Source organism: Methylomonas sp. Uni0011 (assembly GCF_056850255.1).
In genome coordinates, this window is record NZ_JBVVNO010000008.1 from 1 (window position 1) to 57671 (window position 57671).

Below are 57671 nucleotides of genomic sequence, written 5' to 3' on the forward strand. Positions count from 1 at the left end.
ATCAGGGTCCGAAGGCCTATCAAGTACCTTCATCAAGAGACCGAATATATGGCTGCAATCTTGATCTCTGTTGGAAACATCAATTTTGATAACACTTGGCTTGCAATTGGGGAGGAGTCCATATATGTGCTGAACAGAGTGAAGCGCATCTTTCGCGATTGGTGCTGGTCTTAAACTCACAACACCCTGCCTGCTTTGGGCTGATCAATGCCGGACAAAACCAAAGTGCGGCTTTCCGGCTCCAGGTTATTCGCAGCGGACCAACGGATCTTTTGCGCAATCGGTCCCAACGGGGCTCGCCACAAGCACCCCATCCAGCGTCTTAACCTGTACTCGGCCATTGGCTATACTGCAGGCTTCGGGACAACAGGCGGGTAGCGGAGCGTGGAGACGAAACGAAGGTTGGCGATTATCGGTGGGTTAATCGCGGTTGGCGCAGTCGGCCTGGGCTGGCAGGGACGCCGAAACGGCAACGATCCGGATGTGTTGCTGCTGCACGGCAATATCGATATCCGCCAGGTCGAGTTGAGTTTTCGCGACCCGGAGCGGATCGAGCGGGTCGAGGTGCAGGAGGGCGAGCGGGTGGAACGCGGCCAGTTGTTGGCGACGCAAGCGCTGGAACGTTTTCAATATGCCAAGGATCAGGCGGCGGCGACGTTGGCCGTGCGCCAACACCAGCTCGACAAGTTGTTGCACGGCTCCCGGCCGCAGGAAATTCGCAAAGCCGGTAACGATGTCAAAGCCGCCGAAGCCGCCGTGGTGCTGGCGGAAAAAGAGCTGGCCCGCTTGAAAACCCTGGTGGCGCGCAAACTCAGTTCCGTAGAGTCGGTGGATCGTGCCAAGGCCCAATACGATTCGGCGCGGGAGAGTCTGCACGCCTTGCAGCAACAATACGCACTGGCCGAGATCGGACCGCGGCGCGAGGACATCCGGGCGGCGCAGGCCCAGGTCGAGGCCGACCGCGCCGCGCTGCAACTGGCGGAAAAATCCTGGACCGACGCCCACCTTTACGCACCGCAGACCGGCGTCGTCCAAAACCGCATCCTGGAACCGGGCGACATGGCCGGCCCGCAGACGCCGGTGCTGACCCTGGCCCTGCCGGAGCCGCTGTGGGCCAGGACCTATCTGGCCGAAACCGATCTGGGCAAGGTTCGCCCCGGCGCGCCGGCCAGCGTCTACAGCGACAGCTTTCCCGGTAAGGCTTATCCCGGCTGGGTGGGCTATATCTCGCCGACCGCCGAATTCACTCCCAAAAGCGTCGAAACCAGCGAACTGCGCACCAGCCTGGTCTACCAGATCCGGGTATTCGTCTGCGATAGCCAGGACCAGTTGCGTTTGGGGATGCCGGTCAGCGTGACGATCGATACCCGGCAGCAAGCGTTGGCGCAACCCGGCTGCGGCCCACGGCCGTGAACCAATCCGCTAGTGCCTGCGCGCTGCGCTTTGCCGCGGTAAGCAAGTCGTTTGCCGATACCGGCCCGGCCTTGCGCGACATCGACCTGGCCTTGCCGGTCGGCGGCATCACGGCGCTGGTCGGACCCGACGGCGCCGGCAAAACCACGTTGCTACGTTTGGCTGCCGGTTTGCTGCTGCCCGACCGCGGCCGCATCGAAAGCTTTGGTTTGGATAGCATCACGGCCGGCGGCCAGTTGCACAGTCTGATCGGCTACATGCCGCAGCGCTTCGGCCTCTATGAAGACCTCAGCGTGCAGGAGAACCTGCAACTGTATGCCGATCTGTACGGCATTGCGCAAACCGAGCGCCAAAGCCGCTTCGCCGATTTGATGCGGATGACCAATCTGGCCAAGTTCGGCGAGCGACTGGCCGGCCGCTTGTCCGGCGGGATGAAGCAAAAGCTGGGCTTGGCCTGCACTTTATTGAACCGGCCGCGGCTGCTGCTACTGGACGAACCGTCGGTCGGCGTCGATCCGCTGTCGCGCCGCGAGTTGTGGCAGATCATCGCCACGCTGGTGGCAGAATTCGGCACCACGGTATTGCTCAGCACCGCTTACATGGACGAAGCCGAACGCTGCCAGCGGGTGGTGTTGCTGGATCGCGGCGAAATCCTGCACCAGGACGCGCCGGCCGCATTCCACGCACTGGCTAGCGATTGCAGTTTCCTGTTGTCCAGCCCCCGCACCTCGAACCGGGCCTTGCAACAACGCTTGGCGGCGCACCCCGACGTGGTCGACAGCGTCGTGCAAAGTGGCGCGGTACGCACCGTGGTCAGGCCGGGTAGCCGGCCGGATTGGTCCAAGTTGTTTCCGGGCGCCGAAACCGTGGTCAGCCAGCCGGTGGCGCCGCGTTTGGAGGATGCCTTTATTTTGTTGCTGACCCGGCGCCGCAGCAGCGTAGCGGATGCGGAGACGGTTTGTTTCAACCCTCACGGCGCAGGCGCCAAACTCGACGGCAAGCAGGCTCCTGTGATCGAGGTCGATCAGGTCGACCGCTGGTTCGGCCGGTTCCAGGCCGTGAAAAAACTGTCGTTTCAGGTCGGCCGCGGCGAAATCTTCGGCTTGTTGGGTGCCAACGGCGCCGGCAAGACCACGACCTTTCGCATGCTATGCGGCCTGCTGCCGGCCAGCAACGGCACCTTGCAGGTGGCCGGGCTGGATTTGCGCCGTGCCGCCTCGCAAGCCCGAGCCCGGCTGGGCTACATGTCGCAAAAATTCTCGCTGTACGGCCAATTGTCGGTCCGGCAGAACCTGGAGTTTTTCAGCCAGGCCTACGGCCTGCATCAAGGCTGGCGCCGGGAGCGGATCGATTGGGCGGTGCGCCAGTTCGGCTTGCAAGCCTTTCTGGAGCATAACAGCGCCGATCTGCCCCTGGGCTACAAGCAGCGCTTGGCGTTGGCCTGCGCGTTGATGCACGAGCCGGAAATCTTGTTTCTGGACGAACCCACTTCCGGCATCGACCCGCTGGCGCGGCGCGAATTTTGGGCCAGGATCAATCAATTGGCGGCCCAGGGCGTGACGATTCTGGTTACGACCCATTTCATGGAAGAAGCCGAATATTGCGACCGCTTGCTGATCATGCGCGAAGGCGACATTCTCGCGGCCGGCACGCCGGCCGAGATCAAACAGCGCAGCCAGGCCGGCGGCGCAGAGCCGGTAACGACGATGGAAGACGCCTTTATCCGGCTGGTCGAAGCCGGCGGCGAGGCCGGCGGATGAGCGGTTTCGGTTTGCGTTTGCGCGGTTTGATGCGCAAGGAGTTCCTGCAAGTTTGGCGCGATCCCAGCAGTCTGGCGATTGCGTTCGCGATGCCGGTGTTCCTGCTGTTGCTGTTCGGTTACGGCGTCTCGCTCGACGCCAAACAGGTGCCGATCGGTTTGGTCATCGAGCAAACCTCGCCGGCCGCGCGCGAATTTGCCGGCGGCTTCGCGCAGTCCGACTATTTCGCGCCGCGCTATTTCGCCAATCTGCGTGAGGCGGAAGCGGCTTTGCTGGCGCGGCAGATCAACGGCATCGTCCATCTGCAAAACGATTTCGCCCGGCGTTTGCAGACCAACGCGCCGGCGCCGATTCAAGTTATTCTGAACGGCGTCGACGCCAACACCGCCAGGCTGGTGTCCGGTTACGTGCAGGGCGTGTGGGACAAATGGCTGGGCGCCGATGCCGAAGCCAACGGCCGGACGGTAAACCGGCCGGTGCAGATGGAAGCGCGGATCTGGTTCAATAGCGCGTTGCGCAGCCGCAATTTTCTGGTGCCGGGCTTGATCGCCGTGATCATGACCCTGATCGGCGCCTTGTTGACCGCATTGGTGGTGGCGCGGGAATGGGAGCGCGGCACGATGGAAGCGTTGATTTCGACGCCGGTGACGGTGCGCGAGGTGCTGCTGGGCAAACTGTTGCCGTATTACCTGTTGGGCATGGGCGGCATGTTGTTGTCGATCGGCATGGCGGTGTTTTTGTTTCAGGTGCCGCTGGCCGGCTCGCTGTGGGTTTTGCTGCTGGCCGGTACCTTGTTTTTGCTGGCGGCGTTGGGCATGGGCCTGTTGATTTCGATTGCCGCCAAAAACCAGTTCGTCGCCGGCCAGATCGCGATTATCGTCACCTTTCTGCCGGCGTTTATCCTGTCCGGCTTTATATTCAATATCGACAGTATGCCGCCGGCGGTGCAAATGATCACGCATCTGGTTGCGGCGCGCTATTTCGTGGCAATTTTGCAGACCGTGTTCCTGGCCGGCGACGTCTGGGAGGTGATTCTGCCCAATGCCCTGGCCTTGTTGGTGATGGCCGCGGCCTTTCTGGCCCTGGCCCTGTGGCGCGCGCCGCGCCGCTTGGAGTAAACCATGTGGTGGCGGGTTTATGCCTTGTTGGCCAAAGAATTTTTGAATTTGCTGCGCGACAAGAAAAGCCGCTTCGTGCTGATCGTGCCGCCGTTGGTGCAATTGTTCGTGCTCAGCTACGCCGCCACCTTCGATCTGAACCAGATGCCGATTGCGATTTACAACGAAGACAGCGGACAAGTGGCGCGGGATTTGATCGCCCGCTTTACCGGCGCGCCGGCCTTCCGCGAAGAGCTGCGGATTACCCGGCAGGAGCAGATCGCCGCCGCGCTGGACAGCAAGCGGGTGTTGCTGGTGTTGCACATCGGCCGTAATTTCAGCCGCGATCTGCTCGGCGGGCACCAGCCGGCCAGTCTGCAAGTGTTGCTGGATGGGCGCGATTCGAATACCGCGCAGATTGCCCAGGGTTATCTGCGTTCGGTATTGAGCCGGTTCAACAATGACTGGGCGGCCGGCCGCGGCCAGGCCGGGCCGCCGGCGGAACTGATCGTGCGGGCCTGGTTCAACCCCAATCTGGAAAGCCGCTGGTTCATTGTGCCGGGCATCGTCGGCCTGCTGACTCTGGTGGTGACGATGACGGTCTCGGCCTTGTCGGTGGCGCGCGAGCGGGAGCAGGGCACCTTCGACCAACTGCTGGTCACGCCGTTTACCCCGACCGAAATTCTGCTGGGCAAGGCGATACCGGGCCTGATCATCGGCGTGCTGGAGGCCTCGCTCAGTATCTTTTTTGCCGTGTTCTGGTTCCAGGTGCCGTTGCTGGGCAGCCTGCCGGCGCTGTATCTGGGGATCGTGTTGTACGTGTTTTCGGTGATCGGCGTCGGCCTGATGATTTCGTCGCTGTCGCTGACCCAGCAACAGGGCCTGCTCGGCGGTTTTCTGGTGATCGTGCCCGGCGTGATTTTGTCCGGCTACGCCACGCCGATCGAAAACATGCCCGAGCTGGTGCAGCATTTCACCCTGATCAATCCGCTGCGCTATTTTCTGGTCATCATCCGTGGCGTGTTTCTGCAAGGCTTGCAGACCGCCGACTTGCTTGACCAATACTGGCCGCTGGCGATCATCGGCCTGTTCTGTCTGAGCTGCGCCGGCTGGTTGTTTCGCAAGCGCTTGTATTGAGCTGCGCCGGAGAGGGTAAACGCTACTACCGTTCGCGTTGCGCTGGTCTCAGCGCAAGCAGTCTTTTGCCGGGCGCACGGGAAAAACTCCCGAACTCGGTCAAGAACGCATTGATTCTGGAATTCGGGAGGATTTCCTGAGCGATGGAGTAAGACAATGGATTCGCGTCGTATCTGCGACCAATTCGGCCAGTTTGGATATCGAATCAACTCCCGTTTGATGCCGGCCCTAGCGGATTGGGGGACTCGCCGGCAGCCAAGGTGTGCCCGGCGCAGGGTGTAATTAGGCGCCGCGTAGAGGCTGCGAAAACGTCCGCTGCAAATATTGAATTTAGTTTTCGGAAACCGGTCGGCTAATGTCGAGTGGACTGGAGCGGCATGGATGTCGCCACGCAAGGATGCGTTTTTTATCGGCCTGCGGCCGCTAAACTTTCTGAAATCGGACCGGCCTCGACGCTTCGTCCGCCTTACGGAAGCCAACTCCCGCCAATTGCACGTTAATATCGGCCGATAAGCCGTTCCGCTGCCAATTCATCGGCATAACGCATACAATTTCCGCTGGTCTAGAACCTGAATTTGTCCCTCTTTCTCGTCAAGGAGATGCCGTGCCCATCCGTTTGTTGATGGTACAGTCCGCGTTATTTGACTATCCGATCGATGCCGGCGTGTTAGCCGAGCTTGGCGTGCAACTGGCGTTTGCGCCTTGTGCCGATTTGAGCCAAAGTGACACGCGCGGTTGCTTGCAAGCAGATGTGGTAGCGTTTGCCGACCGGGCGGGGCTTGGTGTCGAACAACAAGTGGCTGAGATGCGCAAACTGGCTCCCGATTGTCGGGCATTGATCGTGTCGGGTGTTAGCGGCAGCCGGGCCTTGGCCTACCTGCAGGCTGGCGTGGTTGGAGTCGCCGATTTCGGTACGGATACGCAACGTCTGGCCGAAATAGCCCATCGAGTTCAGGGCGGGGCCTATTATCTGGACCCGGATATCGCCCAAGTCTTGGCGATCCGCCACGTCAAGCGCTTGTTGGAGCCGTTCAACGCATTGAGCTCGCGCGAGTTCGACGTGTTTTGCATGTTGGCCGAGGGATTTGCCTTGCAAGACATCGCCGAGCAGTTGGGCATCAGTTCCAAGACCGTTTCCAACTGTCAGACCTCGTTGAAGCTGAAACTTGGCTTGGACGGTCGGGACGCGATGAAAAAATTTGCCCAAAGCCATGGCTTGATCTCGGGTTGAAGGGTATGATTCCCGTCGTTCGGGAATTTTTCCTTTTTTTATGTGAGGTGAGTTATGAAGAAGATATCGGTAAAAACCGCGGTAATGGTCGGTTTGGGTTTGTTGTCGCTGGGTGCGGTGGCGGCCGATCAGGGTTTGGAAAGCTGTATCCAGGCGGTGAAAAAAGAAAAATCCGGCGACTTGGTCAAGTTGGAGAAGTTGAACGTGGCCGGCAAGGGTGTTTACGAACTGGAACTACGCGACGGCAACCGTCAGGAATGGGAATTCATGTGCGACGCCGATAGCGGCAAATTGACCGAGCGGGAATCGGAAGTCGCCGATCCGAATAGTCAGGCCTTCAAAAAGAGCGTCAAGGTTACTGAAGAAGACGCCGCGGCGACCGCATTGAAAGCCAATCCCGGCACCATAGAAGAAGTCGAATATGAGATCGAGGAAAACGGCGCCGCGTCTTATGAATTCGATATCGTCAACGACAAAGGCGTCGAAACCAAGATAGAAGTCGATGCCGCCAGCGGCAAGATCATCGAGACTGCCACCGAGGAATGGGAAATCGGCGAGGAGGCCGACGAACGGCGTTAAGCAATAATCTCCCCGATTGCGACAGCCCTGTTGCAATCGCTTCCTCTCTTCAGCTACCAGGGGGCGGAGGGGGTTTTCTAAACAAATCTCCTCTCCACTCTGCTTATTTCCGGCCCCGACATCAGAACTCGAACCTTACCCCGGCATTGATGGCGTGGCGCGAGGTGTTCTCCAGGCCCAAGGTCGTATCGTACTGCACGAAGGCCGAGCCGCCGTAGGGCAGCTGCGCGGAAACCGCCGCCCTGACGTTCAAATAATCCTGGTCGACCACGTAGGACGCAGTGGTGAATTTGACGTTGGGCTGGTCGGCAAAGCCGGTTTTCATGCTGGGCAACTTATCTATCCATTGCCGCTCGTATTCGACGTTGATTTGCGACACCAGCACCCCGAACGGCAGGCTGAAGCTGCGCATGACGGCGCCGCCGACCGCGCTGGTCAGCGAATCGTATTGCTGGTCGTCGATAATCAGGTTCATGCCCAAATTGGCGCCGTGTTCCTTCCGTCCGGCGATGGACATACGCGCGTATTCGCCGCGGGCGCGCAAACCGAAGGTCCACTCGCCGACCGGCAAATCGTAGCCGCTGGACAGGCTGAACTGCTGTTGCCAGCCGTCGGTTTTGCTTTTTGCGGTTTCATTGACGGCATTGCCGTTGGCGTCGGTATAGGCCGTGGTGCGGTTGGTATGGTATTGGTTGTAAGTCAGGTTGCCGACGGCATCGATATACCAGTTGTCGGTCAGATTCAACGAGCTGAATAGCGATGCGGTATAGCCGCCGATGGACTGGTCGCCGCCGTTGTTGGCGACCTCGGCGTAAGTGTTGCCGTAACCGATTGAGGTACCCAATAAAAACCGCTGGCTGAAGCGGTAGTCGGCGCCGGCCGTGACGCCGTAAAGCGCCGAGCGGTAGCCGCGCTGCACCAGTGTCGAGCTGCGGTCCGCCCATTCGAACTGGCCGTTGAGGAAAAAACCCAGGTTCTTGAACGACGACAACAAATCGGGCGGGCTGTCCCGGTCGCTTTGTAGATTGATCGACAGCGCGCCGGAACTGGGCGTGGCGCCGGGCGCCTGGCCGGAGCGGTCAGCGCTTGCCGGTGCGCCGCTGCCTGCGGGAGAGGGACCGGACGTAGGCGCCGCTGCCGGTGACCGGGCCGTTCAACACCAGGTTGTTGCCATTGGCGCCTAGCGTACCCTGGTTGACCAACTGGCCGCCGACACTGCCGTTGCCTTGCAGCGCGGCGGTCGCGGCGACCACGACATTGCCGCTGTTGATCAAGGTGGATTGGTTATCCAATTGGAAATTGCCGGTCAACAGCAGGTTGGTCGAAGTGCCGCCGTTGCCGTCGATGATAAATTTGCCGGGTCCGAGCATGGAACCGCCGGACAAGGTTGTCGAAGACACTCTCAATTCGCCCGGTCCGGATAAGGTGCCGCCGGTCTGAATGTACTGGTCGACTTCGGTGACGGCCGCCGCGAAAGTGACGTGGCCGTCGTTAATCACCAGGGTTTGACCCAATATCGCCGGCGTCGATGAGGCGAAATTGACTTTGCCGCCATTGATTGTCGTGGTGCCGCTGACGGTGTGGCCGGCGTTGATATTGGTGGTGTCGACGTTTTCGGCGCCGCTAAAAGTCGCATTGGTCGCGGTTAGCGCTGCGTTCAGGGTGTTGGTACCGCCGCTGGTGATCTGGTTGCTATCGCCGCTGAAGGTCAAATTGGTGGTGGCGATTGTCGCGCCGGTCGCGAACTGGTTGGTGCCGCCGAAATTCCAAGGCGCCGGCGTCGGTATAACTGCCGGTAAGCGTGTGGTTGCCGCTGCCGTTGAAAATCAAGGTCCCGGCGTTGACCTGGATCGTGCCGGTGTAGCTGTTGTCGCCACTGAGGGTTACCGTGCCGGCGGTGGTTTTGTTGATGCCGACGTTACCCGCCAGCGCGGTCTCGATCGAACCGGATTGCAGATTGTAGGTCGTGTTCGAGGTTAAAACCCCGCTACCGCTGACCGTGCCGGACCGCAAATCGAATGCGCTGTTCGAAGTCAAAGTCCCGCTACCTTGCAGTACGGCGCTGGCGGAAGCCAGGGTGAATTTTTGGACGGTGGCGGCAACATCCAGATCCAGGTTGTTGTCCGTATTCAGCAGCGCGTCGTCGGCATTGCCCGGCACGGCCGCGCAGCTCCAGTTACCGGGGGTGGACCAGACCGAGTCGCCGCCCTCCCAGGTACAGACCGCGGCAAGGGCCGGCCCCGGCAAGGACAGAAACGCTACGCCCAACCGGACCGAAAATCCTAAAACGCCCATCGCGGCGGGAGAACGAAACCTGTTCATAAGCGTTGGCCCAGCTCCATATTAAGGTCGTAGACGCGTTATCCGTTGGCCAGCAGCGCAGCCCTATTCACCGGGGAGGCGAATGTTGATTTATGTGAAGTCTATCACACGGATTGTGGCGCCACACTCAAAATAAGTAGGGTTTTCGTCGCGAACTTGCCGCGTTGGGCCAGGCTATATCCGACCGCAAATCCCAATGGTTTCCGAAATTTCGACAATTCGACGCGATGGTTTGTGCTCTTACAAACATCGGCATGTGATATTTGCGACAAGTTGAAGGTTGCTTGATTTGAAAAATCCAATAAATCATATGGTTACGATCGAAAAATAACTGGCATGGCCTGTGCTATCTCTCTTGCAACCCATTTAAGCGAGGTGAAGATCATGGAATTGCCAGTTTTGAACGAAACTCCAGCGGCCAGCGGCGGCGGCTGCTCCTCCCACTCCTGCGGCTCATCGGACGACCAATTAGGCCACTTGTCCGACGAGATCCGGGCCAAAGTGGAAAACCATCCGTGCTATTCGGAAGACGCCCACCACTATTTCGCCCGGATGCACGTCGCGGTGGCGCCGGCCTGTAACATCCAATGCCATTATTGCAACCGCAAATACGATTGTTCCAACGAATCGCGTCCGGGTGTGGTATCGGAGTTGCTGACTCCCGATCAAGCCGTGAAAAAAACCATGGCGGTGGCAGCCAACATTCCGCAAATGACCGTACTCGGCATCGCCGGCCCCGGCGACCCGCTGGCCAATCCGGAACGCACCTTCGAAACCTTCCGCCGGCTGAGTGCCGAAGCGCCGGACATCAAACTGTGCGTTTCCACCAACGGTCTGGCCTTGCCGGAATCGGTCGAGGAATTGTCCAAACACAACATCGACCACGTGACGATCACGATCAACTGCGTCGATCCGGAAATCGGCGCTCAAATCTATCCGTGGATTTTCTGGGAGAACAAGCGGATCAAGGGCGTCAAAGGCGCGAAAATTCTGATCGAGCAGCAGCAAAAAGGCCTGGAAATGCTGACGGCCCGCGGCATTCTGGTCAAAGTCAACTCGGTGATGATTCCCGGCGTCAACGATAAACACTTGGCTGAAGTCAGCAAAATCGTCAAAGCCAAGGGCGCTTTCCTGCACAACGTGATGCCGCTGATCGCCGAAGCCGAACACGGCACTTTCTACGGCGTGATGGGCCAACGCGGCCCGACTCAGGACGAGTTGATGGATCTGCAAGACGCCTGCTCAGGCGACATGAACATGATGCGCCACTGCCGCCAATGCCGGGCTGACGCGGTCGGTTTGCTGGGCGAAGACCGCGGCGACGAGTTCACGATGGACAAGATCGAGGCGATGGAAATCGATTACCAATCGGCGATGGAAAAACGCAAAGTCATCCACGAAGCGATTGCCGAGGAAATGCATAGCAAGCGCGCCGCCAAAGCTGAAAAAGCCGCCGGCCATGCCGACGAGCCCAAGCTCAATACTCGTCCGGTGTTGATGGCCATCGCCACCAGCGGCCAGGGCGTGATCAACCAGCACTTCGGCCATGCCAAAGAGTTCCTGATCTACGAAGCCTCGCCGGACGGTGTGCGCTTCATGAGCCACCGCAAAACCGATTTGTACTGCAGCGGTGACGACACTTGCGGCGACGGTGAGAGCGTGTTGCAGCGTACGATCCGGGCCCTGGAAGGCTGCGAAGTGGTGCTGTGCTCCAAAATCGGCTACGAGCCCTGGGACATGCTGGAACAAGCCGGTATCCAACCCAACGGCGAGCACGCGATGGAACCGATCGAGGATGCGGTGATGGCGGTTTACAAAGAGTTGGCCGCCGCCGGCAAGTTGGACGAGAGCGCTACCGAAGAGCGGGCAACCGCTTAATAAACCTCGGCCGGGTTAGCGTTAACGCGCGACCCGGCCATCGAATCCAATGCCGGGTTACGGCCGTAACCCGGCCTGCATAGGACGAACGTCATGGCTCTACAAATCATTGAATCCTGTGTCAACTGTTACGCCTGCGAGCCTTTGTGCCCGAGCAAGGCGATTTTCATGTCCAGCAAAGCCGGACATTTTCGGATCAATCCGAACAAATGCACCGAATGCGAAGGCGATTACCAGGACACCCAATGCGCCAGCATCTGCCCGATCGAGGGTGCGATCCTGGATGCAAACGGTTTGGCGATCAATCCGCCCGGTTCGTTGACCGGCATTCCACCGGAGAGAATGGCCGAGGTGATGGCGGAACTCCAAGCCCACTGACGGCTATGGCTACCGTCCATTTTTACGAGAAGCCGGGCTGTTTGAATAACACCCGGCAAAAGCAGCTATTGAGCGCAGCCGGCCATTTGCTGGTGGTCTACGACTTGTTGCAGCAGCCCTGGGCCAAGCAGCAGGTCAAGCTGCGTTCGTTTTTCGGCGACAAGCCGGTCGCGGAATGGTTTAACCGCAGCGCGCCGGCGATCAAGCAGGGACTGATCGACCCGGCAACACTCGACGAACAGCAGGCGATTGCGTTGATGGTGGAACAACCCTTGTTGATCCGGCGGCCGTTGATGGAATCCGGTCTGCGGCGGGTGTCCGGCTTCGACGAAGCCGAAGTCGATGCCTGGCTGGGATTGAAATCGGCGCCCAGCGGCAGAGACCTGGAGACCTGCCCGCGCCAGGCCCGCGCCGAGGCGTACGGGCCATGAAGGGCGTCAAGCTGGAAAGCGACGACGGCACACCGATTGCCGTGCCGCTGTCCGAGCGGGTGTATTGGGTCGGTGCCTTCGATCCCAATCTGCGCATCTTCGACATCATTTTAAAAACCGCCAACGGCACCAGCTACAACGCCTACGTCATCCGCGGCAGCGAAGGCGTCGCGGTAATCGACACGGTCAAGGAAGGCTTCGCCGGTGATTTTTTTGCCCGGCTGGAAAGCGTCGCCGACTACAGCGAAATCAAAGTCATCGTCCTCAACCATCTGGAACCGGATCATACCGGGGCGCTGCCGGAACTGATGCGGCGGGCGCCGCAGGCGCAATTGTTCATTTCCCAAAAAGCCCAAACCATGCTGAAAGGCCTGCTGAAGCAGGACGCGTTGAGCTTTACGCCGGTGGTGACCGGCGATTCGGTATCGTTGGGCGACCGCCGGCTGGAGTTTTTGCACACGCCGTATCTGCATTGGCCCGATACCCAGTGCACCTATTCCCCGGAAGAAAAGATGCTGTTTTCCGGCGACGTGTTCGGTTGCCATTTCTGCGACAAGCGTCTGTTCAACGACAGCGTCGGCGATTTCCGCTTCTCGTTCGAATATTACTACGCCCACATCATGCGGCCGTTCAAGGAGTACGTGGTGCGGGCGCTGGAATTGATCGAGCCGTTGCCGCTGACGCTGATCGCGCCGACCCACGGCCCGATTCTGCGCGACCGGCCGCAGCATTACATCCAGCGCTACCGGCAACTGTCCAGCCCGGCCTTGCACAACGAACTCAGCCCCAACCAGAAAACCCTGCTGATTTTTTACATCAGTTCCTACGGCAACACCCGGCGCATGGCCGAGGCGATTTACCAGGGAGCGATGCAGGTCGAGGATGTGCGGGTGTCGCTGTACGACCTGGAAGGCGGCGAGGTCGGGCCCTTCGTCGATCTGATTGAGGAAGCGGACGGCCTGGTGTTGGGCACGCCGACCATCAACGGCGACGCGGTCAAGCCGATCTGGGACTTGTTGTCGTCGCTGGCGGTGGTGAATTTAAAGAACAAACTGGGCGGCGTGTTCGGTTCCTACGGCTGGACCGGCGAGGGCGTGCGTCTGGTCGAGGACCGCTTGCGCGGCCTGAAATTGCGGGTGCCGATTCCGGGCTTGCGGGTGAAATTGATCCCGACCGACGACGAAATCCTGGAATGCACGGCCTTTGGCTTGGAACTGGCGCAGGAGTTGACCGGCGCCCGCTTATCGAAAGTGATTAATTTTGCGGATCTGGCCTGAGCCGGATGCGTGTTCAACAGTTTTAGACATACGTCACGCGTTGAGCCGGTGCAGTAGGCCGGCTAAGCCGATCCCAGGACGGATAGGCGAACCCCGCCGGCTTTCGAGCGGGCGGGAATCGGGAATCTTTGCGGATTCCAAAACGGCAGTCCTCAGATTGGAGGTTGCCGAGATGACACTTAAACAGCGTAAGGAGTTTTTTCAATGGCCAAAGCGACCATTACATTCGAAGACATCAATGTCACCGTCACCGTACCCGCCGGCACTCGCATCATCGAAGTGTCCGAGAAGGTCGGTTCCGGCATTACCTACGGTTGCCGAGAGGGCGATTGCGGCACCTGCATCATGAAAGTGACGTCGGGCTGGAATCATCTGACCGAACCCTCGGTATTGGAAGACAAAATTCTGCGGGAAAACATGGCCGGCAAGCACAACCGTCTGGCCTGTCAGGCGCAGGTGCTGGGCGGCGAAATTTCCGTCAAACCGGTGTAAGCCGTTCAAGGAGACAACACATGGCATTAGTCACATTTTCAAGCCCGGAATACCGGGATAAAACCGTTTACGCCGTCGCCGGCAGCCACACCCAAACCGTGTTGAAGCTGGCGCTGGAGAACAAGATCCCCATCCACTTCGAATGCGAAGACGGGGAATGCGGTACCTGTCTGGTCAAAGTCACCAGTATCGACAAGAAAAACCAACGCATGGGCGGCCCGCTGACCGAGAAAGAAAAAGCGGTGCTGAAACAGCTCGGCAAGGTCACCGGCGAAGAGCTGGAGAAAATGATCGTCGACGATCTGCCCTGCGAATGGCGGCTGGCCTGCCAGATGATCGTCAGGGACGAAGACATCCGCGTTGAGTATTAGTCCGTTCCATCCCTAAACGCCGGAGGACCGAAATGAATTGCATGCCTGCTCTAGAACCGACCCAAACCATTCCGAGTCTAGCGGTTACGCCAAAGTCACGGCAGCAAATTCAGCAGGAACTCGCGGCGTGCGCCGGCCGGTCGCCCAACAGCGTCTGGCTGGCGCAAATCATCGCCAGTTGGGCGGTGGGAGAGGGCGCCTTGCCGGATCGGCTGGGTTTGGCGCCGGAGCAATTCGTCGCGTTGCTGGCCAGCCATTTTCCCGGGTACGCATTGGCCGAGTCCGCTGTGTCGGGCCTTACGCTGGATTACAGCCGGATGCTGGAAAAGCAGGATCTGGAAACGCTATTGCGCCAATTCGCCGCGCAACCGGGCACCGATACCGAATGGCTGATCGCGCTGATCGTCGCCGCCTGCCTGGGCAGCGATCATTTATGGCAGGACTTGGGTTTGTGGTCGCGCGCCGATCTGTCGGCGATGCTGGCCCACAACTTTCCTGAGCTAGTGGCACGCAACAGCAAAGATATGAAATGGAAGAAATTTTTGTACAAACAGCTCTGCGAAGCCGAGGGTTTGTACGTTTGCCGGGCGCCGTCCTGCGAAGTCTGCAAGGACTATCAGCAGTGTTTTGGGCCGGAGGATTGAGGGGAGAGGCGCTGGTGGGTTTGGGCTTCAGAACCGTCAGACAAATCAAAAATGCTAATAGCAGACTTAGGGTGCGTTGAGTTTACGTACCGCACCAAGTGCGAACGACGTGGTGCGCATTGTTTACCGGATCTACGGTCCCGCAATGAGAGGGTTAGCGCGCTGCTTAACTGCCAAGCGACCGAATTGCTCCAACGTTTGGGGCATGGTGAATTACCTCTGTATCGTGTAGTAGGCTGAGTAGAGCAACGCGAAACCCAGCAGGTGACTTGAATAATCAAGTTTCGTTGTATCCGAAAGGTTTTTTTGAAACCCAAAACTATCGGCTTGCAAGCAGGGTTTCATTGTCACTTAACGTTGCCCAATCCTTGCCACTACCGGAAAACCGTAAATATAGGCGGCAGAGCCAAACTTCGGTTTTCCGGCGTGGATTCGCCAATGCCAATACGCGCAGATCAGAAACTTATTGCACCTTCGATGAAGAACGTCCGTTGCGGATAAGGATGGAAGACATAGGCGGTTTTGTCGGTCAAGTTGTTGATACCGAAAGACACCCGGCTTTTTGCCGGTTTACCCAATAGGTCGTATTTGAAGCGGTAGCTGGTTTTGAAATCCAGGAAGAAAAAACCGTCCTGGGAACCGAAGACATTGTTCACGTTATCGTTGTTGTCGATGTCGTTAAACGAATCGCTGGTATATCTGCCGGCCATCGATAAGTCCCAGGCCTCGTTGACGTGATAGGTCGTCAACGCGTTGAAGCGCCATTCGGGCAGGCGGATACGCTGTTTGCCGGTAAGGTTGAAACTGGTAGGTGTAGAGCTGAAGGCCTCCTGAAAGCTGACATCGGGGCCGCCGTCTTCGACAATCGCGTTCATCCAGGTGGCATTGAAGTTAAAGTCAAACTTGGAGCCCAACACCCGCTCTTGATCGTAGATTAACTCCACACCAGTGGTGCTGGTGGCAGGAATGTTCTGGAATGCACTTTCCGTGATAACGCCACTCGCAGTGCGGACTTGCTGGATCGTATTGCGAATGTCGTCCCTGAACACGTTAACTCTTACGTAGCCGGAGTCGAGCCCGTATTCGATCATGAAATTGTGATGCCAGCCGTCTTCCGGCTTCAGGCTGGCGTTAGCGGTCGTAATGTTGTTATTGTTGACAAGGTTTTGGTACATCTCCGCAATAACTGGAAAGCGGTAGGCTCTGCCGAACGAGTAACGGAATTTCCAGGGGCCGGGTTCGAAACCGAGCGATGCCTTCGGCGAAATCGCATCGTCGCTGCGGTCCGGTAGCGGTGTGTTGGAACCTACGCCGCTGGAAGCGAGCCACCATTCGTAGCGAGCGCCCAAGGTCAAATCCCAGTCCGGTGCAAAATGGTAAGCGAACTGGCCGAAAAATGCGTTGGTGGTCACTTCGCCTTGATTGCGTCGGTTAACGGTCTCCGAGCCGACCCGGTTGTCGTTGTAACTGTTGAAGGAAAATTGCTTGAAGTTCAAGTTGTAGTTGTCGAAATGGTAACCGGTCAGAAACTCCAACGGCTTCCAGCCGAACAGTTCTCTCGTACTTAGTTTTAAATCGTAGTTTTTCCAGTTGAAATCATCGAATACCTGCAGTTGGCCGGTGTCCTGATTGCGTGGGTCGTTAGGAGAGAAGAAGGCTGATCGGCGTTCGTCCTTGATTACGTCGAGGTAGCTGAATGTGGTATCGATATCCCATCTTTCGGATATGGCGCCTTTCAATTGCATACCGAGCTGCATGGTCTGACGTTCGTCCTCGGAAGGGCCAAAGCCGCGATTGATGACGTTGAATGCGCGGCCGTCAAAGACGGCGTCTCGCGAATTATTGTTATTGTCGCCGTAGTAACCGGCGCCGTTGTGGTTAGTTAAATAGTTCCGCGGCGATTCACTTTTACGAGTACGTTCTTCAAACGCGCCGGTGAAAATGGCTTGCAGATCCGGGGTGATGTCATAGCCTAATTTCAGCTTTACGAGATCGGTATTGACCAGTTCGGGGCCGGTATCGCCGTAAATGTAGCTGGGCGTACCTCGAGTATCCAATACCGGAACCGCTCCGGTGACCGAAATTGGTGAGCCCACCGGAGTACGTAGACCGCTATTATCGATGAAATAGCTCATCGGTTGGCTTTCGGCTTCCAGGCGGTTATAAGACAACAACGCAGACCACTTGTCCAAACGATTGCCGTAAGAGAAATACTGCCGGTTGCCGTCGAAGGTACCATTGTCGGCGCCTATATTCTCCCAGGGCTGCACGAAATAGCTGGTCTCGGCATAGTATTCCTCTTTCATCGGCATATGGGTTTTGATATTTACCACCCCTCCGATCGAGTTGCCGCTGTATTCGGCCGAGAACGGGCCGTATACCACGTCTACTGCATCGATTTCGTTAGGGCCGACCATGGACCAACGTGGGGCGCCGTTAAACGAGGCCTGCAATTGGTTGTGCAAGGGTAAGCCGTCTGCGTAAACCATGTTTCTCGCGGTCGAGAACATGTCGGCGCCGCGGATGCCGAGCACGCCATTTGGATCGCCGATGTAGCGTTGCCGGATTTGCAGGCTCGGCTGATATTTGACTGCCTCTTCGGTGGTTTGGGCGTTCTGCCGTTCGATGTCGGCCCGTTTCAATCGCGTCGACGGAGAGGTGAAGTGAGAATCCTTGGCTACGGCTTCAGTGACCACCATCTCTTCCATGACATCAATGTTGTCAGCCACTTTGTCCGACGAGACTTGGGTTTTCTTGGCTGGTTTAGCCTGAGTTGGGTCGTCCGCTTCTTTTACGCTTTGATTTGGATTGCTCTTGTTCTGGGTGTTATCCGCGGCGGCATTGCCGGCGAATAGCGCTAACAAAATCGCGGTAGATAAAGGACTTCTTGGCAAGTAAGAGTATGGAACGTAACTAAATGAGTATTTTCGATTCTTCACGCGTAATCTCTGTTGTTGTTATGTATGTTTCATTTACCAGCGATTCCGCCGACAAACGTTGTCGAACTCATAAGAGCATTGAACTTCAGCTTGAGGCTGCGGGCTTCAGCCAGCCTTTATCTACCAAGAGGTGCCAGACCTGTCCGATGCGATGCGCGTCGCCAATTGATGAGCGGTGCTGTCGCGTAAGCAGGATTCGAGCCAAACAATAATATATTGATTTTATTGAATAAATTTCGTGATAAGTTAAAAAACTATGTTAAATAACTTATTCAACTGCGTGATATGCATGGTTTGGTGTGATTTCTTTGCTTGTTACGGTTTATGGAGTCGCGATTGACGACACTTTCGAGTGCCTTCAGCGCTACGCCCAGTGAGGCATTAATGCTTATTCCTGGAGAATTGCCGGAGGTGAGTTCCGCGAGCTCGACTTATAATTAATCTATGTTAAATAATGTAATTCTGTGTAAGGAAATCTTTACAAATGACGGGATAGTGTTTGAGTGATTTTTACGCGGCAGGTCTCCGAACTAAACTGGATGTCGGTCGCCCTGGATATAGAGGTAAAATGGGTCGGGGTGAGCGTTAGAGCAAGCGAATCAGTTCGAGTCGGGGGACGCCTGATTCAATCGATTCATTTTCCAGGGGAAACAATTAATGACAATTAGGCAAATCGTTTTTACATTTGCGTTAGTGCTGGGCCACATTGCGTATGCGCCGGCCGATCAAACACCGATAAAACCCTTCATCCCCGGCAGTTACCAGCAAATTCTGGCGGCGAATGCCGGCAAGCCGCTGATGCTGGCGATCTGGTCGGTGGATTGCCCGTCGTGCCTGAGGGACATGGCGGCCATCAATCAATTGCACGACAAACACCCGGCGTTGAAGATCGTGATGCTGGCGGCCGACGAGGGGGATGCCTTGCCCGAGATTCAGCGGATCGTCGACACTCATAAGCTTGGCAGTATGGAAAATTGGGCTTTTAGCGGGGACAATTCGGAAAAATTGCGCTATGAGATCGATCCGGCTTGGTATGGAGAGTTGCCGAGGACTTATTTCTTTGATGCAGGACACCAGCGCTACGGTAAAAGCGGGGCGATGACGCTCGAAGAATTCGAGGCTCAGCTCGCCAAGATGAAAATCTGAAACAAGTTGCCGCCGTGTTTCGGCTTTGCTTAACCCACTAACGATTCAGTCGGCCCTATTTCTATTGGCGTTCCGTTTTAGCTGTCGAAGCTTGGCGACGCCATTCGCTCGGCTCTGTGCCATCGTGGGCAACAGGTAACGGTATGGTTTCGGCTTTCGTGCGGCGGGTCTGAAGCAACCAAACTCAAATCCTACCGGTTCAAGGCCAGGGGAATGCCAGGTGGATTGCGGGCCAAGCAACCGCAGCCCTCCATTCGGCTAGTCGGGCCGTCTGTCCGCTGATAAATTATGTTACTTTTATGTCGTGGCCGGTTATGCCGGTACGATAGGTTTCCATCTCGGAAACGAGAGCTAGCGCACGGCGGAAAACTTGGGTAACGCTGGACATACCGGTATTATCCGGCCCAATTCGGCTGGCGCCAGATGACGGCGATTTCGCCTTGGTCAGGAAAGCGCATTCCATCTTCTTCGGTAAATCGAATCACATGCCTATAACAAATTGGTGGCCGTTCCGTCGCAACAAGAAAAAAACGGTACAGAGCACTGTCAACGTTTACGACGTTAACCAGCGGGTTTATACGCCGGTGGCTCAGCTCAAGCTGGGCATGTATGTGATCGAATTGGACCGGCCCTGGCTGGACAGTCCGTTTTTGTTTCAGGGTTTCGAATTGCAAACCGATGACGATATTCGCAAGGTGCGCGAGGTTTGCGAGTACGTGTATATCGACGTCACCAAGAGCCGTAAAAAAGTAGTCGAGTACAAAGGTGGGCAAGAAAATCTATCCTTAGACAGCATCGCCGATTTCCCGCCGCCACCGCCGAAATTGAGCGTGTTCGAAAAGGAAATCGAACGGGCCGAATCGGTTTACCAGGAGATGGGGGAGCTGGTTTCCGATTTTATGGAGCGTATCGCTCGCGGCGAGGGCGTCGATACTAAGGCCGCCAAGGCTGCCGTGGCCGAATGCGTGAACAGTATTTTGCATTCGCCGGATGCTTTTCTTTGGCTAAGCCAGCTGAAAAACCGGGACGAATATACCGCTCAACATAGTTTGAACGTCTGCGCTTTGTCCATTGTGTTGGGCCGGCACCTGAACTTTTCGGTGTCCAACCTGAATTTGGTAGGCTTGTGCGGCATGATGCACGATATGGGCAAGATGTTGATTCCGCTTGAGATTTTAAACAAGCCCGGCAAGTTGGATGAGGATGAAATGGAAATTATGCGTTCGCATACCTCGCTGGGTCACGAGTTGTTGAAATCGAGCTCGGATATGTATTTGGGCGCGATCGAAACGGCTTTAACCCATCACGAAACCCTGGACGGTAAAGGTTATCCGCGGCGGATCAAAGACAAAGGCATTTCGTTGTTTACCCGGATGGTGACGATTGTCGATATGTACGATGCAATGACCAGCGACCGTGTCTATCAAAAGGGCCGGACTCATCTGGAGGCCACCAGCATCATGTCGAATTTGAGCGGCAGCCAGTTGGACGGTCGGCTGGTCGTCAAATTTATCGAAGCCTTGGGGGTTTATCCGCCGGGCAGTCTGGTGCAGATGACCAATGGCGCAATTGCGATTGTGGTCGAAGTCAACGAGCTGGCGCGCCTGAGGCCTAAGGTCATCATTTTGCTCGATTCGGAAGGGCAGCCGGTCGAAGAAGGAGTGGTCAATTTGGCCGAAATGGTACTCGACAAGCGCGGCAATGTGCTGACTATAAAAGGGATCGTTCGGCCGCAGGATTACGGTATCGACATCAGTAAATATTATCGGCAGGGCGTTTTGCAAAAGGGGTTTGCCCAAAGCCGAGCTTAAAATCGCCGAAACCGGCCCAAGCCTTATCCTGACTGGGTCGGCTTTTCGGCCACAAATTACCCAGGCGGGTTCGGCAATCAAAAAAGGCATCCGCAGATGCCTTTTCGATCAGTGCCAGCCTGCGGCAACAATCAATCGTAGTGGTAATGTTTGCGTAGCGGTTTGACGACTTCCCAATGGCTGTCGAGGCCGGCGTGAAACATGACCAAATCGCCCGGCAGAATGCGGACCGGCTCGCCGCCGGTCGGCGTGACGATGATTTCACCCTCCAGCACGTAGGCGGTTTCGGTCTCGTCGAAATCGATGGTGAAGGTAGAGATTTCTTTTTCCCAGATCGGCCAGCTTGCTACACCCAGTTCCTGCAAACGCTCTTCGCTGGGGTTGTGCTCTACGGTAATGAGGCTCATGAATTTCCTTTTGGCTTGAGTTTAACAAAAGCCGGATTCTAGCATTGATGCTGCGGTAGCGCCTAGGAATGGGACGGATCGTCGGGTAGAGGTTTCGGATCGTCCCAGCGCCTTAGTTTTTTGACTTGGTCGAACTCCACGTGGGGCGGGGCCGGATGGTCTGTCAGTTGAGGGTCGGCTTGGTGGTAGATTTGGTATTCGGTGACGCTGTTGATAGTCGCCAGCATCGGTTCCCTGTTCAGGTAATCGCGCAGCCAGACGACCAATAACGCCAGCATCAGACTGGCGGCAGCGGCGATTGCCGCTTCCGCCGTGTAGTCTGGCCTGATCGGGGTTTCCGGTAACGAGGCCCAGTCGACCACATCCAGCTGCGGATTACTTTGCCGCTGTTTTACTTCGATTTCGACCAGTCGTTGCCGAGTCTGCCTTTGCAGCTCTTCCAGTTTGGCCAGCTGTTCCAACATTGCCTGATGTTGGGCAAAACGGTCGGTGTAAGCGGCTGCCTGTTGTTTATGCCGTTCCAGTTCCTGGCGCAGATTTTTCACAGCGGCTTGGGCCGCATTGTAATTATTCTCCGCCTCCTGTTCGGCGAAGCGGCTGGCCGATTGCTCCTTCTCGGCGATTTTTCGTTCCAGTTCGGCCAGTTGGATTTTAACCGTACGTAGCGTCGGGTGAAAATCGATGTATTCGTCGGTGTATTGGCTGCGTTGGCGCTCCAGCGCTGCGCGTAAGGTTTCTGCTTGCGCCGTCAATACTGCCAGGGTTTGCGAATCGGTATCGGTCACCACGGCTTTGCCGGTCGCTAAAGCATCGCGGATCGCTTCGAGTCTGGCCTTGGCCTTGACTTCCTCTTCCTGGGCGTTGTTCAACGCGCCGTTTAGTCCTTGCAACCGGGCGTGGGCTTCGTTATCCGGGCTTTGCAGCGAAACGATGTCGTGTTCGCGGCGGAAGGTTTCAACGCTCCGGCGCTGGTCTTGTACTTGCCGGTCCAGGCGCATCAGTTCGGCGTTGATGTCGACCGTGGCTTTATCGCTGATTTCGGCAATATATTCGCTGCGGATTTGTTGGTAGGCCCTAATCCAGGTATTTAAGGCTTTTTGCAAAAAATGCGGTTCGTGGCCCTCGGCGCTGAGTTGTACCAGATTGGTATCCGCGATCGGGCTGACCTGAAATAAGGTTTTTAGTTGGTTGACCCCGATATGCGGGGAATTCTCCGTGCTATTCAGTACTGCCACGGTTTGATCAAGCACGTTTTGCCCCAGCAGTACCTGTTTTTGGATATTGACGTGTTCCAGATCCGCTACGGCGTGGGTTTGGTCTATATCGCTCGCCGCCGTGGTCAATACCAGCGCCTGGCTTTGATAGACGGCAGGTTGCAGAAACACATAGGATTCGGTCGCGGCTAAAGCCGGCAGCAGGACCAGAAAAAACAGGTGTCTGCGGCGCAAACGTTTCGGTGCCGGCTCGGGGCTGTAAAATTCGTCGGCGTCGACTTGGAAATCGTTGTGATTCAACAGCATAACGATTCTCTCCGGGAAAATGGCCGATCTGGCGCTATTCTTATTGTTCGTAAGCATGTGGCGACGACTGCCGAAATCGGTTTCGGCCTGAGGTTGCCGGCATGTTGGAAATGCAGTGTAAACCTTTATCCGAATCTGGCAATTGAATTATTACCGCCGGAAGTCCATGGGTTCGCTTGGTGTGGCCTGACTGCATGCACTACCCGAATCTTCCGATTCTAACTGTGAATTGCCGCATACTTGACGATGCAATTTTGCGGGATCGGCGTCGTATGACTATAGGGTTCGGCTGCTGACTGTATTAAGCTGTATCCATTGCTGAAATGTGTAAACGTGTTGGGATGTGTCGCAGGTATGAGTAGTAAAGACGACGGTGAGCTCAGAATTCATGTCTACGAATTGAGAGTCGGTATGTGCGTATGCCGATTGGAAGAACCGCGGAAAGAATCGCCGTTCATGTTCGATCGTATCGTGATCGAAAGCCCAGCCGATATTAAGTTGATTCAGGATATTTGCGATTACGTCTATATCGACGTCAAATGGCAAAAGTCGTCGGCCGGAGCAATTCCGACCCGGAACAGCGATTCGCTCAAGCACTTGAGTTTTGCCAGATCGTTCAACCAGACCGCAAATACGTTCAACCGAACCGGTAGTCTGATTAAAACGGTGCTGGATGACATCCGCTTCGGCAACCAGTTCAGCGTCAGCGCGGTGAAGCAGGCCGTGGCGGAAACGGTGGATCAAGTTTTGGAGAATCCGGATGCCATGCTGTTGTTAACCCAGCTCAAGGATCAGGATCAATATACCGCTCAACATTCTATGAATGTCTGCGTGTTGTCGATATTGCTGGGGCGCGAGTTGAAGCTCTCGGTCCAGGAATTGAACAAACTCGGATTTTGCGGGTTGATGCACGATGTCGGCAAAATGCGAGTGCCGCTGGAAATTCTGAACAAACCCGGCAGGTTGGAAGACGACGAAATGGCCATCATGCGTCAGCATACGTTGCACGGACGCAATGTGCTGATGTCGGCGCGCAACGCCTATCCCGGCGCGGTGGATGTGGCCTATGCTCACCACGAGCATCTGGCGGGCACCGGCTATCCGCGCGGATTGGGAAAAGAAGCGCTATCGTTGTTCACGCGCTTGGTGACGGTGGTCGATACTTACGACGCGATCACCAGCGACCGGGTTTACCAAAAAGGCAAACCGCATTTGGAGGCGCTGGGCATCTTGGTAAAAGGCATGAATCAACACTACGAGGCCAATTTCGTTACTCAATTCATTAACTGCATCGGTTTTTACCCGCAAGGCAATTTAGCCGAGTTGAGTAACGGCGAAGTTGGCGTCATTGTCGAACAAAACCGAGCCGACCGGCTGAAGCCGAAAATTTTGCTGATTCAAGACGAGAACAAACAGCCAATCGCCGAGCACATCCTCGATCTGGCGGTGACCGCTACCGACAAAAACGGTAAGCGTTACGGGATCAAACAAATTATGCGGCCGCAGGATTACGGGATCGACTTAAGCCAATACTGCCGGGACGGTAAATTCAGCCAAGCGTATCCGGAAGTTTCCTGAAGCCCGCTTGCGGCTGCGCAACAGACCGTTTCGACTCTTTGCCATGGTAAAAAAAATCGCCACCAGCCAACTGCGTAAAGGCATGTATCTATGCGGTACCGACCGCAAATGGATAGACATTCCGTTTCTCACCACCAAGTTTTTAATCCGCTCTGACGCCGACATCGATACCTTAAGGCAGTATTGCCGCGAAGTGTTCATCGATTTGGCGAAGGGGCTGGACGTAGCCGAGCCGGAACACGATTACACAACCCCGTCTGACCGGTCGGCGCCGGCCGCTCCGGAACCGGGGCCGTTGCTGCCGTTCCGGAGCCGTTTCGAAACGGTGTTGGGCAGGATTCGCGCCGGCGCCGGCTTGGATTTCGCCGCCGTCGAAGACATTGCCTGCGAAATTGTGTCTGTGCTGGATAGCGGCAGCATCTCGCTAAACCGGGTTGAAGGCTGGCACCAGAGTGGTGACAGGTTGGCGCACAAAGCGGTCAACGTCTGTTTTCTGGCTGCAGCTCTGGCACAGCGGCAGGCATTGGCGCCGGAGCTGGTGCGGCATACCGCAATCGGCGCGCTATTGCATGATCTCGGTTTGCTAAAGCTGCCCCAAGCCATCTTAGGCAAAGCCTCGGTGCTGACCGACGCGGAGCAGCTAGAAATTCGGCAACATCTAACGACGGGATTGGCGCTGCTGGCGACGACGCCGGAGGTGCCGAGCACGGTGCTGGAGATTGTCGGGGATCACCACGAACGGCCGGACGGTGCAGGCTATCCGCGCGGTTTGGCCGGCGGGCAAATCGGCTTGCCGGCCCGGCTGGTGGGCGCGGCATCGGTCTATGAAGCCCTGCTTAGCGATCGCGCCGACCGGCCGGCGCAAAGCAAAGTCGAAGCGCTCCGGTATCTATATCAGGCGAGTCCGACACAATTCGATGCCGTCGCGGTGGCTGGCTTGATCGAGGCCGTCACCGTCTATCCGCCGGGATGTGTTGTCGAATTGTCCAATGGCGTGTTGGCGATGGTGGATCAGATGCCGGCTGATGATCCAGGCCGGCCGGCGTGCCGCGTCATTGCCGACTCCAACAAACAGTTGCTGTTTCAGGAACAACGCATCGATTTGAGTCAAGCCGTGCATTCCAATTTAGCCATAGCGAGGCTTCCGGCAACCGACGAGCCGTTTATCGAATTGCTCGCCAGCTTTGCGGCGATGGAGCGGCTTTAACTTTCTGCCGTTTCGGCGGCAGGCTTTGGCAACAATTGTTTGGCCAAGGCCACGATATCGGCTACCGGAATTTCGCCGATCGAAAAATCGTTTTTGTTCAGCTTGAACGGATCGACCACGGACGGCGATTTCAGCACTTGGTTGATTTCGGTCTGGTATACCCGGCTGACAGGTGTCGGGCCGAACAAGGTGATAGACGGCCGGTTCATGCCCCAGGCCATGTGGGTCGGGCCGGTGTCGTTGCCGATCACCAGATCGGATTTGGCCACGACCGCTTTCAAGTCGTTCAGGTTCATCTGCGGCAACACTCGCGCCAGACTGCGTTCCGCCAGCCATTGCGCCATCCAGTGTTCCTTTTCGTTACCCCAGCAGATCAGAAAATTGGCTTCCACGCCGAAAATCACCTGCAGATATTTTTCCAGCGGATAATTGCGGCTGGGCCAGGTCGAGCCAACCACCAGCAGGATATTGCTTTGTTGCTTGGAAAAATAGTCTTCCAGCCTGATTCGCGGCGGTCGAAAAAACAGAAAAGGCTGTTTTTCCAGGATGCGATCGGTCCCGACCTCCAGCCCGAGCGGCCGGGTCAGCACCGTCACATTGCGGTCTATGGTGTTGGCATCGTAAGGGCAGGCGACGGTCTGAGCGTAAAACCAGGCCGCCGATTTTTCGCGGATCGAATTGCGATCGAAGCCGGCGCAATTGGCGGCCAGCAGCCGGCTGACCAAGGCCGATTTGATCAAGCCCTGGGCGTCGATTACCAGATCGTAGCCGTGCTTGGCATAACCGCGGACCTTGCCGATTTCGCCGAATATGCGCAGCTTATCGGTTTTCAAGGCCTTCAAATTCAGCGGCAGCACCTGATCGATATGCGGATTGTCTGCCAGCAGCCCGGCGAAACGTTCTTCGACGATCCAGTCGATTGTCAGATCCGGATAGGCGGCCTTGATGAACTGCAAGGCTACCATCGCATGCACGATATCACCCAATGCCGATAGTTTGACGACCGCGATTTTCATCGGTCGGCTTCCAGTGCGGCCAGAACTTGCTCGGGGCGCAGGTCGACCAGACAGCGGGTGTGGCTGAAAGGGCAGTCGCGTTTGAAGCAGGGCGAACATTCCAATTTCAGGGTCAGAATATGCGCGGCCGGATTCAGCGGCGGGGTAAAGCCCGGATCGGAGGAACCGTAAACGGCGACGATTTTTTTGTCCAGCGCCGCGGCCACGTGCATCAAGCCCGAGTCGTTGCTGACTACGGCGTCGGCCAGCGACAGCAAGTCGACCGCTTCGGCCAGCGAGGTTTCGCCGGCGAAATTGCGGCAGACGCCGCCGGTCAAATTCACGATGGCGTCGGCCGCCGGTCGGTCTTTATCGGAACCGAACAACCAGACCTGCCAGCCTTCGCCGATTTTGGCATTGGCGACGGCGGCGAAATGCTCAGCCGGCCAGCGCTTGGCCGGACCGTATTCGGCGCCGGGGCACAGTGCCAGGATTTTTTTGTCGGCATCGATGCGGAATTTGTCGCAGACTTGTCGGCGCTGTTCGGCGCTGATCGCCAGTTGCGGAATCGGATAGGCCGGCGGCTGTTCGTTTGCAGCAGGCAGTCCCAGCGCGACAAAGCGTTGCACCGTCATTGCCAGCTGGTTTTTGTCCAGTCGGCGGGGGTCGTTGAGCAGACCCCAGCGCAATTCGCCAAGATAGCCGGTGCGTAGCGGGATGCCGGCAAAAAACGGCACCAGCCCTGACTTCCAGGAGTTGGGCAGGACGATGGCTTGGTCGTAACTGTCGCGAAGCTGACGGCCCAAGCCAAACCGGGCGCCAAAGCCGAATTGGCCGTGGCCGAGCGGCATGGCTATGCCTTGTCGCACTTGCGGCATTCTTGCCAATAACGGCAAAGACCAGGCCGGCGCCAGGACGTCGATATGAGAATCGGGGAGGCGTTGTTTTAGCGTGATGAACAGGCTTTGCGCCATCACCATGTCGCCGACCCAGGATGGGCCGACGACCAGGATGTTATGCGGGGCAGGCACGTCGGTTTAGGATACCAGCGTCAACCATTCCTTGTGGTCGGCGCGGCGGCCTTGGACGTAGTCGAAATACAAGGCTTGCAACTTCTCGGTAATCGGGCCGCGGCTGCCGGAGCCGATGTCGCGGTTGTCGTATTGGCGAATCGGCGTCACTTCGGCGGCGGAACCGGTGAAGAAGGCTTCGTCGGCGACGTAAACTTCGTCGCGGGTGATGCGTTTTTCAATGACTTCATAGCCTTGTTCGCGAGCTATCGTCATCAGTGTGTCGCGGGTGATGCCTTCCAGCGCCGAGGTGGTTTCCGGGGTATAAATCTTACCGTTGCGGACGATGAACAGATTCTCGCCGCTGCCTTCGGCGCAGAAACCTTCGTGGTCCAGCAGCAGCGCTTCGTCGTAACCGGTCGATAGCGCTTCCTGCAAGGCCAGGATTGAGTTGATGTAATTGCCGTTGGCCTTGGCCTTGCACATCGTGCTGTTGACATGGTTGCGGGTGTAGGACGAGGTGCGGATGCGGATGCCTTTTTCCATGTTTTCCGCGCCCAGATAAGCGCCCCAGGTCCAGGCCGCGATCATGACGTGGACTTTCAAGTTGTCGGCGCGCAGGCCCATGCCTTCGGAACCGAAGAACACCATGCTGCGGATATAGGCCGACTCCAGGTTGTTCTTGGCGACCGCGTCGCGGTGGGCCTGGTTGATCTCGTCCTTGGAATACGGCATTTTCATGTTCATGATATGCGCGGAACGGAACAGACGGTCGGTATGTTCGGCCAGTTTGAAAATGGCGGTGCCGTTGTCGGTTTTGTAAGCGCGCAGACCTTCGAAGACGCCACAGCCGTAATGCAGGGTGTGGGTCAGGACGTGGACTTTCGCGTCACGCCAGTCAACCCATTTCCCGTCTAGCCATATCAAACCGTCTCTATCATCCATCGTTGCCATTTGTCTGAACCCGTTTTGTGAAAAAATCGTGCGCCGCCGTCGCGGCCGAAAACTGCCCGAAATTGTACTATAAAGCCGCGGCCGGCAATACCGGCGGCGTTTACTGCCAGGGGAAGGCTTGATCGGGGGCGGGGCGCCAGAAACCGAATAACTCTTCGCGGCGAGCGACAAATTCGCCGATCAACTGGTTTTGGCGCTGCCGATAGTGTGCCAACGCCGATTCCGGTGGATTTCCGCCGTAGAAGCTCTGCAGCGCCGCGAGCATGACGACGGTATTCTGGATCTCGCCCATGGTGGTCAAATAGCGTTGCAAGCGTTGGTCGTGGTCGGCCGGCAATCGCGGGACGGTTGCCGCCATCGCGGCGATGGCATAGCGTAGTTTTTTAACGGAGATACGCAGGCGGTGGATGCTGTGCAGGTCTTCGACAGAAACCGCAGCGTAGCGCGCCATCGCTTCCGCATAAATTCGGTCCAATGCGTTGAGTACGTCGCCAGAGATTTGGTTTCGGTGGGCTTTGGGATGCCGAAATTGGCGCGCCGCCTTATCGATTTTTCGGCGCAGTTTGGCTTGGCGCAGCTCGGCAACGAGCGCAGGTAAACGTGTCAGTTGTTGTTGCTCGCGTCGGTGCAGGTGGTCGAGGAAGTCGCTTAATTCCGGCAATTGCGGCAGTTTGCCGGCCACTTCGTAAAGCATGACCTGCACGTCGCGCAGATCGTCGAAGCTGTCCAGTTGGTGTTTTAGCGTCTTGCGTAACGGCGTCAGCGGTCGGCAAGGGCCGATTTGTTGTAATAGCCCGAGCATGCTCAACAAACGGCGGATGCCGGTGCGCAAAGCGTGGACGTGGTCTTCGCTGCAAGTTTGGCAGCAGGCTTTCAGGCGTTTGCGATATTGGCGCCACTGACGGTAAAGCGCTGTACTCAGCAAATTACCGTCGGCGTCGGCCACGTCTAGCCCTTGCGGCTTTGTAGCCGGCGTTTGCGCATTACCAGCGTGATGATCGGGCCGGATGCGGCGTAACCGACCGACAGCAGGAACAGCATGCGTTGCGGCTGAGCCATGACAAAGCTGATGACCAGCATCGCGATAATCGCGACGATGAACGGCACTTTGTTTTTCAGATCGATTTCTTTGAAGCTGGAATAGCGGAAATTGCTGACCATCAGCAGGCCGGTGGTGATGGTGGCCAGCAACACCAGATATTTGAAGTTTTCTACGTCGTAGCCGTTCTCGACGCAAAACCACAGGCCGCCGGCCAGAATCGCTGCCGCTGCCGGGCTGGGCAGGCCCTGGAAGTAGCGTTTATCCGCGACCTCGACTTGGGTGTTGAAGCGCGCCAGCCGCAATGCGCCTCCGGCCATGTGCACAAAAGCCGCGAACAAACCGGCCTGGCCCATACTGGATAAAGTCCATAAATACATGACTATGGCCGGTGCGGCGCCGAAGGAAACCATGTCCGACAAGCTGTCGTATTGCACGCCGAATTCGCTCTGGGTGTTGGTCAAGCGGGCGACCCGGCCGTCCAGGCCGTCAAGTACCATGGCGATGAACAATGAAATCGCCGCCGTCTCGAAACGGCCGTTAATCGCAGACGTAATCGCGTAAAAACCGGCAAACATGGCGCCTGTGGTAAATAGGTTGGGCAGCAGATAGATGCCGCGGTGGCGTTTCGGTTGAGGATTTTTCAGCATGGCGGTTGCAAGCGGTAACAAGTTGGCGGCATTTTACATGCTCGGTCCGGGGCGTGCTATTGCGATTGCGTGACAGGGCGGGATTGCGCGCTGTAAAGCGGACAGTGCGGCAATCTGTCTCCAGATAGTTTGGTCGCCCTCGAACCGTTCAGAATTTCCAGACCAGCAAAGCCTGCGGCACATTGTCGTGCAAGCCTTTGATGCCGTACTTGTTATGCCAATATTGGTACTCCAGGCCTATAAACAGATGGCCTGAGTCACCCCAGAAATCGCCCAGGTCCAATCTCAATTGCGGTTGGGCCAGCGCCTGGCGAGCGGCGGTCTGGTTGCGACCGATGAAATCGGCGAAGCCTTCGAAACTCCATTTTGTGCCGGCGATTTGAAACGGTAATTGCCAGAATGGGGTGATTTGCCAGGAGGTACCAATGTCGGCGGTTTCGGTGACGCGTTGGCGCAGAAAATCGATGTTGAAGTAATTGAAGCCGGGTAAGTCGAAATCGACGCTGATGCCGTACAGCCAGGCCCGAAAACCGCTTTGTCGGCTGTTCATGTTCTCGCCGAGGTTGATGCCGGCGGTCAGGCCAAAGTCTTTGAAAATCCCGTACGATAAATCCAGGCCGCCGATTTTACTCAAGCTGAAGGTACTGTAGGCTTCGCCGTATAAATGGGTTTGCGCCTGCTGGCCGGATTCGCTGAACAGTGTGTCCATGAAGAAAAAGTTGCGGCCGTACGCCCAGCCGTGGGCATGAGTGATCGTGACGATGGCTTGGCTGACGTCGTTAGGATTGAAAGGCTCTTGGTAGTTGCCGCCGTGCAGATATTGGATTTCGCTGTTGCTCCATTGCATGAAGTCGGCGGAGGCCTGCTTAGCTAGCGCTGCGGCTAGTAGGGTGATGCAGAGCGAATGCGCAAGATTGGTCATATTTGAAATCCTGCAGGCAAAAAAAAGCCCATCGTGGAGATGGGCTTTAATCCTAGCCGATAAGCTTAGTTTTTGCTTTTATCGACGATTTGGTTGGCTTTAATCCAAGGCATCATCGCCCGCAGTTTGGCGCCGACGGTTTCGATCGGGTGCTCGGCGTTCAGGCGGCGGCGTGCGGTCATTTCCGGATAGCCGGTGGCGCCTTCCTGGATGAATTGCTTGGCGTAGCGGCCTTCCTGGATGTTTTTCAGGGCTTCCTTCATCGCTTTGCGGCTTTCGTCGTTGATTACGCGCGGACCGGTGACGTATTCGCCGTATTCGGCGTTGTTGGAGATCGAGTAGTTCATGTTGGCGATGCCGCCTTCGTACATCAAATCCACGATCAATTTCAGTTCGTGCAAGCACTCGAAGTAGGCCATTTCGGGTGGGTAGCCCGCTTCGGTCAGGGTTTCGAAACCGGCTTTGACCAGTTCCACCGCGCCGCCGCACAGTACTGCTTGTTCGCCGAACAGGTCGGTTTCGCATTCGTCGCGGAAGGTGGTTTCGATGATGCCGGAACGGCCGCCACCGATCGCGGAAGCGTAAGACAAGCACAATTCTTTGGCTTGGCCGGAAGCGTTTTGATGCACGGCGATCAAGTCAGGAATGCCGCCGCCTTTGACGAATTCGGAACGCACGGTGTGGCCCGGCGCTTTCGGGGCGATCATGATCACGTCCAGGTCGGCACGCGGTACGACTTGGTTGTACAGAATCGAGAAACCGTGGGCGAAAGCCAGGGCCGCGCCTTGTTTGATGTTAGGCTCGATTTCTTCTTTGTACAGTTTGGATTGGAATTCGTCCGGGGTCAGGATCATGACCACGTCGGCGCCGGCGATGGCTTCCGGTACATCTTTCACGATCAGACCACTGTTGGTGGCTTTGGCGACGGACGCGGAGTTGGAGCGCAAGCCGACCACGACGTCAACGCCGGAGTCTTTCAGGTTGTTGGCATGGGCGTGGCCTTGCGAGCCGTAGCCGATGATGGCAACTTTTTTGCTGCGGATGATCGAGAGATCGGCGTCTTTGTCGTAATAAACTTGCATAGTGTTTCTCGTTACTCTTGGTGTGAATTAAAAATTGTGTTTGGCGGCCGCTGTGCGGAGCGCAGTGGGTTCGCGCTCCGCTAGCATTTAAAGATGTAAGCCTTTCTCGCCGCGGGAAATGCCGGTCGGCCCGGAACGCGCCACTTCGATGATGCTGCCTTCCTCGAAGCCGTGAATGAAGGCATCCAGTTTGTTGGATTGGCCGGTCATTTCGACCACATAGCTGTTCGGCGTCACGTCGATGATCTTGCCGCGGAAAATGTCGACCATGCGTTTCACTTCCTCGCGGGTGTCGTGCGTGGTTTTGATCTTGACCAGCATCAATTCGCGCTCGATATGGGCCGACTCGGCCAGATCGATCAATTTGACCACATCAATCAGTTTGTTCAATTGCTTGGTGATCTGCTCGATGATCTCGTCGCTGCCGCTGGTGACCAGGGTCATCCGCGACAGACTGGGATCTTCGGTCGGGGCGACGGTCAGCGATTCGATGTTGTAGCCGCGCGCCGAGAACAGGCCGGCCACCCGCGATAGGGCGCCGGATTCGTTTTCAATCAAAATGGAGATGATATGGCGCATCAGGACAACTCCCTCTCGACCGGGGTGCCGGGCGCGACGCGCAATTTCATGTCGTGGTGAGCTTTGCCGGCTTCAATCATCGGGTATACGTTTTCGGTTCTATCGGTAATGAAATCGAGGAACACAGTTCTGTCCTTCATTTCGAATGCTTGTTTCAAGGCGTCGCGCACTTCTTCCGGTTTTTCGACGCGGATGCCGACATGGCCGTAGGCTTCGGATAGTTTGACGAAATCCGGGATCGTGTCCATGTACGAGTGCGAGTAACGGCTTTGGTAAGAAAATTCCTGCCACTGGCGAACCATGCCCATGTAACGGTTGTTCAGGTTGATGATCTTGACCGGTGTTTTGTATTGCAACGCGGTCGACAGTTCCTGAATACACATCTGGATGCTGGCCTCGCCGGTGATGCAGGCTACGTCGGAATCCGGAAACGCCAGTTTGACGCCGATTGCCGCTGGTAAGCCGAAGCCCATTGTGCCCAGGCCGCCGGAGTTGATCCAGCGCCGCGGTTTGTCGAACTTGTAATACTGCGCAGCGTACATTTGATGCTGGCCGACGTCCGAAGTCACGAACGCTTCGCCGTTGGTCACTTCATATAGCTGTTCGACGACGTATTGCGGCTTGATGATCCGGCTTTCGCGGTCGTATTCCAGACAATTGACGTCGCGCCAGCTTTGGATCAATTGCCACCAAGATTCCAGCGCCGCTTTTGACGGCTTGGTTTTGCTGTCCTTGACCAGTTCGATCATTTGTTGCAACACCGGTTTGACTTCGCCGACGATCGGTACGTCCACTTTCACGGTTTTTGAGATCGAGGCTGGATCGACGTCGATGTGGATGATCTTGGCATAGGGGCAAAACTCGGCCAGTTTGCCGGTGACACGGTCGTCGAAGCGGGCGCCGACCGCCAAAATCACGTCGGCTTCGTGCATGCCCATATTGGCTTCGTAAGTACCGTGCATGCCGAGCATGCCAACGAACTGCTTGTCGGTGGCCGGATAGGCGCCCAAGCCCATCAGCGTGTTGGTGATCGGATAACCCAGCATCCGGGTCAATTCGGTCAGTTCTTCATGGGCTTCGCCCAAGATCACGCCGCCGCCGGAATAAATCATCGGCCGTTGCGCACCCAACAGCATTTCCACGGCGCGTTTGATCTGACCCTTGTGGCCAGTTACCACCGGGTTGTAAGAGCGCATACTGACTTTTTTCGGATATTTGTAAGGTATCTTGATATTGGGATCAGTGATGTCCTTGGGTACGTCGACCAATACCGGGCCCGGACGGCCGGTGGTCGCCACGTAAAACGCTTTCTTGATCGTTTCGGCCAGGTCGTTGACGTCCTTGACCAGGAAGTTGTGTTTGACGCAGGGGCGAGTGATGCCGACCGTATCGACTTCCTGAAACGCGTCGCTGCCGATAACCGGCGACGGCACCTGGCCGGAAATGATCACCATCGGGATCGAATCCATGTAGGCTGTCGCGATCCCGGTCACGGCGTTGGTCGCGCCCGGGCCGGAGGTGACCAGCACCACGCCCGGTTTGCCGGTCGCGCGTGCATAGGCGTCGGCCGAATGGGTGGCGCCTTGCTCATGGCGCACCAGGATGTGTTTTACGTCGTCTTGATGGAAAATGGCATCGTAGATGTGCAAGACAGAGCCACCCGGATAGCCAAATACAAATTCGACACCTTCATCTTTAAGACATTGGACAAGAATTTGTCCGCCACTGAGTTCCAATTTTATGCCCTCGAAAAGCTAACCAAAGCGTGAAATGCGGATTTTACAAAAAAGGTTGGATAAGCTACTGTCTTTGGCCGGTTTCGTCAAGGAAAACCAAGGGTTTTGCTTGGTTTCGCGGTAAGCAGCGACAGGTTTTGAAGAGGAGGGATGTTTTGCGGGCGCAATTTGTTGATGTTTGGCATGCCGAGTTGAGGGGGCTGGATTCTAAGGCCTTAACCTTTTGGGATGCCTTATTGTCGGATCAGGAGCGACAGCGGAGCCAAGAGTATAAACGCCCGGAGCGGCGCCAGGGCTTTGTTGCGGTGCGGGGCTTGTTGCGTTGCACATTGGCCGGGTATTTGGATGTTGAGCCGCGGGAATTGGTGTTCGAGTCGGGCGAGTACGGCAAGCCGGCGTTAGTGGGGGCAAGGCTGCATTTTAATATTTCTCATTCCGGAGATCATTTGCTGATTGCGGTGTCCGATCTCGGCGAGTTGGGGGTTGATGTTGAGAGTCTGCGAGTCGGGCGAAATCTGCATGCGCTCGCCGGGCGTTGTTTCTCGGTGCGGGAATATCGGGAGTGGGCGGCATTACCGACCGAGCAGCAATTGCCGACTTTTTACCGTCTCTGGGTCAAGAAGGAGGCGTTTGTTAAGGCGGTTGGGCGTGGGATTGCGGCAGGTTTGGACTTGTGCGAGTTTGCGCTGGAAGCGGGCGGACAGCTTGTTGCGATTCCTGGCGAGTTCGGGGTTGTCGACGCTTGGTCGGTGGTCGAGTTACCGGTTGCCAATGCTGCTGCGGCGTTGGTGGCGCCGAACAAGTCCGGTGTGTTCCGCTTTCGCGAGTTGGGGCTGGGTGTTTGACGAGGCCTATGCGGCAGTCGAAAAAAAAGCCGCTGATGTGCGGCTTTTTGTGATCGATCGTTTCTTAACGTTTCGAGTATTGCGGACGCTTTCTGGCGCCGTGCAAACCGATTTTTTTACGCTCGACTTCGCGGGCATCGCGAGTCACGTAACCGGCTTTTCTCAATGGAGAGCGCAGGGATTCGTCGTATTCCATCAGTGCGCGGGTCAGGCCGTGGCGAATCGCGCCAGCCTGGCCGGACGGGCCGCCGCCGGAGACGATGATGTTGATGTCGAAGTCGCCGGATTTGGCTAACAGTTCCAGAGGTTGTCTGGCGATCATTTCATCGGTTTTGCGGCCGAAGTATTGGTCTACAGGGCGGTTGTTGATGATGAACTTGCCTGTGCCGACCGTTGCGTAAACGCGGGCTACCGAGCTTTTGCGGCGACCTGTTCCGTAGTATTGAGCTGCCATAAACTATCTACCTGCTTAGAATTCTAAAACTTTAGGTTGTTGAGACTGATGATTGTGCTCCGGACCGGCATACACTTTCAATTTTTTGAACATCGCCCGGCCCAGTGGGTTTTTAGGCAGCATGCCTTGCACTGCGGTAGTGATGATGCGGTCGGGGAAGGTTTGTCTCAATTTGCCCAAAGAGGCGGACTTCATGTTGCCGACATAACCGGTGTGGCGGTAATACATTTTGTCTTTTTCTTTGTTGCCGGTAACGCCGATTTTTTCGGCATTGACGACGATGATGTAGTCGCCGGTGTCGACGTGCGGGGTGTATTCTGGTTTATGTTTGCCGCGAAGACGTCGTGCAATTTCAGTAGCAAGGCGACCCAATGTCTTTCCTTCTGCATCAATCACGTACCAATCGCGCTTAACTTCTGCGGGCTTTGCACTAAATGTTTTCATCGTTGCTTTCTTAAAATCGGTTGAAGCTGTAAAAGCATGGCATTCTACTTAAACCGGCCGCTAACTTCAAGTTGCAATTACAGCTTGATTTTCAGCGAATGCAGTTTCCGGTACAAATGGGTCCGTTCCATGCCGATCGCCGCAGCTAACTTGGCGACGCTGCCGCCGTTTTTTTCGAAATGGTACTCCAGATAGGATTTTTCGAAATGGTCGCGGGCCTCTTTTAGCGGCAGGTTGAAAAATTCCGGCACGTTCAAACCCAGTTTGGGCTGCTCGGCAATCGAACCTAGTGCTGCTTTGACTTCGTCTAACTCGATGTCATCGCCGGCACCCAGAATCATCAGCCGCTGCACCAGATTGCGCAATTCTCGGACATTGCCGGGCCAACTGTAGTTGCGCAGATAATTTTGCGCCGCCATCGAAAAGCGGCGGAACGGCAGTTTTTCGTGCACAACGAAATGATCGACGTAAAAATTCAGCAGACTCGGTACATCCTCGCTGTGCTCGCGCAGCGGCGGAATTTCTAACGTCACCACGTTCAGTAGGTAGTACAAGTCCTGGCGGAAGCGGCCGCTGTTGACTTCTTCCTCCAGCGCCATTCGGGTCGAGGCGACCACGCGCACGTCGACCCGCACGGCCTGGCTGCCGCCAACCCGCAGGAACGAACTCGATTCCAAAGCACTGAGCAGACGGGTTTGGGTTTCCGGGTCCATGCCGCCGATTTCGCCCAGGAACAGCGTGCCGCGGTCGGCCTGCTCCAGCAGGCCGCGGTAAATCCGGCCGTTGTCTTCGCGGCCGAAAAATTCGACCGCCGCGTTTTCCGGGGAGATGCTGCCGACCGAGACGTCGACAAAGGCGCCGTCGCGGCGGGAGCTGTTGTTGTGCAGGTAGCGGGCGTACATTTCCTTGCCGACGCCGGCTTCGCCGACCAGCAGCACGCGGGCGTCGTGTTGCGCCAGACGTTTCAGTTTGTCTTTGGTGCGCTCGACCACGGCGCTTTTGCCGACCGGCTCCACGCCTATCATCAATTGCTGCTTCAGGCCGGCGTTTTCCCGCTGCAAGGAACTGGTCTCCAGGGCGCGCTCGACGATCAATAGCAATTTTGCCATCGACAGCGGTTTTTCCAGAAAATCGTAAGCGCCGAGGCGGGTGGCTTCGACTGCCGACTCGACCGAGCCGTGACCGGACATCATGATTACCGGACAGAGTGAGCTGTCTTCGCCGACCCATTCCCGCAACAGCGTGATGCCGTCGCTATCGGGCATCCAGATGTCCAACAAAATCAGATTCGGCTGGCGCTGGTTTTTCAGTTTCTTCGCTTCCGTGGCATTTTCGGCCATCGCGACTTGATAGCCCTCGTCTTCCAAAATCTCCGACACCAGTTCGCGAATATCCTGTTCGTCGTCGACCACCAATATGTAGGGCGCTTGTTTATTCATGCATCGTTCCAAATTCAAAAACCGGTAGCTGGAGCAGAAAGCCAGCGCCGCCATTATATGCCGTATCCACCCAAATCACGCCGCCGTGTTCTTCCACGATTTTTTTGACGATGGCCAGGCCCAAACCAGTACCCTTGGATTTGCTGGTGACGTAGGGTTCGAAAATGGTTTCGATCTGATCCGCATTCAGGCCGCTGCCGTTGTCGTACAAACCGACTTCGACATAATCGGTGTTATTGCGCGTGACTTTGCCGATTTTAATGGCGATATGGCATTTTTCCCCAGTGGCTTCTTGCGCGTTCTTGATCAGGTTATGCAGCACCTGGCGAATGCTGACAGGATCGACTTCGACAATGACGTGCTGGCTGGCGGCGGCCATCGCGAAGCTAATTCCGGACGGCAGGTACAGCGTAGTGATCTGCTGGATCAAATCCACCAGGTTGATTTTTTCGACCTGCTTTTTCGACGGCCGGGCGTATTCGGAGAAGTCGTCGACCATGCGTTTCATCGCTTCCACTTGCTGGACGATGGTGCGGGTGCCGCGTTGCAGAAACTCGGCTGAGCCATCCTGCAGTTCTTTGGACAACTTGTGCTGCAAACGTTCTGCGGACAGTTGGATCGGCGTCAATGGGTTCTTGATTTCGTGGGCCAGACGCCGGGCGACTTCGCCCCAGGCCGCGTTTTTCTGGGCTTGAATCAAATCGGTGACGTCGTCGAACACCACCACGGCGCCGGTGTGGGCGCCGTGTTGCGAAAACAGCGGCGTACCGCGGCACAGTAGCTCTTGGCGGCCGTTCGGGCCGAGAAACACGATGCGCTGCTCCCAGATGTCATCGGCTTTTTCCAGCAGGCTTTGGATTGCTGTCAACACGTCGGCCAGTTCGGGATGCAGCTCGGCCAAGGCGGGTAGATTCTGGCCGACGAAATGGCTGACCGGGATGTGCAAAATCCGGTAGGCGGCCTGATTCGCAGTGCGGATGAAGTATGCCGCGTCGAAACTGATGACGCCGGCGGTCAGGTTGGCGAGGATGGTTTCCAGGTAGGCGCGCTGATTTTCCACCTCCAGGCCGGCGGCGCGGGTTTCGTCGCGGGAGCGGGCGATGCGCCGGGTCATCTGGTTGAACGATTCGACCAGAAAGCCCAGATCGTCCTGGCTCATTACCGGCAATTGCTGCTGATAATCGCCGTCGGCGACGGCCTGGGTGCCTTTTACCAATTCCCTGACCGGAGCGACGATATTGCGGATGCTGATAAAGGCCACCCAGATCGCCGCCAGCATACTCAACAGCAGCACCAGCAGCAGGATCAGCGAAAAACTGGTTTTCAGCGAATCGCGCAGGAAATTCATTTCCTGGTAGCGAATGAAGGCGAATTCGATCGAATCGGCCAAATCGGTGACCCGCACCGGAATCGGATACAAAACCTGGAGAAACCGGCTTTGGTCGGCTTCGATCGCGACGATGATGCGCACCAACATTTCGTCGTTGTCGCCGGGATCGAAGGCAAAATATTCCTTGTTCTGTTTCAACTGCAGCCAGATTTGCTCGTCGGGCAAATGCGGCAGAATGTCGCTGGGGTTGATGCTGCTGGAGGCCAGAATTCGGCCCTGGTTGTTGAATACCGCCAGTTCCAGCGCCCCCGATTCGCGCCACAACGAACCGACTTCCAATGCAATCAGCGTTTCCGATTTGTGCTGCAAATGCTCGGCCATTTGCTTGGTTTGCTTGATGTGCCAATTCATGCGCTGATTCATCGCCGACTGGCTCAGTTCCAGCGCGTCGTCCATGGCCCGGTCGATTTCGACGTTAAACCAACTGTCGATGCCTTGGTGCAGGAATTGCACCGAGAAGTAGAACACGATTGCGGCTGGGGCCAGCGCCAACAATACGAACAGCGAGACCATGCGCGTGGTGAGTTTGGAGCCGGCTTCCTTTTTCTTCAGCTCGCGGACCAGCGAGTAGGCGTTGACGACAACCAGCCCGAGCAGGATGATCGAGCCCAGGGTATTGATCACCAACAGCCAGGAATACAACTCGCCGAGTTCCGAAGACTCCTGGGTGGCGCTGCTCATCAGTTGCAGCGAAAGCAGCACGAAACCGAACAAAATGACGATTGACGCGCTGGCCGGCAGCTTCATTTTTGAATAGGCCATAAGCTCCAATGGCTGGAAAGAAACCAACGGTGGTCCAGATACGCCACCGGGCGCAGCGGAATCGGCAGTGCCTCGCGATTAAATTCGCTGCGCACCGCCAGTTGGTAGTAGTGGCCGGTCTCTAGGGCTGTGGCCGGGATCGGTTGCTGGTCGCGCACGCTGGCCATGAAATGCAGCGCGGCGCTCAGGGTCAAAAACATCTCGCTATGGTTTTGCGGGGTTTGCACCGCATATTGGTTCAATAGCGCGTGAAACTGCAGCCGGTAGCGTTGCTTGCTGCGATAGGCGACGCTATCCCACAGCCAGCCCGGTTCGCGCAATTCCATGACCACGTCCCAGGTCAACGGTACCCCTTTGTCCAGCGCCTCTTTGGCGACCGGGCTCAGCCGATACTCGATCTGGCTGGCGATTATCGCCGTATCGCGTTCGCTTTGCAGTTCGGCGTACTCTATCCGAGCGGCGTAATTACCGGCCCACACCGGCGCCGAACCCAATGCTAGGCATAGCGCAAACAGGCCGGGGCTAAACCGCTTTGCGCAGCTTGGCATAATAAAAGCCGTCCATTTGCCGTTCTCCGGTCAAGATTTGCCGGCCGTGCGGGCGGGTCAGGCCCCAATGCCCCTCGATGGCCAGCTCTTCGGCGTCGCTGTGGGTCGCCAGAAATGCGGCGATTTGCTGCTCGTTTTCGACTTTCAATACCGAGCAGGTAGCGTAAAGCAGAACGCCGCCGGGAGTGAGTAGTTGCCATGCGGCCTGCAGGATTTTGGCTTGCGTGGCCTGCAATACCGCAATGTCATCCGGTCGACGCAGCAATTTGATGTCCGGGTGGCGGCGGATTACGCCGAAACCGGAGCAGGGAGCGTCCAGCAAAATTCGCTGAAAACGGCGTGGTCCGGCCCAATCGGCGGGGTTTCCGGCGTCGGCCACCAAGGTTTCGGCCTGCAAATGCAGCCGGGCCAGATTTTCCTCGACCCGGTGCAGGCGATGGGCGTCGACGTCGATCGCCATTAGTCCGGCCAATGCCGGTTGCCGTTCCAGAATCGCTGCGGTCTTGCCGCCGGGTGCCGCGCACATGTCCAGTACCCAGTCGCCGGCTTGGGCGTCGAGGAGTTCGGCTGCCAGTTGCGCGGCGCCGTCCTGTACCGAGACCCGGCCGTCGCTGAAGCCGGGCAATTGCTCGACCGCCACGGCCTGATCCAGACGAATCGCCGTATCGCAGCAATCGACCGGCTGCCCGGCAATGCCCTGCGCCGCCAATTGGTCCAGGTAGGTTTCGCGACTGGTCTGCCGTTGATTGACCCGCAAAAACATCGGTGCGGCTTGGTCGTTGGCGTGCACAATTTTTTCGTGGCGTTCGAGCCAGTCGCGGCACAGCGCGTCGATAATCCATTGCGGATGGTTGAGTCGGGCCTGTTGATCCCGGTCTGCGGCTTGCAACAAGTTGTCTGCGTCGCGTAAATACTGCCGGAGTATGCCGTTGACCAAGCCTCTGGCCCAAGGTTTGTGGCTGGTGGCGGCGACGGTTTCCGAGACGGCGGCGTGCGGTTTGACCCGCATGTGTTGCAATTGGTACAGGCCGACCAGGAGCAGGGTTTTGATGTCGGCGTCCTTGGCTTTTAGCGGTTTGCCGAGCAGTTTGCCTAACGCGAAATCCAGTGCGTAATAATGGCGCACCACGCCGTAGCATAAGGCTTGGACGAAGGCCCTGTCTTTGCTGTCTTTCAGCTTGGGCAAGCCGTGCTCCAGGGCGGCGGTCAGCGACTGGCCGTCGCCGATGACCTTGGCCAAAATTTGCGCCGCGCAGCCGCGAAGATTCATAAGCCGAGTACGACGCCGGCGGCAGGATGTGCGTTCAGAAAATCCTTGCCGTTGATACGCTTGCCGCCTGGCAGTTGCACTTCCAGTAACCGAAGCATGCCGTCGCCGGTAGCGACGTCCAGGGCTTGCGCCGAACTGTCTATCGCGCCGGGCGCTAAGGTCGCCGCCTTCGCCAAGACTTCGCTGCGCCAAACGCGCAAGATCTGGCCGGAAAAGGTGGTTTGCGCTACCGGCCAGGCGTTGAGGCCGCGAATTTTTCGGTCCAGTTCGACCGCCGATTGTCGCCAATCGATTAACGCTTCCTGTTTTTCCAGCTTATGGGCATAGGTGACCAGGCTCTCGTCCTGAGCTTCGGCTTGCAACGCACCGCGTTCAATCATGTCCACCACTTGCAGCAAACCTTGGGCGCCGAGTTCGGCCAGGCGGTCGTGCAATTCGCTGGAGGTGGCGTCGGCACTGATCGGGCATTCCAGCTTGAGCAGCATATCGCCGGCATCGAGTTTTTTGACGACTTTCATGATCGTGACGCCGGTTTTGGCATCGCCGGCCATCACTGCACGATGGATCGGTGCCGCGCCGCGCCAGCGCGGCAATAAGGAGCCGTGGACGTTGATGCAGCCGAACTTGGGAATATCGAGTACCGCTTGCGGCAAGATCAGGCCGTAGGCGACCACAACCAGCAACTCGGGCTTTAAATCGGCCAGGGCTTGGATGGCTTCGGCGGTTTTGAAGTTTTCCGGCTGGGCCACCGGGATGCCGGCCGTCAACGCCAAATCTTTGATCGGACTGGCCGTCAATTTACGGCCGCGGCCGGCCGGCCGGTCCGGTTGGGTATAGGCGGCGATAACTTCGTGCGGCGAATCTATCAGGGTTTGCAACGTTGGCACCGCGAATTCCGGGGTGCCGGCAAAAACGATTTTCATGGTTGTCCTTATACGCCCTGTGAGCGGTGGATCTTATCCAGTTTGGATTTTATTCGGTTACGCTTGAATGCCGACAGATAATCGACGAACAGCTTACCTTCCAGATGGTCCATTTCGTGTTGGATGCAAACCGCCAACAAGTCGCGGGCGTCGAGTTCGAAACTGTCGCCGTTACGATCGAGCGCTTTGACTTTGATCTGTTCGGCGCGGCTGACTTTTTCGAAGAAGCCGGGTACGGACAAGCAGCCTTCTTCGGATTCTTCAACGCCGTCGCGTTCGACGATTTGCGGGTTGATCAGGCAGATTGGATTGTCTTTGTTTTCGGAGACATCCATCACGATCACGCGTTTATGGACGTTGACCTGGGTTGCGGCCAAGCCGACGCCCTTGGCCGAATACATGGTTTCGATCATGTCGTCGACCAGTTTTCTGATGCCGTCGTCGACTCGCTCCACCTCGCTGGCGACCGTGCGCAAGCGTTTGTCGGGGAACTCCAAAATCGTAAGAATACTCACGCCTTACTCCGTATTGCTGAAATCAATGTCGGCGATTCTATCCGAAATCAGCCTGGGTTTGCATGCTGCGGCAGGCTGGCGAGCCGCGGCGTACTGCTGGCAATCTGCGTCAATTCATCTAAACTGTGCGGCAAATTCTATTGGCGGCCGGCGGCGATAGCGCCGGCCGGCTCATACTACGCCCGGTTTCGGCTGTTAGAGATCGGATCGAACACGTTACTGGCTTCGGCAGGATAGATATATGTTGCTTCGCACCGCTCTGGGTATTGCATTTTCGTTGTTGGCCGCGGCAACTGCACGCGCCGACGAATTGCAGATCAACCCCAATCATCCCGACCAATACACGGTGGTAAAAGGCGACACGCTGTGGGATATCTCCGGCAAGTTTTTGCAACATCCTTGGCAATGGCCCGAACTCTGGCATAACAATCCGCAAGTTAAAGACCCGCACTGGATTTATCCGGGTGATACTTTGTACTTTTCTTATGTTGACGGCAAACCCAGGTTAAGTTTCGCTCCGGGCGATGCAACTGAAGAAAAACTGTTGCCACGGGTTCGCGAATCTTCGGTCGAACAAGCCATACGGATGGTGCCGAGTGATGCGATTATCCAGTTTCTGAATTCGCCGAAAGTGGTGACGGCCGATGAATTGCATCGTGCGCCCTACGTGATCGGTTTTGTTGGCGAGCATCTGATCGCCGGTGCTGGCGACGGGGTTTACGTGCGGGCGATCGAGGAGCCACAGGGCTTGGGTTATACGATCTACCGGCAGGGCAAACCTTACATCAGCCCGGTTACCAAAGAGATTTTGGGTTACGAGGCGCAGTTCATTGCCGATACCACGTTGCAACAGCCCGGCGATCCGGCGACGCTGCTCATCAATAAATCGGATATGGAGGTTCAGCGCGGCGACCGCTTGATGCTGACGTCCGAAGGCGAATTGGCGTTGAACTACTTCCCGCGGCCGCCGGAAAAACAAATCGTCGGCAGTATTATCCGGGTGATGGGCGGCGTATCCCAGATCGGCCAGCACGACGTGGTGGTGATCGATAAAGGAACGGCCGACGGTATCGAAGTCGGCCATGTGTTCGACGTTTACCGGCGCGGTAACTTCTTGTTGGACCGCTACCAGTCTCCGGAAGGGGTTGCTGTGAAAATGCCGGACGAGCTGGCCGGCGAACTGATGGTGTTCCGGACCTTCGAGCGGGTCAGCTATGCCTTGGTGATGAAAGCGTCGGCCGCGATGCACACCTTGGACCGGGTGCAGACGCCTTGACCTTTACGGTATGGCGCGACCTGATCTTAAGTGCTCCGGGGCGAGCGGCTCGATCGGTTGACTGAATTGGACCTCGCGCGCGATTCCGAGCTGAAATACTGGTTGGCCTTGTTGCGCATGCCGGGCGTCGGCGGCGGAACGATTCAGCGCTTGCTGGAGCATTTTCAACCTGAAGCTATTTTTACTGCCTCCCGCGCCAGCCTTGGCGCTCTCGGAATCAGCGACAAGTTAATCTCCGTGTTGCAAGCGCCCGACTGGCAGGCCGTCGAAACGGATCTGGCTTGGCTGGCACAAACCGGTAACCATGCGTTTACGCTGCGGGATCCGGACTATCCTCCCCAATTGAAAGAAATCGACCGGCCGCCGCCGGTGCTGTTCGTCAAAGGCGATCCGGCCGTATTGGCCGAGCCGCAATTGGCGATCGTCGGCAGTCGCAATCCGTCTCCGGTCGGAGTCAGTACCGCTCTGCAATTTGCCGAAACGCTGGCGGCCGCCGGATTGGTCATCACCAGCGGTTTGGCGTTGGGCATCGATGCCGCCAGCCACCAAGGGGCTTTGAACGCCAACGGCCGTACCGTTGCCGTGGCCGGCACCGGGCTGGATCGGGTATATCCGGCCCGGCACAAGGACTTGGCCACGCAAATCGTCGAGCACGGCGCTTTGGTGTCCGAATTTCCGCCCGGCACCGGCGCCAAGGCCAGTCATTTCCCGCTCAGGAATCGCATCATCAGCGGCCTATGCCTGGGCTTGCTGGTGGTGGAGGCGGCGCAGCAGAGCGGGTCGCTGATCACGGCGCGGCTGGCCCTGGAGCAGAATCGGGAGGTGTTTGCGATTCCGGGTTCGATCCATAACCCGTTGGCACGCGGCTGCAATGCCCTGATTCGGCAAGGTGCGAAACTGGTGGAGACCGCCGAGGATATTTTTGAAGAATTAGGCCAATATAATCAACAAAGTATGCGAACCGAGCCGGAATCGGCGCAGACTGTGCTTGACCTGGAACAACAAAATCTATTGAATTTGATTCCGTATAGCCCCACAACGGTAGATGCTTTGGTGCACGCAGGTACTTGGACGGTAGAAGAGGTCTCCTCGATGTTGCTGGTGTTGGAGCTGCAGGGCTACGTGGCCGGTATCGCCGGCGGTAGCTACCTTCGAATCAAATAAAGGTTCTAATGAAAGAAGATATTTTTGATGTGCTGATATATCTGTTTGAAAACTATCTGGATGGCGACAGCGATAACTACCCCGATACTTCAATCATTGCCAGCGAATTGTTGGATGCCGGTTTTCAGCAGCCGGACGTCAATAAAGCCTTCGATTGGCTGGAGTCGCTCGCGGAAATGGACAGCATATCGCCGGCGATTTCGTCGTCTTTCCGGATTTTTAGCCAGCAGGAAAACGCTGTTTTCGATTTGGAATGCCGTGACTTTCTGATGTACTTGGAACACGCCGGCATTCTGACTCCGGGCAACCGCGAGATTGCCATCGACCGGGCGATGGCCTTGAAAGACGAAAATATCACCCTAGACAAATTGAAGTGGATCGTGTTGATGGTGCTATTGAGCCAACCCGGTGACAGTGCCGCTTTTTCCAGAATGGAAGACATCGTCTACGATTTGATACCTAGTTCTTTACACTGAGGCTTTTACGACTGTATGAGCAAAAGTTTAGTCATTGTAGAGTCGCCTGCGAAATGCAAAACCATCGAAAAATACCTGGGTAAAGATTTTCAGGTTCTCGCCTCCTACGGCCATGTTCGCGATTTGATACCCAAAGAAGGCGCAGTCGATCCGGAGAACGGCTTTGCGATGAAGTATCAGGTTATCGACCGCAACCAGCGCCATCTGCAGGAAATCGGTAAGGCCATTAAAGATGTGGATACGCTTTATTTGGCGACCGACCCGGATCGGGAAGGCGAGGCGATTTCCTGGCACGTGTTCGAGCATTTGAAGGAGAAAAAGCTCCTGAAGGACAAAGAGGTGCGGCGGGTGGTGTTTCACGAAATCACCAAGAAGGCTGTCACCGAAGCCATTGCACATCCGACCGAGTTATCCAACAGTCTGGTCAATGCCCAACAGGCGCGGCGGGCCTTGGATTATCTAGTGGGCTTCAATTTGTCGCCGTTGTTGTGGAAAAAAATCCGCCGCGGTTTGTCCGCCGGCCGAGTGCAAAGTCCGGCGTTGCGGATGATCGTCGAGCGCGAGATGGAGATCGAAGCGTTTAAGACCCGCGAATACTGGTCGCATACTGCCGAAGCCAATGCCCAGGGTCAGCCTTTCAAAGCCAAACTGACGCATTTCAACGGCGAAAAGCTCAACCAATTCAGCTTTACTGAAGAAGCGCAGGCCCATCAGGTCAAACAGGCTTTGTTGGCCGAAGCCGACGGCCAGCTGATCGTTGCCAAGCTGGAGAAGAAACAGCGCAACAGGAATCCGGCACCGCCGTTTATCACGTCGACCTTGCAACAGGAAGCGGCGCGGAAACTGGGGTTTACCACCAAGCGCACGATGATGGTTGCCCAGCAGTTGTACGAGGGCATTGATCTCGGTGGCGAAACCGTCGGTTTAATCTCTTATATGCGTACCGACTCGGTGAATCTGGCAGAAGAAGCTGTTGCCGATATTCGCGCTCTGATTGCCGAGAAATACGGTGCCGAGAACGTGCCGAAACAGCCGCGCGAATTTAAAACCAAGTCAAAAAACGCACAAGAAGCTCACGAGGCTATTCGGCCGACCTCGGTGCAACGTTTGCCGGAGCAGGTCAAAGGCCGGCTGACGGCTGAGCAGTACAAACTTTACGATTTAATCTGGAAGCGTACCGTAGCTTGTCAGATGATCCATGCCACTCTGAATCTTGTGGCCGTGGATTTGAACTGCGGTAGCGAAAAAAATGTGTTTCGCGCCACCGGTTCCACCGTGACCAATCCCGGCTTCATGATGGTTTATCTGGAAGGCGTCGACGACAGCAAAGAAGCGGCGGACGACCAGGAAAGTATTCTGCCGCCGATGGAGGAAGGGCGGCCGGTGAAGCTGCAGGAGATCGTCGCCACCCAGCATTTTACCGAGCCGCCGCCGCGTTATAGCGAGGCCAGTTTGGTCAAGGCTTTGGAAGAACACGGCATTGGCCGGCCTTCGACCTATGCGACCATCATTTCGACACTGCAAAATCGCGAATATGTGACGATAGAAAACAAGCGTTTCTATCCGACCGATGTCGGTCGCATCGTCAACAAATTCCTGACCGAGCATTTCACCAAGTACGTTGACTACGGTTTTACCGCTAATCTGGAGGACGAACTGGACGCGGTATCCCGCGGCGAAAAGGATTGGATTCCGTTGATGAACGATTTCTGGCGGCCGTTTACCCAGTTGATCAACGAGAAAGAAGAAAGCGTACAGCGCAAGGATGTCACGCAAGAAAGTATCGACGAAAAATGCCCGGAATGCGGCAGCGCCTTGTCGATCCGGTTGGGCCGGAACGGCCGTTTCATCGGTTGTACCAATTATCCGACTTGTTCTTACACCCGCAATCTCGGCGAAGACAATGCGGTGGCGGCTAACGAGCCGGAAGTGGTCGAAGGTCGCGTCTGCCCGAAGTGCGAGTCGGCGTTGGTGATCAAGACCGGGCGTTACGGCAAGTTTGTCGGTTGCAGCGCTTATCCGAAATGCAAGCACATCGAACCGCTGGAAAAGCCTCAGGATACCGGGGTCGAATGCCCGCAGTGCAAAAAAGGCGCGATTTTGAAGCGCAAGGCACGCAGCGGTAAGATTTTCTACTCCTGTTCGGAATACCCAAAATGCGATTATGCGTTATGGGATGCGCCGATCAAGGAAGAATGTCCGGATTGTCATTGGCCGATTCTGACCTTGAAAACCACGAAGCGCCGGGGCACCGAAAAAGTCTGCCCGCAGAAGGAATGCAAATACGCAACGCCGTATGAAGGCGATGCCGAGGATGTCAATGGGCCTTAATTCCTGTCGGCAGTGGCTAGGCCCTCGGGCAAGACCAATTTCTGGCCGATGTCGATTGCGTGCCGGTCGATAGAGCCGGCCGGCAATTCCAGCATGTACTGCGCCGGAATCTGCGAGTCGTAGATCCGGCAAGGGTCGATTCTGCAGGGAGGCAGGTTTTTCAGGACGGCGGCGATCCTGGCGTCTGCGGAGACGAATAGCACGTCGAGCGCGATCATCGTATTTTTCATCCACATGCTGCGCGGGCGTTGATCCGCATAAACGAATAGCATGCCTTGGTCCGGGCCGAGCTCGCGGCGGAACATCAAACCCAATTCCCGTTGCTCGGCGCTATTGGCGATAGCCACGTAGACCGGATGTTGTTGATTCTCAAAAACCACTTTGTGGGCGAATGGGATTTGTCCGTCCGCCAGTGCCGGCTTTGCGCCCGCCGTAAGGGCTAATGCCAAAGCGGAGATTGCGCCGCGCAGTCGAATATTCATGCTGGAAGTGGCGTATTGCCTCATAGAAAAAAGGTAACCGAAGTTGTTTTTGCCGGGTCGGCTGATTATAATGCCGCGTTCTTTTGTTTTGCGAGCGTGGCGAAATTGGTAGACGCGCTGGATTTAGGTTCCAGTGGTAACCCCGTGAGAGTTCGAGTCTCTCCGCTCGCACCATACCCGCTTAATGCGTCACTTTACGACCGTAAAGCTCCCCGGATTTGAACATCGTCGACGATTCTCCCGAATCATAAATTCCTATTTTTTAGTTATCGAGGTAAAGCAATGCAAGTTTCTGTCGAGAAGACATCAGAATTAAGCCGGAAAATGACTGTCAGCATTCCAGACGCCGTAGTTCAGGAAAAAATGGAAACTCGCTTCAAAACACTGGCGCGCACCGTCAAAGTCGATGGATTCCGCCCGGGTAAAGTGCCTGCGAGTATGGTGAAAAAACTTTATGGCGATCGGGTCAGAAACGAAGTCACCGGCGACTTGATTCAGTCGACTTACTTTGAAGCTTTGCAACAGCAGGATTTGAATCCGGCTGGTCATCCTCATATCCATCCCAGCGAGAAAACCGAGGGATTCGAATACGTCGCCGAGTTTGAAGTGTATCCGGAAATCGCGTTGGACGGCATCGACAACTTGCAAATCGAACGGCCTAATGCGAGCGTCGAAGAAAGCGATGTCGATAACATGGTCGAAAAGTTGCGGCAACAGAAGAAAACCTGGAACGGCGTCGAACGCGCATCGCAAGAAGGCGACAGAGTTTCGATCCATTTTTCCGGTGTTTGCGAAGGCGAAAACTTCACCGACGGCAAGGTCGAAAACTATCAGGTCGAGATCGGCGGCAAGCAGATGATCCCCGGTTTCGAAGACGAGCTGAAAGGCCTGAACGTCGGCGAAAGCAAAACATTTGCTGTGACTTTTCCGGAAAAATACAACAGTGAAAAGCTGGCCGGCAAACCGGCTGAGTTCGAAGTCGAATTGGTTAAAGTCGAGGAGCCTGTGTTGCCCGAAGTCGATGCCGACTTCATCAAAGCCTACGGCGTCGAAGACGGCGATGCGGTAACCTTCCGCGCCGATGTGCGCGCCAACATGGAGCGGGAGTTGGCGCAAGGCTTGAAAAACAAATTGAAAACCGCCGTGATGGATGCGTTGTTCGAGTACATTTCGGTGTCGATCCCCAATGCATTGATCGACCAGGAAATTCAAGCCCTGATGAAGCCTTACGCGGAACGGGCCAAGAACATGCGTTTGAAATTGGAAGACCTGAATCTGCCGCGGGATATGTTCGAAGAGCAAGCCAAGCGCCGCGTGGCCTTGGGCTTGATTTTGGGCGAAGTGATTCATAAAAACGAATTGAAGGTTGATGCCGACAAAGTTCGTTCGGTTATCGAAGACATGGCGAAGAGTTATGAGCGCCCTGAAGACGTCGTGAACTGGTATTATGCAGACAAGTCTCGGCTGAACGACGTGCAACAAATGGTTCTCGAGGATCAGGCTGTGGCATGGATCGTAAGTCAGGCTAAAGTCGCCGACGTGACCGTCGGTTTTGATCAGGTAATGGAACGATAGTGACAATGAGGGCTTAACGTGTTTAACCAAAATGTGATTAGCGAAATGATGGCGCCGCAAGCGGCGGGCGGTCTAGTGCCGATAGTGGTTGAACAAACAGCCCGTGGGGAAAGATCGTTTGATATATACTCCCGCTTACTGAAGGAGCGGGTCATTTTTCTGGTGGGCAAGGTTGAGGATTACATGGCCAATCTGGTTGTGGCCCAGCTACTGTTCCTGGAATCGGAAAACCCGGATAAGGATATTCACCTGTACATCAATTCGCCGGGCGGTTCGGTAACTGCGGGTATGGCGATCTACGACACGATGCAGTTTATCAAGCCGGACGTCAGCACCATGTGCATCGGCCAGGCGGCCAGTATGGGAGCGTTGTTGTTGGCGGGCGGTGCGGCCGGTAAGCGTTATTGCTTGCCGCATTCCCGGGTCATGATTCATCAGCCTTTGGGTGGTTTCCAGGGACAGGCCTCGGATATCGACATCCATGCAAGAGAAATCCTGCAGATTCGGGATCGGTTGAACAAGGTGTTGGCGCACCACACCGGCCAGTCCTTGCAGAAGATCGAACAGGATACCGATAGGGATAATTTTCTGAGTGCGGAACAGGCCGTGGATTATGGTTTGATCGATAAGGTGTTGACCAGTCGTAGCGGTTAACAGCAACGCACCCCGGTTGCCGCGATGTGCGGGGGAGTTTACTATTGGTTTTTGAAGTATTTCATCTCTGTGATGAAGCGAAGTGAAACGGTGGAGTCTGTCTATGAGTAGAGACAAGAAAGGTAAAGACGACGAAAAACTTCTTTACTGTTCTTTTTGCGGTAAAAGCCAAAATGAAGTGCGGAAACTGATTGCCGGGCCATCCGTTTATGTTTGCGACGAGTGTGTCGAACTTTGTAACGACATCATCAGGGATGAATTGCTCGAAGACGAAATGGCGGTATCCGGCGGTGCGTTACCTAAGCCCAAAGAAATCAAAGCTGAATTGGATAATTACGTAATCGGCCAGGAAAACGCCAAGAAAATTTTGGCAGTGGCCGTTTACAATCATTACAAACGCCTGCGTAGCAACAGCAAGAAAAGCGATGTCGAGTTGGCGAAAAGTAATATTCTGTTGATAGGTCCGACCGGTTCCGGTAAGACCCTGCTCGCGGAAACGCTGGCCAGATTGTTGGATGTACCGTTTACGATCGCAGACGCAACGACTTTGACCGAAGCCGGATATGTTGGCGAAGACGTTGAAAACATCATCCTGAAGATCCTGCAAAAGTGCGACTACGACGTAGAGAAGGCCGAGACCGGCATCGTCTACATCGATGAGATCGACAAAATTTCCCGTAAAGCCGATAACCCGTCGATTACGCGGGATGTGTCCGGCGAAGGGGTGCAACAGGCGCTGCTGAAGCTGATCGAAGGCACGGTAGCTTCGGTGCCGCCGCAAGGCGGACGGAAGCATCCGCAGCAGGATTTTCTGCAAGTCAACACGGCGAACATTCTGTTTATCGTCGGTGGCGCTTTTGCCGGCCTAGATAAAGTCATCAAAAACCGTACCGAAAAAGGCGGTATCGGTTTTGCCGCCGAAGTCAAAACCAAGGATGACAGTCGAAATGTCGGTGAGATTTTTGCCGACGTGCGTTCAGAGGATTTGATTAAATACGGTTTGATTCCGGAGTTCGTCGGCCGTTTGCCGGTGATTGCGACTTTGGACGAGTTGGACGAAGCGGCGTTGATTCAAATCCTGACGCAGCCGAAAAATGCGTTAATCAAGCAGTACAAGCATCTGTTCGAAATGGAAGGTGCCGAACTGGAATTCAGAGACGATTCATTGGCGGCGATTGCCCGCAAGTCGATGGAACGAAAGACTGGTGCCCGCGGCCTGCGTACTATCGTCGAAAATGTTTTGCTGGATACGATGTACGAATTGCCGTCCAACGACAAAATTTCGAAAGTCGTGATCGACGAAAGCGTGATATCGGGTAATTCCGAACCGATTTTGGTTTACGAAACCGAGCCGAAAATGGCCGTTTCCGACGCTTCTTAGTCTGAAACATCCGGCTTTGCTTGAGCCGAAACAAAATCCGGGAGTTTGGCTGATACCAAACTCCTTTTTTTTGCGCTGAATTTAAGATACTTGTTTTCTCCAGGATCGTCCTCATATAGGATTGGGTGTGTATTGACGTGCTCCGGGAGCAATTGAAATGACCGATTTGAAAAACCAAGACGAACTGATTCCAGTCCTGCCTTTACGGGACGTGGTGGTTTACCCGCACATGGTAATCCCGTTGTTTGTCGGCCGAGGCATGTCTATCGACGCACTCGATGCCGCTATCAAGCAAGATAAGCAGGTGCTGCTGGTAGCCCAGAAACAAGCCGATGTCGACGAACCGGGATTCGACGATCTGTATAAGGTCGGAACGTTGGCCAATATCCTGCAATTACTGAAATTGCCGGATGGCACCGTGAAAGTGCTGGTGGAGGGTAGCCAACGCTGTTCGGTGATCCAATACTGCGAAGTCGACAGTTATTGCGCTGCCAGCGTCATCGAGTTAGCGGACGAAATGAATATTTCCGAGCAGGAGGCGGAAGTGCTGCAACGCACCGCGATTAACTCCTTCGATCAATACGTGAAGCTGAATAACAAAATTCCGCCCGAAGTCTTGAATTCTTTGTCCGGCATTGACGATCCCAGCCGTCTGGCCGATACGATGGCGGCGCATATGGCGCTGAAGGTCGAGGAAAAACAAGAGATGCTGGAAATGGTCGACGTGGCCAAGCGTCTGGAAAACCTGATGACGCTGATGGAAGGCGAAGTCGATATTCTGGAAATGGAGAAGAAGATTCGCGGCCGCGTCAAAAAACAGATGGAAAAGAACCAGCGCGAATACTACCTGAATGAGCAAATGAAGGCGATTCAGAAAGAGTTGGGCGAAATGGATGAGGCCGGCAACGAAATCGAAGAGCTGGAAAAGAAAATCGCCGCTGCGGGTATGAGTGCCGAAGCGAAAACCAAGGCAACCGCCGAGCTGAACAAATTGAAGATGATGTCGCCGATGTCCGCGGAAGCTACAGTGGTTCGGAATTATATCGACTGGATGGTTAACGTGCCTTGGAAGAAAAAAACCAAGGTTCGCCACGATTTGAAAGTGGCCGAAGAGGTATTGGAAGCCGAACATTTCGGTCTGGAAAAAGTCAAGGAACGCATTCTCGAATACCTCGCGGTTCAACAACGGGTCAAAGCGTTGAAAGGGCCGATTTTGTGCTTGGTCGGGCCTCCGGGGGTTGGTAAAACCTCGTTGGGACAATCGATTGCCCGTGCTACCAATCGTAAATACGTGCGCATGGCCCTGGGCGGCGTCCGAGACGAGGCGGAGATTCGCGGTCATCGCCGGACCTACATCGGTTCGATGCCGGGGAAGATTCTGCAGAATCTGGCGAAGATCAAAACCCGCAATCCGATGTTCCTGCTCGATGAAATCGACAAAATGGCGGCGGATTTTCGCGGCGACCCGGCATCGGCGTTGTTGGAGGTGCTGGACCCCGAGCAGAACCACACGTTTTCCGACCACTACCTGGAGGTCGATTTCGATTTGTCCGACGTGATGTTCGTTGCTACCGCCAACACAATGAATATTCCGCCAGCCTTGCTGGACAGAATGGAAATCATTCGCTTGGCCGGGTACACCGAAGACGAGAAAATCAATATCGCGACCCGGTTCTTGATTCCGAAGCAGATCAAGAGTAACGGCTTGATCGAGTCGGAAATCCATATCTCGGAAGGCGCGGTCAAAGATATTGTGCGTTACTACACTCGGGAAGCCGGGGTGCGCGGCCTGGAGCGGGAAATATCGAAGATTTGCCGTAAAGTAGTTAAGGATTTGTTACTCAAAGCGAAAAAGTCGCGGACCTCCATTACCGAAAAGAACTTGGACAAGTACCTTGGTGTGCGCCGGTTCAGCTACGGCATGGCCGAGGATAGCGACCAAATCGGCCAAGTAACCGGTCTGGCTTGGACCGAAGTCGGCGGCGAACTGCTGACGATAGAGACCGCAGTCATGCCTGGTAAGGGTAAGCAATTGGCTACCGGCAAGCTTGGCGATGTGATGAAGGAGTCTATCGAAGCCGCCGTAACGGTTGCGCGCAGTCGGGCCGGTATATTAGGTATCGACAGCGAAGTGTTCCAGAAGAGCGACATTCACATCCACGTTCCGGAAGGAGCGACGCCGAAAGACGGACCGAGCGCCGGTATTGGTATGTGCACCGCGATTATCTCGGCGCTGACCAAGATTCCTGTGCGGGCCGACGTGGCGATGACCGGCGAGATTACCCTGCGCGGGGAGGTTTTGCCCATCGGTGGTTTGAAGGAAAAACTGCTTGCCGCACACCGAGGCGGCATCGCTACCGTGGTCATTCCTGCCGAAAACGAAAAAGACTTGGCTGAGATTCCGGAAAACATCAAACGCAATCTGGCGATCAAGTGCGTACGTTGGATCGACGAAGTTTTGGAATTGGCCTTACAACGTATGCCAACCCCTCTTTCTCCGGCTGAATTGGCCGATGCGACTAGCGCAAAGGTCGAGGTAAAACAGTCCGGGGTAGTGGCACATTAAGCATGGGTTAAAATCCTTGGAAACCGCAAAAATCGTGGTTTCCAAGGCTCCTAACGCTTGACACCGATCGCAGCCCGTTGATATAAATGTCGGCCTCTCGCAGAGGAGAGGCCGTATTCGGGTTGGTGGAATAACCGGTGGGCGGGCAAAACACGTGTTTGTTTGCCGAGCATAATTAATACAACGACATCCTAAGGGGAAATAAATGAATAAATCGGAACTTATTGACGCTATTGCCAGTGCGTCACAGTTGACAAAAGCCGATGCTGGTCGGGCTCTGGATGGTTTTATCAAAGCCGTTGAAGACGCATTGAAACAAGGCGATTCCGTTGCCCTGGTTGGTTTCGGTACTTTCGATGTTAAAGAAAGAGCGGAACGTAAAGGCCGCAACCCGCAAACCGGCGAAGAGATCACCATTAAAGCCGCAAAAATTCCTTCATTTAAAGCTGGCAAATCTTTAAAAGATGCTGTAAACTAGTCGCTCTTTAGTCGGGTGCTTAGCTCAGCTGGGAGAGCATCGCCCTTACAAGGCGAGGGTCGGGGGTTCGAACCCCTCAGCACCCACCAGACTTTGGAGCGGTAGTTCAGTTGGTTAGAATACCGGCCTGTCACGCCGGGGGTCGCGGGTTCGAGCCCCGTCCGCTCCGCCAAAACAGAAACCTCGGGCCGTACGGTCCGAGGTTTTTTTTTGCGTGTAATTTTATCGCCTTTAGCGATCGGGTTTAATTCTGTTTAAGGAAAGCGTTTATGCTTTTAGAAATAAGAGAAAAGGTGCATGGAGTTTTTGCATCGATCATATTGATATTTATTTGCGTGCTGTTCGGTTTGTGGGGCATTCAAAATTATCTCGGCGGCGGCAAAGAAGCGCCGGTAGTGACGGTGGAAGGCAAGGAGTTTTTCCAGCGCGACGTCAATCAGGCCTACCAGCAATATGCCCAAAACTTGGCGGGCATGAAATTCGATGAAGAAACGCTGAAAAAGCAAGCTCTGGAAAAGCTGGTGCGCGACGAAGTATTGCTGCAGTACGTGCAGAATGAAAACCTGATCGTCAGCGACGACACTGCCAGGGATTTCATTCAATCGCTGGAGTATTTCCAAAAAGACGGCAAGTTCGACAAAACCCAATACCAAACGCTGTTGGGCTCGCAGGGGATGTCATCCGCTGAGTTCGTCAATCGCATCAAGAAAGCCTTGGTTATGGAACAGTTCCAGCGCGCCATCATCGATAGCAGTTTCGCGACACCTGCCGAAATCGCCGGTTTCTTCAAAATCCAAAACCAAACCCGCGATATTGAATATGTGACGGTCCCGTTGGTTCAGGTCACGCAACAGCCTGGCGACGACGAACTTACCGCTTATTACCAGCAGCATCAGGACGATTACCGTACCGACGAACAGGTTTCGGTCGAGTATGTCGAACTCTCGGTGGATAAACTGGCATCCGGTATTGCGGCCGACGACGAACAGCTGAAGGCCTATTACGAAGACCAAAAAGCGCAATTCACGACCCAGGAGCGTCGCAAAATCAGCCATATCCTGTTTGCTTTCGGTAAAGACAAAGATGCGGACGCTCAAGCGCTGCAAAGAGCCGTAAAAGCCAAGCAGGATTTGCAAACCAAGGATTTTGCCGGATTGGCGGCCGAAGTGTCGGACGACAAATTGACGGCGAAAAACGGCGGCGATTTGGGTCTGTTCAACGTCGGCGTAATGGAAAAGGCCTTCGAGGACGCGGCCAGCAAGCTGAAGCTGGGCGAAATATCCGAGCCGGTGCGTTCCGCTTTCGGTTACCACCTGATCAAAGTGACCGAACTGGCTCCGGGCGAAACCAAGCCCTACGAAGCGGTCAAAGCCGAAGTCGCCAAGGCCTATCAAAAGAGCCAAGCCGAAACCAAATTCAATACCTTGGCAGAGAAGTTGGCCGAAGTCAGCTACGAGAATCCGGACAGTCTGGCGGCTGCAGCCGATTTATTGGGCGGCTCGGTACAAAAAACGGCTGAGTTTACCCGGGCAAACGGCGAAGGCATCGCCGCCGAAGAAAAGGTTCGTGCCGCCGCATTCTCTGAAGATGTGTTGAAGGGCGGCAACAGCGAGCCGATCGAAGTCGGTGGCGATAAGCTGGTGGTATTGCGCGTAGCCTCGCACCAGCCGGCAGCAGTTAAGGAATTGAAAGATGTCAAAAAAGAGCTGATTGCCGCTATTCAACGCGACAAGGCCAGTCAGCAAGCCGTTGCGGTGGCGGATCAGGTCAAACAGGATCTGGCGTCGGGAAAAACGCTGGCCCAGGCGGCCGAAGCCAGAAAATTGGTTTCGAAAAAACTGGACGGTTTGGCGCGTAACGCCACTCAGTTACCTGCGCCGGTCGTCCAGGAAATATTCAAAGCCGCCAAGCCGCATGCCGGTCAACCGAGTATTGCCGTGCTGGATAATGCCGACGGCGGAAAATTGGTGCTGGTCATTCACAAAGTCAACGAAGGCGTAATGTCCGAGGCCGACAAAAACAAGCAAGCTGCGATCTCGAAAAACATCGCCGCGGCTTTCGGTAAGGCGCAACTCGAAGCAGTGTTGAACGCGTTGCAAGCTAAAGCCGAAAT

At 55.9% G+C, this 57671-nt stretch carries 52 protein-coding genes and 3 tRNA genes (1 of these 55 running past the window's edge); 31 read left to right on the top strand and 24 right to left on the bottom strand.

Annotated features, from left to right (window positions below):
- The first annotated feature begins 384 nt into the window (after window positions 1-384).
- The 6 genes from AC0IM9_RS11375 to AC0IM9_RS11400 all read left to right on the top strand — a co-directional run bounded on the left by AC0IM9_RS11375 (window position 385) and on the right by AC0IM9_RS11400 (window position 7217).
- Entirely contained in the window at window positions 385-1413 is a 1029-nt protein-coding gene (locus AC0IM9_RS11375) for an HlyD family secretion protein (protein WP_482804071.1), read from the top strand.
- Window positions 1410-3173, top strand: a complete 1764-nt coding sequence (locus AC0IM9_RS11380) for an ATP-binding cassette domain-containing protein (RefSeq protein WP_482804072.1) — start codon at window positions 1410-1412, stop codon at window positions 3171-3173. Before AC0IM9_RS11375 ends, AC0IM9_RS11380 begins: the two co-directional genes overlap by 4 nt.
- The gene (locus AC0IM9_RS11385) at window positions 3170-4291 is read left to right on the top strand and encodes an ABC transporter permease (RefSeq protein ID WP_482804073.1); all 1122 of its coding nucleotides are present in this window, start codon (window positions 3170-3172) and stop codon (window positions 4289-4291) included. Before AC0IM9_RS11380 ends, AC0IM9_RS11385 begins: the two co-directional genes overlap by 4 nt.
- A 3-nt stretch (window positions 4292-4294) precedes the next feature.
- Window positions 4295-5407, top strand: coding sequence for an ABC transporter permease (locus AC0IM9_RS11390; RefSeq protein ID WP_482804074.1), 1113 nt, complete (start codon window positions 4295-4297; stop codon window positions 5405-5407).
- A 604-nt stretch (window positions 5408-6011) separates the two neighbouring features.
- On the top strand, window positions 6012-6638 hold the full coding sequence (locus AC0IM9_RS11395; RefSeq protein WP_482804075.1) for a LuxR C-terminal-related transcriptional regulator: 627 nt from the start codon (window positions 6012-6014) through the stop codon (window positions 6636-6638).
- Window positions 6639-6692: 54 nt separating this feature from the next.
- A complete protein-coding gene (locus tag AC0IM9_RS11400; RefSeq protein ID WP_278212781.1) occupies window positions 6693-7217 on the top strand; it encodes a PepSY domain-containing protein in 525 nt (174 codons plus the stop codon).
- A 121-nt stretch (window positions 7218-7338) separates the two neighbouring features.
- Here AC0IM9_RS11400 and AC0IM9_RS11405 read toward each other — a convergent pair whose 3' ends face one another.
- The 3 genes from AC0IM9_RS11405 to AC0IM9_RS11415 all read right to left on the bottom strand — a co-directional run bounded on the left by AC0IM9_RS11405 (window position 7339) and on the right by AC0IM9_RS11415 (window position 9539).
- Window positions 7339-8211 (bottom strand): autotransporter outer membrane beta-barrel domain-containing protein, encoded by an 873-nt coding sequence (locus AC0IM9_RS11405; RefSeq protein ID WP_482804076.1) that lies wholly within the window; start codon window positions 8209-8211, stop codon window positions 7339-7341.
- Between the two features lie 85 nt (window positions 8212-8296).
- Window positions 8297-8929: a hypothetical protein gene (locus AC0IM9_RS11410; protein ID WP_482804077.1), complete on the bottom strand. Its 633-nt coding sequence runs from the start codon at window positions 8927-8929 to the stop codon at window positions 8297-8299.
- Entirely contained in the window at window positions 8910-9539 is a 630-nt protein-coding gene (locus tag AC0IM9_RS11415; protein ID WP_482804078.1) for an autotransporter-associated beta strand repeat-containing protein, read from the bottom strand. Before AC0IM9_RS11415 ends, AC0IM9_RS11410 begins: the two co-directional genes overlap by 20 nt.
- Window positions 9540-9923: 384 nt before the next feature.
- Here AC0IM9_RS11415 and nifB point away from each other — a divergent pair, with 384 nt between their 5' ends.
- The 7 genes from nifB (at window position 9924) to AC0IM9_RS11450 (ending at window position 15010) form a co-directional block, all read left to right on the top strand.
- The gene (gene nifB / locus AC0IM9_RS11420) at window positions 9924-11417 is read left to right on the top strand and encodes a nitrogenase cofactor biosynthesis protein NifB (RefSeq protein ID WP_140913106.1); all 1494 of its coding nucleotides are present in this window, start codon (window positions 9924-9926) and stop codon (window positions 11415-11417) included.
- 93 nt (window positions 11418-11510) lie between these two features.
- The gene (locus tag AC0IM9_RS11425) at window positions 11511-11795 is read left to right on the top strand and encodes a 4Fe-4S dicluster domain-containing protein (protein WP_140913107.1); all 285 of its coding nucleotides are present in this window, start codon (window positions 11511-11513) and stop codon (window positions 11793-11795) included.
- Between the two features lie 5 nt (window positions 11796-11800).
- Window positions 11801-12226 carry an ArsC/Spx/MgsR family protein gene (locus tag AC0IM9_RS11430; RefSeq protein ID WP_140913108.1) on the top strand — a complete coding sequence of 142 codons (426 nt, stop codon included), beginning with the start codon at window positions 11801-11803 and terminating at the stop codon, window positions 12224-12226.
- The gene (locus AC0IM9_RS11435; protein ID WP_140913109.1) at window positions 12223-13503 is read left to right on the top strand and encodes an FprA family A-type flavoprotein; all 1281 of its coding nucleotides are present in this window, start codon (window positions 12223-12225) and stop codon (window positions 13501-13503) included. Before AC0IM9_RS11430 ends, AC0IM9_RS11435 begins: the two co-directional genes overlap by 4 nt.
- 204 nt (window positions 13504-13707) lie before the next feature.
- Window positions 13708-13995 carry a 2Fe-2S iron-sulfur cluster-binding protein gene (locus tag AC0IM9_RS11440; protein WP_054763155.1) on the top strand — a complete coding sequence of 96 codons (288 nt, stop codon included), beginning with the start codon at window positions 13708-13710 and terminating at the stop codon, window positions 13993-13995.
- A 20-nt stretch (window positions 13996-14015) separates the two neighbouring features.
- Complete coding sequence (locus AC0IM9_RS11445; protein WP_140913110.1) at window positions 14016-14366, top strand: 2Fe-2S iron-sulfur cluster-binding protein; 351 nt, start codon at window positions 14016-14018, stop codon at window positions 14364-14366.
- A gap of 41 nt (window positions 14367-14407) precedes the next feature.
- On the top strand, window positions 14408-15010 hold the full coding sequence (locus AC0IM9_RS11450) for a nitrogen fixation protein NifQ (protein WP_482804079.1): 603 nt from the start codon (window positions 14408-14410) through the stop codon (window positions 15008-15010).
- Between the two features lie 455 nt (window positions 15011-15465).
- Here the strand turns inward: AC0IM9_RS11450 and AC0IM9_RS11455 are convergent, their stop codons facing one another.
- A complete protein-coding gene (locus AC0IM9_RS11455) occupies window positions 15466-17904 on the bottom strand; it encodes a TonB-dependent receptor (protein WP_482804080.1) in 2439 nt (812 codons plus the stop codon).
- Between the two features lie 702 nt (window positions 17905-18606).
- On the opposite strand from AC0IM9_RS11455, the gene AC0IM9_RS11460 reads away from it, so the two are divergent.
- Window positions 18607-19095, top strand: a complete 489-nt coding sequence (locus AC0IM9_RS11460) for a TlpA family protein disulfide reductase (RefSeq protein WP_445372771.1) — start codon at window positions 18607-18609, stop codon at window positions 19093-19095.
- Between the two features lie 485 nt (window positions 19096-19580).
- Complete coding sequence (locus AC0IM9_RS11465) at window positions 19581-20906, top strand: cyclic di-GMP phosphodiesterase (RefSeq protein ID WP_482804081.1); 1326 nt, start codon at window positions 19581-19583, stop codon at window positions 20904-20906.
- Between the two features lie 131 nt (window positions 20907-21037).
- On the opposite strand, the gene AC0IM9_RS11470 is transcribed toward AC0IM9_RS11465, so the two are convergent.
- Both AC0IM9_RS11470 and AC0IM9_RS11475 read right to left on the bottom strand, forming a co-directional pair.
- Window positions 21038-21313, bottom strand: coding sequence for a cupin domain-containing protein (locus AC0IM9_RS11470; RefSeq protein WP_140913116.1), 276 nt, complete (start codon window positions 21311-21313; stop codon window positions 21038-21040).
- Window positions 21314-21375: 62 nt separating this feature from the next.
- Window positions 21376-22833: a GumC family protein gene (locus AC0IM9_RS11475; RefSeq protein WP_482804082.1), complete on the bottom strand. Its 1458-nt coding sequence runs from the start codon at window positions 22831-22833 to the stop codon at window positions 21376-21378.
- 354 nt (window positions 22834-23187) lie between these two features.
- On the opposite strand from AC0IM9_RS11475, the gene AC0IM9_RS11480 reads away from it, so the two are divergent.
- Complete coding sequence (locus AC0IM9_RS11480) at window positions 23188-24411, top strand: cyclic di-GMP phosphodiesterase (RefSeq protein ID WP_482804083.1); 1224 nt, start codon at window positions 23188-23190, stop codon at window positions 24409-24411.
- A gap of 43 nt (window positions 24412-24454) precedes the next feature.
- A complete protein-coding gene (locus AC0IM9_RS11485; protein WP_482804084.1) occupies window positions 24455-25618 on the top strand; it encodes a cyclic di-GMP phosphodiesterase in 1164 nt (387 codons plus the stop codon).
- On the opposite strand, the gene waaC is transcribed toward AC0IM9_RS11485, so the two are convergent.
- The 9 genes from waaC to AC0IM9_RS11530 all read right to left on the bottom strand — a co-directional run bounded on the left by waaC (window position 25615) and on the right by AC0IM9_RS11530 (window position 34585).
- Window positions 25615-26634 carry a lipopolysaccharide heptosyltransferase I gene (gene waaC / locus AC0IM9_RS11490; protein WP_445372775.1) on the bottom strand — a complete coding sequence of 340 codons (1020 nt, stop codon included), beginning with the start codon at window positions 26632-26634 and terminating at the stop codon, window positions 25615-25617. The two genes, AC0IM9_RS11485 and waaC, sit on opposite strands and share 4 nt — an antisense overlap.
- Window positions 26631-27644, bottom strand: a complete 1014-nt coding sequence (gene waaF, locus AC0IM9_RS11495) for a lipopolysaccharide heptosyltransferase II (RefSeq protein ID WP_482804085.1) — start codon at window positions 27642-27644, stop codon at window positions 26631-26633. The genes waaC and waaF overlap by 4 nt, the downstream gene beginning before the upstream one ends.
- 6 nt (window positions 27645-27650) lie before the next feature.
- On the bottom strand, window positions 27651-28577 hold the full coding sequence (locus AC0IM9_RS11500) for a branched-chain amino acid transaminase (RefSeq protein WP_278212764.1): 927 nt from the start codon (window positions 28575-28577) through the stop codon (window positions 27651-27653).
- Between the two features lie 100 nt (window positions 28578-28677).
- Window positions 28678-29523 carry a CHAD domain-containing protein gene (locus tag AC0IM9_RS11505; protein ID WP_482804086.1) on the bottom strand — a complete coding sequence of 282 codons (846 nt, stop codon included), beginning with the start codon at window positions 29521-29523 and terminating at the stop codon, window positions 28678-28680.
- 2 nt (window positions 29524-29525) lie between these two features.
- Window positions 29526-30266: a CDP-diacylglycerol--serine O-phosphatidyltransferase gene (gene pssA, locus AC0IM9_RS11510; protein WP_140913124.1), complete on the bottom strand. Its 741-nt coding sequence runs from the start codon at window positions 30264-30266 to the stop codon at window positions 29526-29528.
- A gap of 148 nt (window positions 30267-30414) precedes the next feature.
- Window positions 30415-31188, bottom strand: a complete 774-nt coding sequence (locus AC0IM9_RS11515) for an outer membrane protein OmpK (protein WP_482804087.1) — start codon at window positions 31186-31188, stop codon at window positions 30415-30417.
- Window positions 31189-31253: 65 nt separating this feature from the next.
- Window positions 31254-32270, bottom strand: coding sequence for a ketol-acid reductoisomerase (gene ilvC / locus AC0IM9_RS11520; RefSeq protein WP_140913126.1), 1017 nt, complete (start codon window positions 32268-32270; stop codon window positions 31254-31256).
- An 87-nt stretch (window positions 32271-32357) separates the two neighbouring features.
- Window positions 32358-32849, bottom strand: coding sequence for an acetolactate synthase small subunit (gene ilvN / locus AC0IM9_RS11525; protein WP_278212760.1), 492 nt, complete (start codon window positions 32847-32849; stop codon window positions 32358-32360).
- Complete coding sequence (locus AC0IM9_RS11530; RefSeq protein ID WP_278212759.1) at window positions 32849-34585, bottom strand: acetolactate synthase 3 large subunit; 1737 nt, start codon at window positions 34583-34585, stop codon at window positions 32849-32851. Before AC0IM9_RS11530 ends, ilvN begins: the two co-directional genes overlap by 1 nt.
- Window positions 34586-34740: 155 nt before the next feature.
- On the opposite strand from AC0IM9_RS11530, the gene AC0IM9_RS11535 reads away from it, so the two are divergent.
- Window positions 34741-35430: a 4'-phosphopantetheinyl transferase family protein gene (locus tag AC0IM9_RS11535; protein ID WP_482804088.1), complete on the top strand. Its 690-nt coding sequence runs from the start codon at window positions 34741-34743 to the stop codon at window positions 35428-35430.
- A 64-nt stretch (window positions 35431-35494) separates the two neighbouring features.
- Here the strand turns inward: AC0IM9_RS11535 and rpsI are convergent, their stop codons facing one another.
- The 8 genes from rpsI to def form a co-directional block, all read right to left on the bottom strand.
- The gene (gene rpsI, locus AC0IM9_RS11540; protein ID WP_256609801.1) at window positions 35495-35884 is read right to left on the bottom strand and encodes a 30S ribosomal protein S9; all 390 of its coding nucleotides are present in this window, start codon (window positions 35882-35884) and stop codon (window positions 35495-35497) included.
- 15 nt (window positions 35885-35899) lie between these two features.
- Window positions 35900-36328: a 50S ribosomal protein L13 gene (gene rplM / locus AC0IM9_RS11545; RefSeq protein WP_054759837.1), complete on the bottom strand. Its 429-nt coding sequence runs from the start codon at window positions 36326-36328 to the stop codon at window positions 35900-35902.
- A 77-nt stretch (window positions 36329-36405) separates the two neighbouring features.
- Window positions 36406-37767 (bottom strand): sigma-54-dependent transcriptional regulator, encoded by a 1362-nt coding sequence (locus tag AC0IM9_RS11550; RefSeq protein WP_278212757.1) that lies wholly within the window; start codon window positions 37765-37767, stop codon window positions 36406-36408.
- Window positions 37760-39919 (bottom strand): sensor histidine kinase, encoded by a 2160-nt coding sequence (locus tag AC0IM9_RS11555; protein WP_482804089.1) that lies wholly within the window; start codon window positions 39917-39919, stop codon window positions 37760-37762. The genes AC0IM9_RS11550 and AC0IM9_RS11555 overlap by 8 nt, the downstream gene beginning before the upstream one ends.
- Window positions 39901-40467: a DUF4390 domain-containing protein gene (locus AC0IM9_RS11560; protein WP_482804090.1), complete on the bottom strand. Its 567-nt coding sequence runs from the start codon at window positions 40465-40467 to the stop codon at window positions 39901-39903. The genes AC0IM9_RS11555 and AC0IM9_RS11560 overlap by 19 nt, the downstream gene beginning before the upstream one ends.
- A complete protein-coding gene (rsmB, locus tag AC0IM9_RS11565) occupies window positions 40442-41737 on the bottom strand; it encodes a 16S rRNA (cytosine(967)-C(5))-methyltransferase RsmB (protein ID WP_482804091.1) in 1296 nt (431 codons plus the stop codon). The genes AC0IM9_RS11560 and rsmB overlap by 26 nt, the downstream gene beginning before the upstream one ends.
- Window positions 41734-42660, bottom strand: a complete 927-nt coding sequence (gene fmt / locus AC0IM9_RS11570) for a methionyl-tRNA formyltransferase (protein ID WP_482804092.1) — start codon at window positions 42658-42660, stop codon at window positions 41734-41736. Before fmt ends, rsmB begins: the two co-directional genes overlap by 4 nt.
- A gap of 8 nt (window positions 42661-42668) precedes the next feature.
- Window positions 42669-43175, bottom strand: a complete 507-nt coding sequence (gene def, locus AC0IM9_RS11575) for a peptide deformylase (RefSeq protein WP_140913136.1) — start codon at window positions 43173-43175, stop codon at window positions 42669-42671.
- 241 nt (window positions 43176-43416) lie between these two features.
- Between def and AC0IM9_RS11580 the strand changes: the two genes are divergently transcribed.
- The 4 genes from AC0IM9_RS11580 (at window position 43417) to topA (ending at window position 48422) form a co-directional block, all read left to right on the top strand.
- Complete coding sequence (locus AC0IM9_RS11580; protein ID WP_140913137.1) at window positions 43417-44451, top strand: LysM peptidoglycan-binding domain-containing protein; 1035 nt, start codon at window positions 43417-43419, stop codon at window positions 44449-44451.
- Between the two features lie 117 nt (window positions 44452-44568).
- A complete protein-coding gene (gene dprA, locus AC0IM9_RS11585) occupies window positions 44569-45615 on the top strand; it encodes a DNA-processing protein DprA (protein ID WP_482804152.1) in 1047 nt (348 codons plus the stop codon).
- A gap of 8 nt (window positions 45616-45623) precedes the next feature.
- Window positions 45624-46091 carry a Smg family protein gene (locus AC0IM9_RS11590; RefSeq protein ID WP_140913138.1) on the top strand — a complete coding sequence of 156 codons (468 nt, stop codon included), beginning with the start codon at window positions 45624-45626 and terminating at the stop codon, window positions 46089-46091.
- 15 nt (window positions 46092-46106) lie between these two features.
- The gene (topA, locus tag AC0IM9_RS11595) at window positions 46107-48422 is read left to right on the top strand and encodes a type I DNA topoisomerase (protein ID WP_482804093.1); all 2316 of its coding nucleotides are present in this window, start codon (window positions 46107-46109) and stop codon (window positions 48420-48422) included.
- Here topA and AC0IM9_RS11600 read toward each other — a convergent pair.
- On the bottom strand, window positions 48419-48904 hold the full coding sequence (locus AC0IM9_RS11600; protein ID WP_482804094.1) for a DUF192 domain-containing protein: 486 nt from the start codon (window positions 48902-48904) through the stop codon (window positions 48419-48421). The genes topA and AC0IM9_RS11600 overlap by 4 nt on opposite strands.
- Before the next feature lie 90 nt (window positions 48905-48994).
- Between AC0IM9_RS11600 and AC0IM9_RS11605 the strand changes: the two genes are divergently transcribed.
- From AC0IM9_RS11605 to AC0IM9_RS11645, 9 genes are all read left to right on the top strand, one after another.
- Window positions 48995-49078 (top strand) — tRNA-Leu (locus tag AC0IM9_RS11605).
- A 108-nt stretch (window positions 49079-49186) separates the two neighbouring features.
- Window positions 49187-50479 carry a trigger factor gene (gene tig, locus AC0IM9_RS11610; RefSeq protein WP_482804095.1) on the top strand — a complete coding sequence of 431 codons (1293 nt, stop codon included), beginning with the start codon at window positions 49187-49189 and terminating at the stop codon, window positions 50477-50479.
- A 48-nt stretch (window positions 50480-50527) separates the two neighbouring features.
- Complete coding sequence (gene clpP, locus AC0IM9_RS11615; protein WP_140913164.1) at window positions 50528-51133, top strand: ATP-dependent Clp endopeptidase proteolytic subunit ClpP; 606 nt, start codon at window positions 50528-50530, stop codon at window positions 51131-51133.
- Window positions 51134-51236: 103 nt separating this feature from the next.
- Window positions 51237-52514, top strand: coding sequence for an ATP-dependent Clp protease ATP-binding subunit ClpX (gene clpX / locus AC0IM9_RS11620; protein WP_140913142.1), 1278 nt, complete (start codon window positions 51237-51239; stop codon window positions 52512-52514).
- Window positions 52515-52671: 157 nt separating this feature from the next.
- Entirely contained in the window at window positions 52672-55080 is a 2409-nt protein-coding gene (gene lon / locus AC0IM9_RS11625) for an endopeptidase La (RefSeq protein WP_140913143.1), read from the top strand.
- 205 nt (window positions 55081-55285) lie between these two features.
- A complete protein-coding gene (hbs, locus tag AC0IM9_RS11630) occupies window positions 55286-55558 on the top strand; it encodes a non-specific DNA-binding protein Hbs (protein ID WP_020482925.1) in 273 nt (90 codons plus the stop codon).
- A gap of 13 nt (window positions 55559-55571) precedes the next feature.
- A tRNA-Val gene (locus AC0IM9_RS11635) sits at window positions 55572-55647 on the top strand.
- 6 nt (window positions 55648-55653) lie between these two features.
- Window positions 55654-55730: transfer RNA gene (locus AC0IM9_RS11640), tRNA-Asp, on the top strand.
- Between the two features lie 97 nt (window positions 55731-55827).
- On the top strand, window positions 55828-57671 hold the 5' portion of the coding sequence (locus AC0IM9_RS11645; RefSeq protein WP_482804096.1) for a SurA N-terminal domain-containing protein. It continues 25 nt past the right edge of the window; only the first 1844 of its 1869 coding nucleotides appear in the window; its start codon is at window positions 55828-55830; its stop codon lies beyond the right edge, outside the window.

Bases quoted from the DNA above. Each gene is read 5' to 3' on its own strand.
- AC0IM9_RS11385 (WP_482804073.1), top strand. From the start codon at position 3,170: ATGAGCGGTTTCGGTTTGCGTTTGCGCGGTTTGATGCGCAAGGAGTTC.
- AC0IM9_RS11390 (WP_482804074.1), top strand. From the start codon at position 4,295: ATGTGGTGGCGGGTTTATGCCTTGTTGGCCAAAGAATTTTTGAATTTG.
- AC0IM9_RS11400 (WP_278212781.1), top strand. From the start codon at position 6,693: ATGAAGAAGATATCGGTAAAAACCGCGGTAATGGTCGGTTTGGGTTTG.
- AC0IM9_RS11415 (WP_482804078.1), bottom strand. From the start codon at position 9,539: ATGAACAGGTTTCGTTCTCCCGCCGCGATGGGCGTTTTAGGATTTTCG.
- nifB (WP_140913106.1), top strand. From the start codon at position 9,924: ATGGAATTGCCAGTTTTGAACGAAACTCCAGCGGCCAGCGGCGGCGGC.
- AC0IM9_RS11425 (WP_140913107.1), top strand. From the start codon at position 11,511: ATGGCTCTACAAATCATTGAATCCTGTGTCAACTGTTACGCCTGCGAG.
- AC0IM9_RS11430 (WP_140913108.1), top strand. From the start codon at position 11,801: ATGGCTACCGTCCATTTTTACGAGAAGCCGGGCTGTTTGAATAACACC.
- AC0IM9_RS11435 (WP_140913109.1), top strand. From the start codon at position 12,223: ATGAAGGGCGTCAAGCTGGAAAGCGACGACGGCACACCGATTGCCGTG.
- AC0IM9_RS11440 (WP_054763155.1), top strand. From the start codon at position 13,708: ATGGCCAAAGCGACCATTACATTCGAAGACATCAATGTCACCGTCACC.
- AC0IM9_RS11445 (WP_140913110.1), top strand. From the start codon at position 14,016: ATGGCATTAGTCACATTTTCAAGCCCGGAATACCGGGATAAAACCGTT.
- AC0IM9_RS11450 (WP_482804079.1), top strand. From the start codon at position 14,408: ATGCCTGCTCTAGAACCGACCCAAACCATTCCGAGTCTAGCGGTTACG.
- AC0IM9_RS11460 (WP_445372771.1), top strand. From the start codon at position 18,607: ATGACAATTAGGCAAATCGTTTTTACATTTGCGTTAGTGCTGGGCCAC.
- AC0IM9_RS11465 (WP_482804081.1), top strand. From the start codon at position 19,581: ATGCCTATAACAAATTGGTGGCCGTTCCGTCGCAACAAGAAAAAAACG.
- AC0IM9_RS11470 (WP_140913116.1), bottom strand. From the start codon at position 21,313: ATGAGCCTCATTACCGTAGAGCACAACCCCAGCGAAGAGCGTTTGCAG.
- AC0IM9_RS11475 (WP_482804082.1), bottom strand. From the start codon at position 22,833: ATGCTGTTGAATCACAACGATTTCCAAGTCGACGCCGACGAATTTTAC.
- AC0IM9_RS11480 (WP_482804083.1), top strand. From the start codon at position 23,188: ATGAGTAGTAAAGACGACGGTGAGCTCAGAATTCATGTCTACGAATTG.
- AC0IM9_RS11485 (WP_482804084.1), top strand. From the start codon at position 24,455: ATGGTAAAAAAAATCGCCACCAGCCAACTGCGTAAAGGCATGTATCTA.
- waaC (WP_445372775.1), bottom strand. From the start codon at position 26,634: ATGAAAATCGCGGTCGTCAAACTATCGGCATTGGGTGATATCGTGCAT.
- AC0IM9_RS11500 (WP_278212764.1), bottom strand. From the start codon at position 28,577: ATGGCAACGATGGATGATAGAGACGGTTTGATATGGCTAGACGGGAAA.
- pssA (WP_140913124.1), bottom strand. From the start codon at position 30,266: ATGCTGAAAAATCCTCAACCGAAACGCCACCGCGGCATCTATCTGCTG.
- AC0IM9_RS11515 (WP_482804087.1), bottom strand. From the start codon at position 31,188: ATGACCAATCTTGCGCATTCGCTCTGCATCACCCTACTAGCCGCAGCG.
- ilvC (WP_140913126.1), bottom strand. From the start codon at position 32,270: ATGCAAGTTTATTACGACAAAGACGCCGATCTCTCGATCATCCGCAGC.
- ilvN (WP_278212760.1), bottom strand. From the start codon at position 32,849: ATGCGCCATATCATCTCCATTTTGATTGAAAACGAATCCGGCGCCCTA.
- rpsI (WP_256609801.1), bottom strand. From the start codon at position 35,884: ATGGCAGCTCAATACTACGGAACAGGTCGCCGCAAAAGCTCGGTAGCC.
- rplM (WP_054759837.1), bottom strand. From the start codon at position 36,328: ATGAAAACATTTAGTGCAAAGCCCGCAGAAGTTAAGCGCGATTGGTAC.
- AC0IM9_RS11550 (WP_278212757.1), bottom strand. From the start codon at position 37,767: ATGAATAAACAAGCGCCCTACATATTGGTGGTCGACGACGAACAGGAT.
- AC0IM9_RS11555 (WP_482804089.1), bottom strand. From the start codon at position 39,919: ATGGCCTATTCAAAAATGAAGCTGCCGGCCAGCGCGTCAATCGTCATT.
- AC0IM9_RS11560 (WP_482804090.1), bottom strand. From the start codon at position 40,467: ATGCCAAGCTGCGCAAAGCGGTTTAGCCCCGGCCTGTTTGCGCTATGC.
- rsmB (WP_482804091.1), bottom strand. From the start codon at position 41,737: ATGAATCTTCGCGGCTGCGCGGCGCAAATTTTGGCCAAGGTCATCGGC.
- fmt (WP_482804092.1), bottom strand. From the start codon at position 42,660: ATGAAAATCGTTTTTGCCGGCACCCCGGAATTCGCGGTGCCAACGTTG.
- AC0IM9_RS11580 (WP_140913137.1), top strand. From the start codon at position 43,417: ATGTTGCTTCGCACCGCTCTGGGTATTGCATTTTCGTTGTTGGCCGCG.
- dprA (WP_482804152.1), top strand. From the start codon at position 44,569: ATGCCGGGCGTCGGCGGCGGAACGATTCAGCGCTTGCTGGAGCATTTT.
- AC0IM9_RS11590 (WP_140913138.1), top strand. From the start codon at position 45,624: ATGAAAGAAGATATTTTTGATGTGCTGATATATCTGTTTGAAAACTAT.
- topA (WP_482804093.1), top strand. From the start codon at position 46,107: ATGAGCAAAAGTTTAGTCATTGTAGAGTCGCCTGCGAAATGCAAAACC.
- AC0IM9_RS11600 (WP_482804094.1), bottom strand. From the start codon at position 48,904: ATGAATATTCGACTGCGCGGCGCAATCTCCGCTTTGGCATTAGCCCTT.
- tig (WP_482804095.1), top strand. From the start codon at position 49,187: ATGCAAGTTTCTGTCGAGAAGACATCAGAATTAAGCCGGAAAATGACT.
- clpP (WP_140913164.1), top strand. From the start codon at position 50,528: ATGGCGCCGCAAGCGGCGGGCGGTCTAGTGCCGATAGTGGTTGAACAA.
- clpX (WP_140913142.1), top strand. From the start codon at position 51,237: ATGAGTAGAGACAAGAAAGGTAAAGACGACGAAAAACTTCTTTACTGT.
- lon (WP_140913143.1), top strand. From the start codon at position 52,672: ATGACCGATTTGAAAAACCAAGACGAACTGATTCCAGTCCTGCCTTTA.
- hbs (WP_020482925.1), top strand. From the start codon at position 55,286: ATGAATAAATCGGAACTTATTGACGCTATTGCCAGTGCGTCACAGTTG.